Here is a 42,406-nt window from a genome sequence, read left to right as displayed (position 1 = left end):
AGGTCATTCTATGGCGCTTGAATTAAATTGTCACTCATAGTGCGGGTACTTATAAGGCGTAGCCCTATAGAGGGGGTACTCATAGAGTCATTTCTCTTTAAGAAGAGAGAAATATGGCCCTTGATCCCCGACTACGCTTCGGCCTGAAGCTGATAGAAATCAGAAAGACCAGAGGGTGGTCGCAAGAACGCCTGGCACTGGAAAGTGGCTTGGCACGCAGCTATCTGGGGGGTGTTGAGCGTGGGCAGCGCAACATCGCATTGCTCAACATTTTCAAGCTGGCCGAGGCGCTGGGGGTGGAGCCTTCAGTACTGCTGGAGGCACCGGCTACCGGACAGGAGCCTGCACCGTAACATCGTAGCGTTACGTTATCGTAGCGTTACGATGTCGTCTGAAAAGGGTGAGTGCTCCGGGCAGGGCCGTCGAAGGAATATTGAAAACAGCCGACGCCAAGTAGCCCTGCTATTTTTAATAACGAGTAGCCACGCAGCGACCGGAGGGAGCGAAGGATTGCCTCCTTTGCTTGCCCCAACGTTCAAGGTGAACATGCGGTAGACCAGCCATGTGTAGATGTCCATCGCCAGAGGCGACTTTATGAGCGCACGTAGTGCCTCCATCTTGAGTGGCACGGGGGCGCTGATCAGACGTTTAAAAAAGTCTGTGCTCAAGGTGATCGAGCTTTCCCATGCCCCTCGTCGCACCGTATCGCGAGAGCTCCAGAAGACGAACGCCTCCTCCGCGATGAGGATGTTTCTGACGTGCAGCGCATCGCCATCTGCACCACCGACGGTAATCATCGAATGCACCAGCCGCAAGCTCTGGTCACGCACTCGCGCGATGTACCGGCCATCATTGTGCAGATCAAGACTTTGCAAGAATGCCGCCTGGGAACGCCCAAGCGATAGATCGGGACTACCTGTGCGAACGGCTTCAGTACACATCCACGCCAGCAGCAGGCGCGGCAGCCCGCCATACGGTACGCCATAGTCAGGGTTGGCTACGATGGAAAGGCTCAGCTTGCCCGTGCCGCGTTTGAAATGGTTGGTCTTGGGGTCTGTATGAGGAAGCGTGGCCTGCGCCAGAAAGTGTGCGATGTAGCCTGTAGCGCCTGCGTTGCGGGCCTGCTCGATCTCCAGCTCCACAGCTTCGTCGATCAAGTGGCGTACCCGTGGAGTCAATGCATGGGCGGCGTCGTGCTGCTCTGCCTGCTTCGCCACCTCGGTGGCATTCTGCCTGATCCGCTCCAGCGGATCGCGCTTGAGCGTGACTTCTGCCACACCAGCGTCCAGCAAATTGCCCACGCTGCGCATCGCCAAGTCCTGACCTTGACCTGCGAGATCGCGGCGATCAGGGATGGACAGCGTTGTTGCTGGCAGTGCGGGCGGCAGCGGCCTTCTGTCCAAGCCATGTATCAATCTCGTGCTCCAGCCATCCGACAACCCGCTTGTTGATCTGGATGCATACCGGGAATGTCGGATCATCGCGTGTGATCCGCCAGAGCGTTACGTCGTTGATACCGCCAAGCTTTTCGCAGACGGCCTTGCGGCGTAGAATTTTCATCGTCCTCACCTCCTGCACATTGAAAGTCGATGCAGGAAGTTTCAGATGGCGACCCGGCAGCGGTCACGGATTCCCAGAAGGGAATTTTTGCAGCAAAAAATCCGACGGCTGCGATGCAGGACAGGCAAGCGATGCACGGGCCTCGCTCCGGGTAGCAGCGGCCAAAGTGTATATGGAAGTGACTACAAGATGAGTGATAACAGAGACAATGCCGCTACCACACACGCTTTTCGGCTAAACTTCCTGTTCAACGTCTGAACGGACCTGCTCCCGGTACCTGTCGGTTCATGCCAGGTGCCGGCGCGGCCGCCGCGCCGGCAGGGCTGGCACGACGGCAAGCATCAGGCGCGCAGGAACGGCAGCGGCACGTCCGCCGGTATCGGGCACTGGTAAGGCTTGCCCTGCCGGCGCTCCAGCAGTTCCGCCTTGGCCTGGGCAATCAGTTCGGGCCGGGCCACCAGCTCGATGGCGGTGGCCGCGAGCACGCGCGCCGCGCGCACCATGCCGGCATGCGCCAGGCCGGACTGGCCCTGTGACACCAGTTGCCACGAGTGCATGGGCGTGCCGAAGGCGAAGCAGGCCACCCAGGCCTGCGCCGTGGGGGTGATCCAGCTCACGTCGGCCACGTCGGTGGAGCCGTACAGCACGTCGTTCACGCTGGCGTCGTAAGGCGCCACGCCCTCGAACACGGCCGGCGCCTTGCCGCGCAGCACGCTGGCCAGCGGGCGGCTGACGGCGTCGATGTCGCTGGCGGTCAGCGTGGCCTGGAAGTCGACGGCCCTGGTTTGCTCGGCCGTGCTCACCTTCAGCGCGCCTTCGGCCTGCAACTTGGCGTACATCACCTGGTTCAGCGTGGCGTTTTGCAGCAGGTTGGAGCAGGCCTTGTCGAACACAATGTCGACTTGGCAGTCGGTCATCAACGCGGCGCCGCGCGCCACGTTCTGCACCCGCTCGTACAGCGCAGTGGCCTCGTCGTTGCGCACGGCACGGATGAGGTAGAGCACCTCGGCGCGCGCCTGCACCACGTTGGGCGAGGTGCCGCCGGCATCCGTCACCGCGTAGTGCACGCGGGCGTCGGGCGGCATGTGCTCGCGCAGGTAGTTCACGCCCACGTTCATGAGCTCCACCGCGTCCAGCGCGCTGCGTCCCAGATGCGGCGACTGCGCGGCGTGCGAGGCCTTGCCGTGGAAGATGAACCGGGCCTGGATGTTGGCCAGCGTGCTCTGGCTGAACACGCCGGAAAAGCTGGCCGGGTGCCAGGTCAGCGCCACGTCCACGTCGTCGAACACGCCGGCGCGTGCCATGAAGGTCTTGCCGGAGCCGCCTTCCTCGGCCGGGCAGCCGTAGTAGCGCACGCGCGCCTTCTGGCCGCTGGCCTGCAGGTGCGCCTGCAGCGCGATGGCCGCGAAATGGGCCGAGGTGCCCAGCAGGTGGTGGCCACAGCCGTGGCCGGCCAGGCCGGGGCTGTCGACCGAGGGCGTGCACACCAGGGCGCCGCTTTGCTGGTTCAGGCCCGACAGCGCGTCGTATTCGCCCAGGAAGGCGAGCACCGGCCCGGTGTCGCCCCATTCGGCCATGAAGGCCGTGGGGATGTCCGCCACGTTGCGGGTGATGCGAAAGCCCGAGCTGGCCAACGCGTCCATGTGCAGCTGGGCCGAGGCGGTCTCGGCGTAACGCAGCTCGGCCAGTTTCCAGATCCGGTCGGCCAGCGCGGTCATGCGCGGCGTCTCGCGCGTGAAGAAGTCTTGCAGTTCGGTCATGCTTGTGCCGCGCTCATTCCGGCTTGACGCCGGCCTTGTCCAACAGGGCCTTGTTGCGCTGGATCTCCGCCGTGATCTCGGCGGCAAACTGGCCCTGGTCCATCCTGGTGGGCGTGGCGCCCAGCTTGCGCAGGTGCTCCTTCACGTCGGGCAACTGCACCGCCTCCAGCGAAGCCTGCCGCAGGCGCTGGACGATGGGTGCCGGCGTGTCCTTGGGTACGACGATGCCGAACCAGCTGATGCCCAGCTGGTTCAACCCGTCGTAGCCAAGTTCCTTGAAGGTGGGCACGTTGGGCAGGTCGGGCGAACGGCCATTGGCGGCCTGCGCGATCGGGATCAGCTGGCCGTCCTTGATGTGCGGCATGGCCGAAGGCAACTGGTCGGGCATCAGCTGCACCATGCCGGCCAGCGCGTCGTTCAGCGCCGGGCCGCTGCCACGGTAGGGCACGATCAGGATGTCGGTCTTGAGCGTCTCGTTGAACGAGGCCAGCATGAGGTGGCCCAGCGTGCCCAGGCCCGGCACGGCGCCGCTGATCTTGCCTGGCTCGGCCTTGACCTTGGCCAGGAATTCCTCGAACGTCTTCACGCCCAGCTTGGGGTGCACCATGTACACGGAGGGCATGGTCACCAGCTGAGCCACCGGCGTCAGCTTGGCGCCCAGGCTCTCGGCGCGCTTGAACAGCAGCGGGTTGATGGTCATGGTGCTGACGGTGGCCATGCCCACGGTGTAGCCATCGGGCGCCGCCTGGGCCACGGCCTCGGTGCCCATGAGACCGCCGGCGCCGGCCCTGTTGTCCACCACCACGGGTTGCTTGAGCGTTTGGCGCAGCCCTTCGGCAAACACGCGCGCCACGACGTCGGTGGAGCCGCCGGCGGCAAAAGGCACGACCAGCTTGATGGGCTTGCTGGGCCAGGCGTCGGCGGCGTGCGCGGCGTGCGGCAGGGTCAGTGCGGCGGCGACGCCGAAGGCGGCGATGGCCGTGGCTTTGAGGACGTATCGGCGAGATGGTGTGGTGAACATGGCGGTCTCCTTGGAATGATGCGGCAACTGTAGAAGGCCGGGCCCGGCCGAGGGTGCGGTTTTGGCGGTGAGCTATAAGGCTGGCCGATGGCTGCATACTGGAGGCCTGAGCCATTCGATACGCTTGCCATGCCCTCCATGGACCATTCCGATGGGTTTCCCGAAGGCCGTGTGCTGTTTGCACGCCTGGCGCGGCACGCGCGGTTGCGCCAGCTGCAGTTGCTGCTGGCCTTGCATGAGTGCGGCTCGGTCGTGCGGGCCTCGGTGCAGCTGGACATGAGCCAGTCGGCGGCCACGCAGGCGCTGGCCGAGTTGGAGCGGGTGCTGGGCCTGCGCCTGTTCGAGCGCCACGCACGCGGCATTCGGCCCACGCCGGCGGGTCAGGCCCTGATCGATGCGGCGCGTGGCATGCTGAGCGAGCTGGAGGACGCCGCGCAGACCCTGGCCGCCATTCGCCTGGGAGCATCCGGGGCGCTGCGGCTGGGAGCCATTCCGGCGGCCGCGCACGCCATTGTGGCGCCGTTGCTGACCCGCTTCTGCACCCGGCATCCGCAGGTGCACGTTGACCTGAAGGAGGCGGAAGGCCCTCGCCTGCTGCCGCTGCTCATCAGCGATGGACTGGATGCCGTGTTCTGCCGCCAGCCATCGCAGCTGCCCGAGCCCTTCGTGTTCGAGTCCCTTCTGGCCGACGAGGCCGTGTTCGTCGTCGCCGCCCGCCACCCGCTGGCAACGAGCCGCCGGGTGCCACTGGCCGCGCTGGGCGACACGCGCTGGGTCTTGCCCATTTCCAACATCGCCGTGCGCGACATCTTCGAGCGCGTGGTGCTGGCTCAGTTGCCGCAGGCACAGTGGTTTCCGGTGGCCACCGTGTCGCTGCCGGTGCTGCGGGGGTTGCTGGGCCAGCCCCAGGCCTTGGGGCTGGTGCCGCGCAGCATCGCGCATGGGCTGGTCCAGGCTCAGGATGCGGGCGGCATCCAGATGCTGGATGTTCGGGTGGATCCGGCGCAGCGGTCCCTGGCGCCATTGGGCGCCGTATACCACCGCGAGAGAGCGCCGCTGCTGCTGCGCGAGATGCTGGCCTTGTGGCGCGCCGCGCCGGTCGCGGCCGTGAGCGCGGCGGCTTCTTAACGCACCACCAGGTTGTTGCGCACGGTGCGCACGCCCTTGACGGCGCGGGCGATTTCCTCGGCGCGGGCGCGCTCGGCCGCGCTCTTGGCAAATCCGCTCAGGGCCACTTCGCCGTGCAGGGTCTGCACGTTGATGGCGCCGGCGTCGACCTGCTTGTCGGCCACGAACTTGGCCTTGACTTCGGTGGTGATGGCCGAATCGTCGACGTAGGCGCCGGCCGATTCCTGGCCGCGCACGACGGAGCAGCCGGTGGTGGCAGTGGCCAGGGTCACGCCCATGGCGGCGGCGATGATCAGGGTGCGGACAGCGTGCATGGTGAGCTCCTTGGGTGCTGGATTTTTGGGACGAACGTCTTGACTGTACTTCAGCGTTTGCGGCGGCCCAGCAGCAGCGCCAGCGCGGCGCCCGCGGCGGCAGCGATGGCCATGGACTGGAGCGGCTTTTCGGCCACGTAGGCGCTGGTCTGGCTGGCCACGCCGGAGAGCTTGTCACGCGCCTGCGTGCGGGCGTCGGCGGCCGCCGCCCGGCCGCGGCCGGCCAGCTCGCGCGCCTGGGCCGACAGCGAGTCGACCGTGGGCTGCAGCTCGTCGAGCATCTGGCGCAGCCGGGTGTTGGCCTTGTCCAGCGCGTCGTGGATGCGCGGGCGGGACGCGTCGGCGTCGGATGGGGTGGATGGATCGGGGTTCATGCGGTGGCTCCTGAAAGACGGGCGCCCGCTGGGCGTCCTGACCTGCGGCAATGGGTGCCGTCCTGCATCAGCTGGCGGCGGCGCCGGGTTTTTCAACCGGCGGCGGGCGGCGGCTGGCAGACCGGGCAGTCGCTTTGGCGGCGCAGCCGCACGGTGGTGAACTCGGCCTGCCGGCTGTCGATCATCAGCAGGCGCCCCACCAGCGGCTGGCCGATGCCGCACAGCAGCTTGATGGCCTCGGCGGCCTGCAGGCTGCCCACCAGCCCCACCAGCGGCGCCAATACGCCCGAAGTGGCGCAGGCCACCTCGGGCACCGTCTGCGTGGGCGGAAACACGCAGGCGTAGCAGGGCGAGTCGGCGCGGCGCGGGTCGTACACCGACACCTGGCCGTCGAAGCCGATGGCCGCGCCCGACACCAGCGGCTTGCGGTGGCGCACGCAGGCGGCGTTGAGCGCGTGGCGCGTGGCGTAGTTGTCGCCGCAGTCCAGCACCACGTCGGCGGCGGGCACCAGCGCGTCCAGCAGCGCGGCGTCGGCGCGCCGGGCCACGGTGTGCACCTGCACGCCGGGGTTGATGGCCTCGATGGCCTGGCGCGCCGAGTCGACCTTGGGCTGGCCGACGCGGGCGGTGGTGTGCATGATCTGACGCTGCAGGTTGGTCAGATCGACCGTGTCGTCGTCGATCAGGGTCAGCTGGCCCACGCCGGCACTGGCCAGGTACAGCGCCACCGGCGAGCCCAGGCCGCCGGCGCCCAGGATCAGCGCGTGGGCGGCCAGCAGCTTCTGCTGGCCTTCGATGCCGATGTCGTCGAGCAGCACATGGCGCGAGTAGCGCAGCAGTTGCGAGTCGTCCATGGCGGCGCCGGCGGGCCGCGCGGCGGCCCCGGGGCTTATTCGGGTTTGGGCTGCTCGTCCTTGCGCTCGACCAGCGTGGTGCTGACCTTCACCGGCTCGCCCTTGAGCTTGGCCAGGGCCTGCACCAGCGGGAAGTCCTTGTCGCTGCCGTACTCGGGCGGGCGGCTTGCGGCGGCGGTCTTGCGCGACTCGGTCTCGAGCTTCTTGAGGGCCTGCTCGCGTTCCTTGGTCAGGGCCGGGTCCTTGACCTCGGGGCCGCTGCCGGACAGGTGGTGCTCCAGGTCGGCCTCGCGCATGCGCAGCACGGCAAAGGGGCTGCCCTCGGCGGTGTCGTCGACCATGATGTCGGGCACGATGCCCTTGGCCTGGATGGTGCGGCCGCTGGGCGTGTAGTAGCGCGCGGTGGTCAGCTTGAGCGCGGTGTCGGGGCCCAGCGGGCGCACGGTCTGCACCGAGCCCTTGCCGAAGGTCTGGCTGCCCATGATGACGGCGCGCTTGTTGTCCTGCAGCGCGCCGGCCACGATCTCGCTGGCCGAGGCCGAGCCGCCGTTGACCAGCACCACCAGCGGCACTTTCTTGACGGCCGCGGGCAGGCTGGCCAGCGGGTCGGCGCCGCGCCGGCGCATGTAGTCCTCGGGCACGGCCTTGTACGCGGCCTTGCTTTCCTCGATCTGGCCGTTGGTGGTGACCACCGTCGCGCCCTCGGGCAGGAAGGCGGCGGACACGGCCACGGCGGCGTCCAGCAGGCCGCCCGGGTCGTTGCGCAGGTCGAGCACCAGGCCCTTCAGGTTGGGGGCTTTCTTGTAGATGTCGTCGAGCTTGGCGACGAAGTCCTCCACCGTGCGGTCCTGGAACTGCGACACCCGGATCCAGGCGTAGCCCGGCTCCATCACCTTGCCCTTGACCGACTGGGTGCGGATTTCCTCGCGCGTGATGGTGACCGGGAAGGTGCGGTCCTCGTCGCGGCGCCAGACGGTGAAGCGCACCGGCGTGCCCGGTTCGCCGCGAATGCGCTTGACGGCGTCGTTCAGCGACAGGCCCTTGACGGCGGTGTCGTCCACCTTGGTGATCAGGTCGCCCGACTTCAGGCCGGCCTTGTCGGCGGGCGAGCCCTCGATGGGCGAGACCACCTTGACCAGGCCGTCTTCCTGCGTGATCTCGATGCCCACGCCGACGAAGCGGCCGGTGGTGCCTTCGCGAAATTCCTTGAACGACTTCTTGTCGAAATACTGCGAGTGCGGGTCCAGCCCCGACACCATGCCCGAGATGGCGTCGGTGATGAGCTTTTTCTCGTCCACCGGCTCGACGTAGTCGGTCTTGATCAGGCTGAACACCGCGGCCAGCTGCTGCAGCTGCTCCAGCGGCAGGGGCGCCAGCGTGCCGCGCGCCACCGTCTGCAGCGAAACGGTGGTCAACGCGCCGGCCAGCGCACCCACGGCGATCCAGCCGGCGATCTTGGATTTCTGACTCATGATGACGGGGCTTTCGTGGCGCAAGCGCTCAATATACAAGGTTCGGGAGGCCGCTCGATTTGGTGTGGCCGCCGGGCGCGGAAGTTCCGTGGCGCCGTGCTCAGCCGCGGCCCTGCTGCGCCACCGCGGCGGCGGCCTGCTCGGCGGCCTGGGCGTCGCCCAGGTAGTGGTGGCGCAGCGGTCGCAGGTCGGCGTCGAGCTCGTACACCAGCGGGATGCCGTTGGGGATGTTCAGCCCCACGATGTCGGCGTCGGAGATGCCGTCCAGGTACTTGACCAGCGCGCGGATCGAGTTGCCGTGCGCCACCACCACCAGGCGGCGGCCGGCGCGGATCTCGGGCGCCAGCACCGCGTTCCAGTACGGCAGCACGCGTGCCACGGTGTCCTTCAGGCATTCGGTCAGCGGCACGTCGCTGGGCTGCAGGTGGGCGTAGCGCGGGTCGCCGCGCTCGCAGCGCGGGTCCTCGGGCGTCAGCGCGGGCGGCGGCGTGTCGTAGCTGCGCCGCCAGGTCAGCACCTGCGCCTCGCCGAACTTCTTGGCCGTCTCGGCCTTGTTCAGGCCCTGCAGCGCGCCGTAGTGGCGCTCGTTCAGGCGCCAGTGCTTTTGCGAGGGCAGCCACAGGCGGTCCATCTCGTCCAGCGTCAGGTGCAGGGTGCGGATGGCGCGCTTGAGCACGCTGGTGCAGGCCAGGTCGAACGCGTAGCCCTCGGCCTTCAGCAGGCGGCCGGCCTGGCGCGCCTGCTCCACGCCGGTGGGCGTCAGGTCGACGTCGGTCCAGCCGGTGAAGCGGTTTTCCAGGTTCCAGGTGGATTCGCCGTGGCGGATCAGGACGAGCTTGTGCATGGGGCGGGGGGATGAAATCAGGGAATGGAAAAGGCCATCGCCGAGCCTGCGGACGATGGCCATGCGCCATTCTAAAATGCCGGATTGTCCCCGCGCCGCCAGCCGGCGCCCTTGTTCAAAGGATTTTCAACGTGGATTTCGTGATTGCCAACTGGGCCCTGATCTTGCTGGCCCTGGTTTCGGGCGGCATGCTCGCCTGGCCGATGCTGCAGGGCGGCGCCGGCGCGGGCCTGTCGCCGGCGGCGGCGGTGCAGCGCATCAACCGCGAGAAGGCGGTGGTGATCGACGTCTGCCAGCCCGACGAATTCGCGGCCGGCCACGTGGGCGGCGCGCGCAGCATCCCCATGGGCGAGCTGGAGGCCAAGCTGCCCGGCGCGGTCAAGAACAAGGCCACGCCGCTGGTCATGGTGTGCGCCTCGGGCGTGCGGGCGCGCCGCGCGGTGGCCATCGCGCGCAAGCTGGGCTACGAGCAGGCCGAGGTGCTGGCCGGCGGCATGAAGAGCTGGCGCGAGGCCAACCTTCCGGTGGAACGGTCCTGAAGCGAGCATCCCGCCATGCCCCACATCACCGTCTACACCACCGGCACCTGCCCCTACTGCATCCGCGCCAAGCAGCTGCTGGCCGCGCGCGGCGTGACCGACTACGAAGAAATCCGCGTCGACCTGCAGCCCGAGCAGCGCCTGGCCATGATGGAGCGCACCGGGCGGCGCACGGTGCCGCAGATCTTCATCGGCGCCACCCACGTGGGCGGCTGCGACGACCTGATGGCGCTGGACGCCGCGGGCGGCCTGCTGCCGCTGCTGAGCGCCTGAGATAATCCGGCGACCCACGGCGGCCGGGCCCGAGGCTGCCGCCATTCGCCTTCCTTTTTCCCCTTAACCGAGACTTTCCATGGCCGATCAGGACCCCGTGTTCAACATCCAGCGCGTCTATCTGAAGGAAGCGTCGCTGGAGCAGCCCAATTCGCCCGCCATCCTGCTCGACGCCGAACAGCCCGCGCTGGAAATCAACCTGGGCGTGAACGCCGAGAACGTGGCCGAGGGCATCTTCGAGATCTCCGTCACCGCCACCGTGCAGTCCAAGATCGGCGACAGGACGGTGTTCCTGGCCGAGTGCAAGCAGGCCGGCATCTTCGAGATCCGCAACGTGCCCGAGGAGCAGATGGCCGGCGTCGTCGGCGTGGCCTGCCCGCAGATCGTCTACCCCTACCTGCGCAGCAACGTGGCCGACCTGATCCAGCGCGGGGGCTTTCCGCCGGTGCACCTGGCCGAGATCAACTTCCAGGCCATGTACGAGCAGCAGCAGGCGGCGGCGTCCGCCACCACGCAGTAATTTCAAGCCCGATCGGCCTCTGGCCCCCACCGAACAAGCCCGAACAGCTATGAGAATCATAGTCATCGGTGCCGGCGCGTGGGGCACCGCCCTGGCCGTCAACGCGGCGCGCAACCCCGCCGCCCACCAGGTGGTGCTGTGGGCGCGCGACGGCGCGCAGGCCGAGGCCATGGCGCGCACGCGCGAGAACGCGCGCTACCTGCCCGGCATTCCCCTGCCGCGCGAGCTGGCCCTGCGCGGCGGCGACGTGCCCACGCTGCTGGACGCCGCCGCCCAGGCCGACCTGGTCATCGTCGCCACCCCGGTGGCCGGCCTGCGCGCCACGCTGGCGCTGCTGCAGGGCGTGCGCGTGCCGCTGGCCTGGCTGTGCAAGGGCTTCGAGCCGGCGCAGGACGCCGGCGCGCCGCACCCCTTCGGCCTGCTGCCGCACGAGATCGCACGCCAGGTGGCGCCCGAGCTGCCGGCCGGCGTGCTGTCGGGCCCCAGCTTCGCGCAGGAGGTGGCGCGCGGCCAGCCCGCCGCGCTGGTGGCCGCCAGCCGCTGGCCCGCGGTGCGCCAGGCCCTGGTGGCGGCCTTCCACGGCCCCACGCTGCGGGTGTATGGCAGCGACGACCTGGTGGGCGTCGAGGTGGGCGGCGCGGTCAAGAACGTGATGGCGATTGCCACCGGCCTGGCCGACGGACTGAACCTGGGGCTGAACGCGCGCGCCGCGCTCATCACCCGCGGGCTGGCCGAGATGGCCCGCCTGGGCGTGGCGCTGGGCGCCGCGGCCGAGACCTTCATGGGCCTGTCGGGCCTGGGCGACCTGGTGCTGACGGCCACCGGCGACTTGAGCCGCAACCGCCGCGTCGGCCTGCTGCTGGCCGCCGGCAAGAGCACGCAGGACGCCGTGCAGTCGCTGGGCCACGTGGCCGAGGGCGTGTACAGCGCCCACACCGTGCTGCAGCGCGCGCGCCACCTGGGGGTGGACATGCCCATCACCGAGTGCGTGGTGGCGCTGCTGGACGGGCAGCTCAAGCCGGTGGAGGCGGTGGCGGCGCTGATGGGGCGCGACCCCAAGGGTGAGCTTTTGTAGCTCAATCGGCCGCTGGCCCGCGTGGAGCAAGCGTGAGAAGCTATCGAAAGATGAGCATCAGGCGGCCGGCGTGAAGGCCAGCCGCACGTAGATGGGGGCGTAGGCCTCGGCCTGCGTCACCTCGACCAGGCTTTCCTTGGCCAGCTCCAGCAGGGCGATCAGCGTGACCACCAGCACCGGCACGCCGCGCGCGGGGTCGAACAAGTCCTCGAACGGGGCGAAGCGTCGGCCCTGCAGCTTTTTCAGCACGATCGACATGTGCTCGCGCACGCTCAGCTCCTCGCGCGAGATCTTGTGGTGCTGCACCAGCCGGGCGCGCCCCAGGATGTCGGCCCAGGCGCTTTGCAGGTCGGCCAGCGCGACGTCGGGAAAGCGCGGCGTGAGCGCCTGCTCCACGTACACCTGCGCCTTCAGGAAGTCGCGGCCGAACTGCGGCAGCTCGGCCAGGCGCGCGGCGGCCAGCTTGATGCGTTCGTATTCCAGCAGGCGGCGCACCAGCTCGGCGCGCGGGTCCTCCGGCTCCTGGCCCTCGGCGCTCTTGCGCGGCGGCAGCAGCATGCGCGACTTGATCTCGATCAGCATGGCCGCCATCAGCAGGTATTCGGCCGCCAGCTCCAGGTTGCGGCTGCGGATCTCGTCGACGTAGCTGAGGTACTGGCGCGTGACCGCCGCCATCGGGATGTCGAGGATGTTGAAGTTCTGCTTGCGGATCAGGTACAGCAGCAGGTCCAGCGGGCCCTCGAAGGCCTCCAGGAACACCTCCAGCGCGTCCGGCGGAATGTACAAATCCTGCGGCAGCGCGAACAGCGGCTCGCCGTACAGGCGCGCCACCGCCACGTGGTCCACCGTTTCGGGCAGCAGCGCGGCGCTGCCGGCGTCGGCCGGCAGCTCGGCGGTGTCGGGGGTGTTCATTGGCTAAGCTTCGTGCTTCGCACTGCGGTGCAAGCCCCCTTCGGAGCGGCCGGGCGGGGGCTCATGCCCGGGTGGGGCTCAGGCGCTTATTCCGCATCGGGCGCGCTTGGGCGCGCGCCGGGCTTGGGCGAATACGCGTAGTAGACGTAGGCGGTCTGCGGCACGCGCCCGGCGCGCAGGTCGGCCTGCTGCTGCAGGTCGATGCGCTTGTCCCACAGCAGCGCGCGACCTTGGCGCTGGCTTTGCTCCAGCTCGGGGCGCTGCTGCTTGAGCGACTGGATGAAGTCGGTGGCCGCGGAGGTGTAGTGCGGGCGGGCAAACAATTTGGCGAGCGACATGGATTTTTGCAGTTGAATCGGGGGCCGGCGTGCGCGCGGCATGGGCGCCGTGCGTTACAAACGCGTTCTGTCGATTTTACCGGGACCGACCCACCATGAATCCTTCCACCCGCCGCCCCCGCCGCTGGGGCCTGGCCGCCGTGCTGGGCGCCGTGCTGACCCTGGGCGCCTGCGACCCGCAGGCCATCAAGGAGCTGGAGGAGGGCGTGTCCACCGAGGCCGACGTGGTGCAGCGCTTCGGCCAGCCCGAGCGCGTGTGGCCCGAGGCCGGCGGCGCCAAGACCTACGAATACAACCGCCAGCCCGAGGGCCTGCGCAACTACATGATCACCATCGGCGCCGACGGCAAGATGAGCGCGCTGCGCCAGGTGCTGACGCCCGAGAACTTCGCCCGCGTGCAGCCCGGCCAGGGCGTGGAGGACGTGCGCCGCATGCTGGGCAAGCCCGCGCGGCAGCTGCCCCTGCCGCTCAAGAGCCAGACCGTCTGGACCTGGAAGTTCCTGGAGCCACCCAGCACCACCAAGGCCTTCAACGTGTTCTTCGGCCCCGACATGCGCGTGCAGCGCACCGAGATCGGCCCCGACCCGGACGGGCCGGAGATGCGCGGCGGCGGTTGAGCAAAGTCCCGGCGCCGGGCCCGGATTCGGGCCGGCCGGCTGCAGCCCTGGCGCCACGGTCGGATACTGTGGCGCATGGTTTTTCGCAGGTTCACGACTTCATACCGTCGAAGCCGCTGTCGGGCCGTCGGCGGCGCGCTGGCGCTGGTTGCCGCGCTGGGTTGGGCACTGCCCGCGGCTCGGGCGGAGGCGGCCCAGGGGCTGGACCTGGCGCTGGCGGCCGGCACGGGCTCGCACCGGGTGGACAAGCTGGCGCTGGTGCTGGGCTGGACGCGGCCCGAGCCGCTGTGGCAGGGCACGACGTGGCGCCTGCGGCTGCGCCACGAGGCGGAGCTGGCCACCTGGCGCGTGCCGGGCGCGCCCGATGTGCAGGAGCTGGGCTATTCGCCCGTGCTGCGGCTGGAGCGCCCGCTGGCTGATTCAAGCACGCGGTTCTTCGTCGAAGGCTCGATCGGCGTGCGCCTGCTGTCCGGCACGCATGTGGGCGAGCACAGCCTGAGCACGGCTTTCCAGTTCTCCGACCAACTGGGCCTGGGCTGGCAGTGGGGCGCGCAGAGGCGCCACACGCTGGGGCTGCGCCTGCAGCACATCTCCAACGCCGACATCAAGCGGCCCAACCCGGGCATGAACTTCTGGCAGCTGGTGTACCGCCACAGCTTCTGATCAACTGACCGCGCTGCTCTCGATGCGATAGCGCGCCGGGGCTGCGTCGCCTTGCGCCACCAGTTGCCAGCGCCGCTGATGGAACTGCGCGACGCTGGCGCGGTGGGCGATGGACAGCAGGGCGCCGCCGGCGTGCTCGGTCAGCTCGCGCAGGCGCGTGTAGAGCGTGCGCTCGGCCTCGGGGTCGAGCGCGCTGGTGGCCTCGTCGGCCAGCACCCAGGCGGGTTTCTTCAGCAGCACGCGGGCGATGGCCAGGCGCTGCTGCTCGCCGCCGCTGAGCTTTTGCGTCCAGTTGTCGCGCTCGTCCAGGCGCTCGGCCAGGCGCGGCAGCAGGGCGTCGGTGAGCGCCTGCCGCAGCGCGTCGTCGCTGTAGCCGCTGGCCGGGTCGGGGTAGGCCAGCGCGTCGCGCAGGCTGCCGTCGGGAAAGTACGGCCGCTGCGGAATGAACATGCTGCCCGCCGGCAGCGCCACGCGCCCCCGGGCCCAGGGCCAGATGCCCGCCAGCGCGCGAAACAGCGTGCTCTTGCCGCTGCCCGAGGGGCCTTGCAGCACGGTGTGCTGGCCCGGCGCCATGGCCAGCGTGGCGCCCTGCACCAGCACGGCGCCGGTGGGCAGGGCCACGCTCAGGTCGTCGGCCGCGAGGGTGTTGGCGCCGGCGCCGCGCACGGTCTCGAGCGGGCTCGGCGAGCCCTGCTGGCGCGACAGCGCGGCCTCGAAGCTGGTCAGGCGCTCGGTGGTGGCGCGCCAGGCGGCCAGGCCGTCGTAGTTGTCGACGAACCAGGACAGCGCGCCCTGCACGCGATCGAACGCGCTGCTGATCTGCATCAGCTCGCCCAGCTGGATGGCGCCCGAGAAAAAGCGCGGCGCCGCGACGATGAAGGGAAACACCACCGCCGCCTGCCCGAACAGGTTGGTGAAGCCCACCAGCTGCTTCTGCTTGTTGATCAGGCGCAGGTAGTTGGCCAGCACGGCCGAGAAGCGCGTGTCCAGGTTGCGGTTTTCCACCGCCTCGCCCTGGTCCAGCGCGATCGACTCGCTGTACTCGCGCACCCGCACCAGGTGGTGGCGGTAGTTGGCCTCGCGCCGCTGCTGCTCGAAGTTCAGGCCGATCAGCGGGCGGCCGATGTAGTGCGTGAGCACGCTGCCCACGGTGCAGTACGCCACCGCCATCCACACCATGTAGCCGGGGATGTCGAACGCGTGGCCGCCCAGCTCGAACGCGAAGTTGCCCGACAGCCCCCACAGGATGCCGACGAAGCTGGCCAGGGTGACCACGGCGTTGAGAAAGCCCATCGACAGGCCCACCGTCTGCGCGGTGAACAGGTTCACGTCCTCCTGCAGGCGCTGGTCGGGGTTGTCGGGCACGCGCTGGCCGGGCTCGGGCAGGCGGGTGGCGTCGGCCGGCTCGCTGGGCGCGGCCACGGCGTAGCGGCCCAGCTCCATGCGATAAAAAGCGTGGTCGGTCAGCCAGCGGCGCATCAGGTCGCGCGTCATCCAGGCGCGCCAGCGCAGCTGCAGCAGCTGGGTGAGATAAAAGCGGTAGACCGCGATCACGATGAAGATCAGCGCCAGGTAGGTGAAGCGCCCCAGCTGGGTCCAGAACACGGCGGCGTTCTTGTTCTGCAGCGCGTCGTAGAAGGTGCGGTTCCACTCGTTGAGCAGCACCAGCATGTACACGGCAGCCAGGTTGAGCGCGACGATGGCCACCAGCAGGCCGCGCGCGCGCCATTTCTCTTCGGAGCCGAAGTACGGCGCCGACAGGTGCAGCACCTGGCGCAGGAACAGCCGCAGGCGAGCCAGCTTGTCGAACCGGGACATGGGAAAACTTTCACGAGTGGAAGGCAGCGCGCATGGTAGCGGCCCGCCGCCGCGCGCCGGGTGCGACCTATACTGAAAACAGACCCCAGCCCCAAGACCCTTGCACCGACGCCCTGGATGAACGCCTCGATCCTCACCCTGCCGCAGGCCGACTGGCCCTACTCGCAAAGCCTGATGCGGCTGGCGCTGGGGTTGGCGCTGGGCCTGCTGATCGGGCTGGAGCGCGAGCGGCGCGGCAAGGAGGCGGGGGTGCGCACCTTCGGCTTCATCGGCATGCTGGGCGCCATCGGCGGCGCGCTGGGCATGGCCTACGGGCTGGCGGCGCTGGCGCTGACGGGGCTGCTGGCGGTGCTGCTGAACCTGTCGTCGCTGCGTGCCAACCAGGGCACCGAGCTGACGACCTCGGCCGCCATGATGGTGACCTGCATGTCGGGCATCCTGTGCGGACAGGGGCACACGCTGCCGCCGGCGGCGGTGATGGTGATCGCCGCCGCGCTGCTGGCCTGGAAGGAGCGCCTGGCCGACTTCTCGATGGGGCTGTCGGAGGGCGAGATTCGCTCGGCGCTGCTGCTGGCCATCCTGGCCATCGTCATCTACCCGGCGCTGCCCACCGGCACCGTGGGGCCGGGCAACCTGATCGAGCCGCGCTACGCCTGGGTGACGGTGATCCTGATCGCGGGCATCGGCTTTTTCAACTACGTGCTGTGGAAGATGTACGGCACGCGCGGCACCGAGCTGTCGGGCTTCTTCGGCGGGCTGATCAACAGCAACTTCACCGTCATCGAGCTGTCCGAGCGCGTGCGCGAGGTGGGCGCGGCCTTCGTGCCCACGGCCTACCGCGGCATCCTGCTGGCCACCACCGCCATGGTGGCGCGCAACGCCACGCTGCTGCTCATCCTGGCGCCGCAGGCGCTGGTGGGAGCGCTGTCGGCCTTTGGCCTGATGGCGCTGGTCAACGTGGCGCTGGTGCTCAGCAGCATGCGCCAGCGCCGCGGCGCGCCGGCCGAGGCCGCGCCCGAGATCAACCTGGAGCTGCCGTTCTCGCTGTCGCAGGCGCTCAAGTACGGCGCCATCTTCCTGGTGCTGCACGTGGTGGGCGCGCTGACGCAGCGGCACTTTGGCGACGCGGGCTTCTACGTCGTCAGCGTGGTGGGCGGCCTGCTGTCCAGCGCCAGCGCGGTGGCGGCCGCCGCCACGCTGGCCGAGCAGGGCAACATCGAGCCCATCACGGCCGGCGTGGGCGCGGTGCTGGCCTCGTTCACCAGCCTGGTGTTCAGCCTCAGCTTCGTGCTGCGCACGCGCAGCCGGCCGCTGATCCGCACGCTGGCGGTGTCGATGGTGGCGGTGGGCGCGGCCGGCCTGGTGGGCCTGCTGGCCAGCCACTGGGCCGAGCCCTGGGTGGAACGCGTGATCGAGCTGGTGCGCCGGGGAGGGTAGTTAAGGCAACGCTGAACAAGTCCCATGCGCGTCGCGCATCCCTGATTGGGGCGGTCTGCGGCGTTGCAAATCCTCGCGATAGCCTCAGCTATCGCTGCGGTTTGCGCCTTGCATCCCATCCCCAATCAGGGCGCGCGCCATCGCAGGGACCTATTCAGCGTCGCCTTAAGCCAGCTGCAGCAGGCCGTCCAGCCGCGCGTCCCAGCGCGTGTCGGGCAGCACGTCGGCCATCTGCGCATCGGTCAGGCCGAAGGTGGGGCGCAGCAGCTGCGCCAGCACGGCGCGGAAGTCGTGGTGCACCGGCACGTCGCGCTGCTCGTGCAGGTTGGCCGCGGCCAGGCCGCTCCACTCGCCCCACCAGCGGCCGCCGGCCACGCCCGGGCCGATCAGCCACATGGCGTTGCCGTGGCCGTGGTCGGTGCCGCGGGTGCCGTTCTCCTGCGCGGTGCGGCCGAATTCGCTGGCCACCACGACCACGTCGCCGGGCTGGTCGAAGTCGCGCGACAGCTGCGCCAGCGCCGCGCCCAGGTTGCCCAGCCTGCCGGCCAGCTGGCCGGTGGCGGCGCCCTGGTTGGCGTGGGTGTCCCAGCCGCCGGCCGACAGAAAGCCGATGCGCAGGCGGCGCTCCTGCCGCATCAGGGTGCCCAGGTTGCGCGCGTCCTGCACCAGCAGGGCGGGCGGGGCGGCGCCGTTGTCGGCGGCCTGCATCTCGCGCGTGAGGTCCTGCGCGGTGCGCAGGCGGCTGTCGGCGCCCTGGCGAAAGGCCTTGGAGAGGCTGTCCTGCCCGCCGTACAGGGCCATCAGCGCCTCGCGCGCCTGGGTGTTCTGCAAGGCGCCGGGGCGCCGGGCGGCCTTGCCGTGGGCCACCAGCTTGACGGGTGCGCGGCCGTCCAGGATGCGCGGGTTGGACTCGCCCACGCCCAGCGCCTGCACCACGCCGGCGCTGCCGCCCAGGCTGGCCAGGCGGTTGAGCCAGCCGGGCGCGTCGCCGCTGCGGCCCAGGCGCGCGGTTTCCCAGTAGTACTGGGCGTCGAAGTGCGAGCGCGTCGGGTCGGGCGAGCCGGCGGCGGGGATGACGGCCAGCCGGCCCTGCCGCCACAGCGGCAGCAGCTCGGCCAGCGCGGGGTGCAGCGCGAACGTGTCGTCCAGCCTGAGCGCGGCCTGCGCGCTGCCGTCGGGCGCGGGCAGGGCGATGCCGGGGCGCAGGCGGGGGTAGTCGGGGTCGGACCAGGGCACGAACAGCGACAGGCCGTCGACCGCGCCGCGCAGGAACACGACGACGAGGCGGCCTTCGCCGCGCGCGGCGGGCGCGGCCTGGGCGAAGGCGCGCGGGCTGAGCGCCAGCGTGGCAGCGCTGGCCAGCCACCGGCGGCGGGAGAAGGCGGTGCTCATGGATTGCTCCTGAATGAATAGCTTGCTGCGCATAATTGGCGCTGGCGACAGGCTATTTCGACATGAATTCGCGGCTGGCCAGCAGCAGGCCGGCGCGCAAGGCGGGCGGCTGGGCGTCGATCTGGCGCAGCGTGGCCGGCTGCATGAAGGCGTCCAGAAAATCCAGCGCCGGCTGGCGCCGCGCCAGCGCCAGCGCGTAGTCGGTGCGCAGGGTCAGCGCCTCGGGCGCCAGCCAGGTGGCGCGGTCGGTCTTGTAGCCGTCGGGCGTGGGCCAGCGCAGCACGCCCTGGCCGGCGTTCTGCAGCAGGCCCAGGGCCTGGTTGATCTCGCGCTCGTCCTGCGGGCCGCCGGTGGCGGCCAGGGCCGAGCTGGCGTAGTCGTAAGGGGTTTTGAACAGGGTGTGGGCCGGGTCCCAGAAGGCGTCGTGCCGCACCAGGGTGCGCAGCACGGCGCGGGTGTCGCCGCCGCTGGCGGCGAAGCTGCGCGCCAGCGCGTCGACCAGCGCGGGCGGCGGCTCGTCGGCCACGAACCACTGCGCCAGGCGCAGCGCGATGCGGCGCGCGGTGGCGGGGTGGGTGGCCAGCATGCGCAGGGCGGCCACGCCCTCGGCCTCGCCGGCGCGGGCGTCCGGGCTGCCGCCGAAGCGGCGGCCCAGCACGGTCTTGACGCCCGTGTCGTGCCCGCGCGCGGCAAAGCGAAAGCCATCGGGCTGGCGCGGGCCCACCGTCCAGCCGGTGAGCACGCGGGCCAGCTCGCGCACGTCGCCCTGGGTGTAGCCGCCGTTCACGCCCAGGGTGTGCAGCTCCATCAGCTCGCGGGCGTAGTTCTCGTTCAGGCCGCGGCGCTGCTGGCCCTGCACGGTGCCCTCGGCCACGCTTTGCACCTGGTCCAGGTAGTACAGCATGGCGGGGTGGCGCGCGCTGGCCAGCAGCAGGTGCTCGAAGCGGCCCAGCGCGTGGCCGCGGATGGCCTGCGCCTGGTAGTGGCCGGCAAAGGTGCGCACCGTGCCCTTGTCGACGGAGACGTTGAGGTGGTTGAACCAGAACTCGCTCATGCGCGCCAGCAGGGGGTGCTCCAGGTCGGGGCGGCTGGCGGCCAGCAGCTTCCAGGCGGCGGACTGGCGCGCCACGGCGGCGATGTAGCGGGCGGGCTCGCTGGCCCGCAGGGCGGAGGGCGCGGGCGGTGCGGCGGGGGCGGCCATCGTGGGCGCGGGCGTGCCCGGCTGCGCCATGGCGCTGTCCCTGGCCTCGCGCTGTTCGCGCCGGGCCTTGCGCCCCTCGGCCGTGCGCTCGAAGATTTCGGGCAGCGGGGCGTCGAAGTCGCCCGGCAGGCCGCCGAGCTGGATGGGCGCCTGGCTGGCGGCCAGGGCGGCGTCGATGGCGGCCAGCGCCCAGGCCTGCGCGCCGCCGGCCTGCCGCACCTGCGCGATCAGCGCGGGCGTGGGGCCGTAGCCCAGGCGCGAGAGCGCGCGCCAGGTATTGGCGGTGGTGTCGGCGGGCGGGTTGCTGGCGCGCGCCCAGGGCGCCGCCACGGCGGCGGCGCCCCAGGCGGCCAGGCGCAGCGCGTGGCGGCGTGACAGCAGACGGGGGGTGTTTGGCATGGCCTTGACTTCGCTGGGCGCGCCGGACGATGGCGCTCCAGTGTGATCTTGCCAACGGGTGCGGCCGCTGCCGCGCCGACCGGCTTTACAAACTTTACGGGCGCGACATGGTGCCGGCCGCGGTGGCCTCGCGCTGGCGGCGGGCCTGGCGCTCGGCGCGCTGGCGGGCGGCCTCGGCGCGGATCTCGTCCTGCGTCAGGTAGCCGTCGTGGTTGGTGTCGGTGCGCTCGAACAGCTCGGCCAGCGAGGGCTTGATGCGGATGGCCACCTGGGCCTCGGCGCGCGAGATGCGGCCATCGCCGTCGGCGTCGAGCATGTTGAACAGCTGCAGCGCCTGCGCCTCGCCCCTGCTGGGCGTCCTGGCGGCCGTGGCCGGCGGCGCGGCGGGTGCGCTGGGCGCGTTGGGTGCGGATTGGGCCAGCGCGGCGGCGCCCGCGAGCGCGCCGGTGAGCAGCGCCGCGGCGGCGCGAAGGCGAAACATCCAGGTCATGCGCGATTGGAACGCAGGCGCGGCCGGCGGGTTGCCTTGGGCGCGGGCGCATTTGTAACGCCCGCCGCCACGTGGCCGGCGGGCACGAAGCTGGCGGCCTGCTGGATGTGGCCGCTCTGGTCGTCGAAGAAGAAGTCGGGCTCGAACTCACGCAGGAACTCGCCCTTGGGCAGGCCGCCCAGGAACATCGCCTCGTCCACGCGGATGTTCCAGCGCATCAGCGTCTGGATGGCGCGGCGGTGCGCCGGCGCGCCGCGCGCGGTGACCAACGCGGTGCGGATGCGCAGGCCCGGCGGGCCGTCCTGCTGCAGGCGGTGCAGGGCTTCGAGGAAGGGCTTGAAGGGGCCGGCGGGCAAGGGCTCGTCGGCCTTGCGCTTTTCGTGTTGCTGGAAGGCGGCCAGGCCCTTCTTTTGAAACACCTGCTCGGCTTCGTCGGAGAACAGCACGGCGTCGCCGTCGAAGGCGATGCGCAGCTCGTCGGGGTAGCTGTTGCCGGCCGGGCGCGCGTCCACCATCACGTGCGCGGCCGGAAAGCCGGCGGCCAGGGCCTCGTGCACGTCGTGCGCGTTGGCCGACAGAAAGATGTCGGCGTGCAGCGGGCGCAGGTAGCCGAAGGGCGCTCGGCCCTGGGTGAACACGCCGCGCTCGAGCCGCAGCGCCTGCGCCGCGCCCGAATTGAAGATGCGCATGCCCGAGACCGGGTCGTTGCGCGAGAGGATGACGACCTCCACGCGCTCGACGCCGTCCTCGTTGAAGCGCAGCAGCTTGCGCACCATGGAGTGCGCGACGCCGGGGCGCGCCGGCACGTCCAGGCGCTCCAGCTGCAGGCGCATGTAGGCCTGCGCGTCGCCGCTGTCGAAGACCTGGTTTTCTTCCTCCAGGTCGAACAGGGCGCGCGAGGAGATCGCGACCACGAGCTTGTCGTCGAGGGTGGCGGGCATGTCAAAAACAATCGCTGTCGGGGTAGGTCACGCCGGCGCTTCCCATGGATTGAGCACCTGGACGCCGCAGGCGCCGAAGTCGCGCGTGTTGCGGCTGACCACGGTCAGGCCGTGGACCAGGGCGGTGGCGGCAATCCAGGCGTCGCGCTCGGGCGCCGGATTGGGAACGTGCATTGCGGCGCAGCGGTGCGCCACGGCGGTGTCGATGTCGAGAATGCGCCCGTCGAACGTGGGCAGCACCTGGGCCTGCAGCCATTGGCGCAGCAAGCGGCCTTGCTCGTGGTCGCGTCGCTCTTTCTGGCGGATGCCCAACTCCAGCTCGAACACGGTGATGCATGAGATGAACTGCTGGTGAGGCGGCGTAGCGCGCGACCATTGCAGCAAGCCGGCAGGCGCCCGGTCGGGCCGGCGCAAGTCCGAGACGGCGTTGGTGTCGAGCAGAAACATGGGCTCAATCGAACTCGGCGGGACGCGCGAAATCGCCCATGCGCGGCGGCTCGAACTCGATGTCTTCCACCCCCGGCATCGCCAGCGCCTCCGCGATCGAGCGCGGCTTGCGTGTCAGGCGCTCGTACTCGGCGTTGCTGATCAGCACGTAGGCGCGCCGGCCGCGGTCGGTGATGAACACCGGCCCGTCGTTGGCCGCGCGCTTGGCGCGGGCCGTGTCCTGGTTGAATTCGCGCGAGGTGAGAGTTTGCATGGCAGGCTCCTTGATCAAACCGAATGTAGCAATGTTACTACATTCAAGCCCGCAAGGCTACTTGACCCACTGGTTGAGCTGGATGATGGGCAGCATCACCGCCAGCACGATCAGCATCACGACCACGCCCATGACGACGATCAGCAGCGGCTCCAGGATGGTGGCCAGCTGCATGGCACGGCGCTGCACCTCGGCGGACAGCTGCACGGCGGCGCGCTGCAGCATCAGCGGCAGCTGGCCGGTCTGCTCGCCCAGGCGCGCGAACATGGACAAGAGGCCCGGAAAGCGCTTTTTCTGCGCCAGCGCCGCGGCCAGCGGCGCGCCTTCGCGCACCATCACCAGCGCGTCTTCCGCGTCGGCGCGCATTGCGGTGTTGTTCAGCGTCTGGCTGGCGGCCTGCAGCGCGCGCAGGATGGGCACGCCGGCGCCCGCCAGCATGGCCAGGGTGCTGCCGAAGCGCGCCGCGTTGTAGCCGCGCGCCAGGCGCCCGACCAGCGGCAGGCGCAGCCAGGCGGCGTCGAATTTCTGGCGAAAAGAGTCGATCGTCAGCGCCCATCTTGCGCCGGCAGCTATCAAAACGATGGCACCCAGCAGCCACCAGCCCCAGTGGCGCACGAAGGCGCTGATGGCCAGCATGGCCACCGTCAGCGTCGGCAGCGCGTGCTGGGTGCCGGCAAACACGGTGGCCACCTGCGGCACCACGTAGCTGACCAGGAACACCACGATGACGATGGCCACCAGCGTGACGATGGCCGGGTACAGCGCGGCGCCGATCAGCTTGGCCTTGAGCGCCTGGCGCTCTTCCAGGTCGTCGGCCAGGCGCTCCAGCACGGCGCCCAGGTGGCCGCCCTGCTCGCCGGCGGCGATGACGGCCGTGTAGACCGGCGAGAACTCGCGCGGCTGCTGCGCCATGGCGCGCGCCAGCGGGGCGCCGGCGTTGACTTCGGCGCGCAGGCCGGCGATCAGGTTGCGCTGCTTGTCGTCCTCGGCCTCGTCGGCCAGCGCCGACAGCGCGCGCTCCAGCGGCAGGCCCGAGCCGACCAGGCCCGCGAGCTGGCGCGTGAAGATGGCCAGCTGCGTGCCGCCGAAGGCCCGCCCGCCGGCGATCGGCCGGCTCAGCAGGCTGTCGGCGCGGCCCGTCACCGGCTCCACCGCCAGCGGCACCAGCGCCTGCCCGCGCAGCAGCGCGCGCGCCAGCCGCGCCGTGTCGGCCTCGATCACGCCCTTGCGGGTCTGGCCGTCGGCTTGCAGGGCTTCGAAGGAGTAGGCGGGCACGTGCGTGGGGTGGGCAGCGTGGGTGGCGCCCCCGGCAGGAATCGAACCTGCATCTGGCGCTTAGGAGGCGCCCGTTCTATCCATTGAACTACGGCGGCGGGGTGGGGGTGATTGTATCGGCGGCGGTGCGCGGGGGCCGGGGCCGGTTACTTCTGTTTTTGTAGCTGCTTGGGCATTGTTGGTGCCGGCTGGAGTGTGATTGGGTTTGAAAGATGAAAAACCGGGTCAATCGAAGGACAGCCGGTAGATCAAATCCAGCGCGGCGTTTTCGCCGGCCTGCGCGCGCAGGCTCCAGCGGCGCGACAGCTCGTAGAAGATCAGCAGCGCGCCGCTGGTGCCGGCCAGGCTGTGCTGGTAGGCGGCGTACAGGCGGTCGGACAGGCGCTTGCCCAGCGTCACGCTGGCGCCGCCGACGGCGCCGTTGTCACCGCTGTCGCTGCCGCGCGAAAAGCTCAGCTCGTCCAGGCCGAAGCTGGCGGCCAGCCCGCGCCCCTCGCGTCCGCCCAGCAGCGCCAGCGCGGCCGACTGCAGCATGGCCGACTCGGCGCCGGTGGCGGGCGCGGCGTGGCCCAGCAGCAGCCAGGCCAGCGCCTGGTTGTCGGGCAGGGCCGGGTCGGAGTACAGGCGCACGCGCGGCAGCAGCGCGCTGCCGGCCACCTGCACGCCCACGCGCTGGTCGGCGGTGAAGATGGGGCGCAGGGCGACGATGTCCAGGCCGGGGTTGTCCACCGCGCCGGTGAAGGTGATGGCGCCGCGCGCGATGTCCAGGTTCTGGCTGTAGGCGTGAAAGCGCCCGCCCTCGGTGCGGAGGGTGCCGGCCAGCTGCGGCGGCGTGCCGATGGGGCCTTGCGCGCTGAGCTGCAGCGTGCCGGCCAGGCGCGTGTCCAGGCCCCGGCCGCGCACGCGCAGGTCCTCGCCCAGGTCGAGCTGCACCTTGGCGTCGACGACCAACGGCGAGCTGGGCGGCGCGGGCGTGGCCGGGGTGCTGGCCGCCGGCCTGGCGCGGTGCACCACCACGTCGCTGCCCAGGCTGGGGGCGCTGTCGTCGGGCAGCTCGATGCGGCCGCGGTCCACGCGCAGGCCGCCGCCCACCGTGACCTGGCGGCCCGCCAGCGCGGCCTGCACCTGGCCCGACACGGTGATGTCGCGGTCGGCCCGCACGCTGGCGTGCAGGCGCGTCAGCGTCGCGTCCAGCCGGGCCTGGGCGCGCCCGTCCTGCCAGCCGGCTTGGCCGGTGGCGCGCAGCGTGCCGCCGGCGTCGTCCTTGTCGCCGGTGCCGGGGCCGTGCAGCAGCAGCTCGTCGATCACCAGCTGCGTGCCGTCCAGCCGCGCGCGCAGGCGCCCGCGCCCCAGGGCGAAGCCGTCGACCACCGAGCGCAGCGCCAGGTCGTCGGCGCTGAGCGTGCCGGCGACCTGCGGCTGCCCGCGCGTGCCGGCCACGCGCACGTCGGCCGCCAGCGCGCCGCGCAGGCGCCAGCCAGGCAGGGCCAGCGCCGACCAGGCGGCGATGCGCGGCAGCCGCGCCTGCAGCTGGCCGCTGAGCGGCGCGCCGGCAGGCCAGCTCCAGCGCGTGCCGCCCTGGCCGTCGGGCGTGGCCGACAGCTGGGTGCGCAGCTCGCCCTGCGCCTGGCCGGCCTCGGCGCTGTCCCAGTCCAGGCGTGCCGTGACGGCCGGGCCGTCGCTGGTCAGTTGCAGGCGCGCCTGGCGCAGGCTGGCGGGCACGCGGGCGGCCAGGCCCGTGTCGCTGTCGCGCGCCACCAGGGTCAGGTCGCCGCTGGCGCGGGCCAGCTCGGCGCGCAGGCGCAACCGGTCGTTCCAGCTCAGGTCCCACTGGCCGTCGAACAGCAGGTCGCCCTCGATGCCGCTGTCGGCCAGGTTCACGCCGGCCAGGCGCTCGGCCCACTGCAGCGGCAGGCCGGTCAGGCGCCCGGTGCTGGCGAGCGCGCCGCCCTGCCAGCGCAGCGGGCCCCAGTCCAGCCGGGCCTGCCGGGCGGGGGCGGGCGACGTCAGCGTGAGCGCGCCGGCCGACAGCTGCAGCGGCCCGCGCGCCGCCGCCACGCCCTGCAGCGTGAAGGCCTGGGGCTGGCCAGCCGCCACGCGCCGGCGCCCAGCGCCGGGTCGCGCACCTGGGCCTGCAGCTGCCGCACCTGCACGCGCCAGCCGGACGCGGCCAGCGTGGCCTTGGGCGTGGTGCGGGCCAGCTCGGCCGCGGCCTGCAGCTCGAGCTGGCGCGGGCCCTGGTGCAGCGCGCCGCGCAGGGCCGCCTGGGCCTGGGCCAGCCGGCCGTCGAGCGTGAGTTCGGCGCCCTGCAGCTGCCAGGGCGCCGCGTCCTGCGCGCGCTGGGCCTGCAGGCTGGGGGCGCTCAGGCGGGCGTGCAGCTCGGGGTCTTGCCAGCCGCCGCGCCAGCGCGCCTGCAGCGTGGCGCTGCCCTGGGCCTGCAGGCCGGCCAGCGGCGGGGCGGCGCCGGGCAGGGTTTGTGCCCAGGCCAGGGTGCGCGCGGCGTCGCTGACGTCCAGCCGTGCCTGGCCCTGGCCGCGCGTGGCGTCCAGCTCGCCCTGCACGCGGGCCTGCAGGCCGGGGGCGTCCAGGGTGAGGTCGGCGCTGCCGCCGGGGGCGTGAGGATCGGCCAGATGCAGGCGCGCCTGGCCGGCCAGTTGCGCGCTGCCTGCGCGCACGTCCAGCTGCTGCAGCGTGAGCCAGCCTTCGGCCCAGCGGCCGCGCGCGTGGGCAGCGCGCAGGTCCAGGGCGCGCAGGCCGCTGCCGGACGTGGTGGCGGCGGCGGGGGCCGGGCGGGCCTGCAGGGCCAGCGTGAAGTCCAGCGCCGCGCCCTGGCCCTGCACCTGCGCCGTGCCGCCGAGGGGCGCGGCCGCCAGCTGGCCGTGCAGGCGGGCGGGGTCGATGTCGGCGGCGCGCGCGTCGATCTGCCAGCGTGCATCGGCGGCGCTGGCCCAGTGCCCGCTGGCCTGCAGCGTGCCGCCGGCCAGGCGGGCCTGCAGGCGATCCAGGGTGGCGGCGCCGTCCTGCCACTGGCCTTGGGCTTGCAGGGATTCGACGGGTAGGCGCTGGCGGTCCCAGGGGCCGGCGTCGGCGTTGCGCAGCTCGGCGTCGATGCGCCAGCCGGGCGCGCCCGCCACCGGCGCCAGCTCGGCCTGGCCGCTCAGCTGCGTGCGCGGCGCGCCGGGCCAGAAGGCGCGCGCGTCGATGGCCTGCAGGCGCGCGCGGGCCTCGGGCAGGGGCTGGGCGGCCCAGGGGTGATGCGGGCGCTCAGCTGCGCCTGCGCGCCGTCGGCGTCGGCGGGCAGGGCCAGCGCGGTGCCGGGGTGGGCAGGGCGGGCAGCGCCGGCGCGGCGGCGTCGGCCGCGGCCAGCGCCACGGCCTGGGCTTGCAGGTCGGCCAGCGGGCCGTGCAGGCGCGCCTGCAGGCTGAGCGCCGCAGGCGCGCCGCCGCCCGGAACCTCGGTGCCGAGCGCGCCGGCCAGCGCCAGCTCGAGCGCCATGGGGGCCTGGGCGGCCAGCGTGGCGCGCGCCCGGTAGCGGCCGTCCTGAAAGCGCGCGCGGCTCAGCTCGAGCGTGTGCCGCGCGCCGTCGAAGGCGTAGGCGCCCGCCAGGTCGCGCACCGTCAGTGCGGGCGGGCCGGCCCAGGCCAGTTCATCGACCCGCAGGGCGTCGATGCGCAGCCGCAGCGGCAGGCCGAGCGTGGCCGGCGGCGCGCCGGCCGATGGGCTGGGCGGGCGCTGGTCGTCGACCTGCACGCGCGTGGCGGCCAGCTGCTGGATGTGCAGCGTGCGCCGCAGCAGCGCGGCCGGCGTCCAGCGCAGCGTGGCGCCGTCGATCTGCACGCGCAGGCCGTCCTGCTGCCACACCAGCTGCCCCGCGTGGCCGCCGTGCAGCAGCGAGCCGCTGACCTGCTGGCTGGCCAGCGGCCAGCGCGCGCCCACCCAGCGCAGCGTGCTGGCCAGCGAGCCTTCGCTGCCGGCCCAGTGCCACAGCCAGCCGGCGGCGCCGGCCAGCAGGGCCAGCACCAGCACGGTGCCCAGCGCCGCCGCGCGCGCGGCGCGGCGCCAGGGGCGGTGGCGGACGGGGGTGGCGGTTTTGGGGTCGAATGGGCCGTTGGCCGGCGTTGAATGGGCGCGGCCAGCTATCGAATCAGGAGTATCCGTCGGGGTGGATGGAGGTGGGGCGGCAGCCATCAGAAGTTGAACCCCACGCGCATGTGCAGGCGAAACGCGTGCGACTGCAGGCCATAGGCCACATCCAGCTCCATCGGGCCGACGGGCGTGATCAGGCGCAGGCCGGTGCCCACGCCCCAGTGGGCGCGCAGGTCGCTGGCGTGGTTGGCCACGCTGCCCACGTCGACGAACAGCACGTGCTCCAGCAGGCCGGGCCAGCGCTGCTGGGCGATGGGGCGCTGCCATTCCACGCTGCCCAGCGCCATGACGCGGCCGGGGCCGACCCAGTTGCCGCCCAGCGGAATGCCGATGCTGCGGTACGCGTAGCCGCGCACGGTGGCGTCGCCGCCGGTGCGAAACAGCTGCGTGGCGGGCAGGCGCGCCTGGCGCGCGCCGATGACGGCGCCGCCCTCGGCGCGCAGGGCCAGCCGGCTGCCGCCCGCGCCCACCGGCACGATGTCCAGCCAGCGCCCGGTCAGGCGCGTGAAGGGCTTGCGCACGCCCATGGTGGTGACGCCGACGCCGATCTCGCCGCTGAGGCCATGGCCGCGCGTGGGCAGGGTCGGCGAGTCGAAGAAGCGCCCCGTCCAGGCCGCGTTGAGGCTGAGCGCGGCGCCGTCGCCCACCAGCGCGTCGGGCGCGACCACGCTGGCCGCGCCGGTGACGTTGGCCTGCTCGTACTGCAGGTAGACGTTGCGGTCGAAGCGCGGCCCGCTCTGCAGGCGGCCGGCGCGCAGGGTCTGCGAGGTGGTGACCAGCGCGCCGTCGTCCTGGCGCATGTGGCGTGCGAACAGGGCGGTGCGCCAGTGGTCGGCGTCGGGCAGCGAATGCAGCTCCAGCTGCAGCAGCGGCGCCTTGCGGTCGAGCTGCAGCGTGGTGTCGCTGCGCCAGCTGGTGCCGAAAGTGGTGTTGTCGCGGTGCTCCAGCGACAGGCGCGGGCCGCTGTCGGTGCTGTAGCCCACGCCCAGCTGCAGCTTGTGGCGCTTGGCCTCGGTCACGGTGTAGGTGACGGGCGCGGCGGCTGCGTCGCCCTCGGGGTCGATGGTGATCGAGGCGCCGTCGTAGTAGCCGCTTTCCACCAGGCGCTGCTGGGCGTCGACCAGCGCCTTCTGGTCGTAGGCGTCGCCGGCCCGCAGCCAGGACAGGCGCTCGGCCAGCTCGGGCGGATAGCGGCTGGCGCCCAGCACCCGGGCCGTGCCCAGGCGAAACAGCGGGCCGGAGTCGAGCTGCACGCGCAGCCGCGCCTGCGCCGCGGGCGCGTCGACGTCGGCCTGGCTGGCGGCGATGCGCCCGCGCGGGTAGCGCTGGGCCAGGAGTTGGCGCAGGGCGCCGGTCTTGGCGTCGGACCAGCGCTGCTGCGTGAAGCGCCGGCCGGCGGGCAGGCTCCAGCCGGCGGTGATGGCGGCGCGCTGCGCCTGCGCGCCGGCGTCCGCATCGTGGGCGATGTCGCCGGCGAAGTCCACGTCCACCTGCCGCACGGTGGTGGCCGGGCCGGGCTCGATGGCGACCACCACCGTGGGCCGGCCGCCGGCGGCGCCCTCGCGGCGCACCTGCACGCCGGGCGCGAAGTAGCCCTCGGTGCCCAGCAGCTCGCGCGCGTTGCGCCCGGCCAGCGCCATCAGGCGCTCCAGCTCGAACGCGTCCAGGTCGCTCACCCCGCGGTAGCGCTGCAGGTCGCTGAAGCGCTCGACCAGCTGGCGCAGCGCCGGGTCGGCGCATTCGACGCGGATGTCGAAGGCGGGCGCGCCGGGTGCGGCCGGCCCGGTGTCGGCAGGGCCGGCCGGCGTGGCCGAGGCCTCGGTGGCGGCGGCATCGCCGTTCGGCAGCAGGGCGCAGCCGGGCAGCAGCAGGGCCAGCGCCAGCCACAGGGCGGCGCGCGGGCCAATGGAGGAGATACAACAAGGCACAGGCACGGCTTGAGTTTATTAGGGGCGCGGACGTATCGTTTTGTGAGGCGTGTGCCAAGCTGCCGGGCTTGCCCAGGGCGTTCCTACAATCCTGGCGATGAATGCCGGATCGACCCGCACCCGTGTGGCGCCCGCGCCGTGCCGCGCCTGGCTGCGTGCGCTGAGTGGCGCGCTGGCGCTGGCGCTGCTGTCGGCCTGCTCGTCGGTGCGCCCCTGGATCAACGCGCCCATGCGGCCCGAGCAGCTGCAGGCGGCGCACGTCAACGAGCAGCGCGACCCCAGCCTGGTGATGGCCGTCACCCTCTCGGGCGGCGGCGCGCGCGCGGCGGCGTTCGGCTACGGCGTGCTGCGCGCGCTGGACGCGGTGCACTTCGACTGGAACGGCAAGCCGCTGACGCTGCTGGACGCGACCGACCTGATCAGCGGCGTGTCGGGCGGCTCCATCGTGGCGGCCTACTACGCGGCCTTCGGGCGCGAGGGGCTGCCGCGCTTCGAGTCGGAGTTCCTGCGCCGTGACTTCCAGCAGGGCCTGATCTCGCTGCTGCTGCGCCCGGGCAGCCTGCACGAGCTGAGCTCGCCCTGGTTCGGCCGCTCCAACCTGCTGCAGCGCCAGCTGGACGAGCTGTACCGCGGCATGAGCTTTGCCGACCTGGAGGCACGCTCGCGCCACCCGCAGCTGATCGTGACCGCCACCGACCTCACGCGCGGCCACGGCTTCGAGTTCACCTGGGACCAGTTCGCGCTGATCTGCTCGGACCTGGGCGCCGTGCCGCTTTCCTTTGCGGTGGCGGCCTCGTCGGCGGTGCCGATCGCGCTCAGCCCGCTGACGGTGAAGAACCACGCCGGCCAGTGCCCGGCCCCCGTGGCGGGCGCGCTGGCCCACGCGGCCGGCATCGGCGCCCAGGGCCCGGCCGACTACCGCCAGCGCCTGTATCGCGCGCAGATCAACGAGTACCTGGACGCCAGCGCGCGCCCCTATATCCACCTGGTGGACGGCGGCCTGGCCGACAACCTGGGCGTGCAGCGCCTGCTGGACCGCGCGCTGATGAGCGGGGGCCTGCGCCAGACCTTCCGCGAGGTGGCCATCCCGCCGGGCAGCGTGCGCAAGGTGGTGCTGGTGGTGGTCAACGCCGAGCGCGACCCCACGCGCAACCTCGACCTAAGCGACGAAGTGCCCGGCATCTTCGACGTCGCCGACGCCCTGCTGTTCGGCACCGGCGCGCGCGCCACCAACGAGACGCAGGAGTTCCTGCACGACGTGGCGCGCGCCTGGCACCGGGAGGTGCAGGGGCAGGGCCCGGCGGCCGCGAGCGACGTGTTTGCGCGCGATGCCCAGATCCACGTCGTCACCGTCAACCTGCGCGACGCGCCCGTGCAGCAGCGCCGTCAGCTGCTGCAGGTGCAGACGGCGTTCTCGATTGCCGACCAGGAGGTGAGCGAGCTGATCGCCGCCGGCGGCCAGGTGCTGCGGGCCTCGCCCGACTTCCAGGCGCTGCTGCGCTCGCTGGGGGCGCGGGTGGAGGCGGAGGATGCCGCGGCGGCGCCGGCCGACGGCCCGCGCGTGGACTGACGGCCCTACTTGGACAGCGTCCGCATCGCATCCTCCAGCCCCTTGAGCGTGAGCGGGAACATGCGCTGGCCCATCAGCTGCTGCACGATGGCGATGCTCTGGCGGTACTGCCACACGCCGGGCGGCTCGGGGTTGATCCAGACGAACTTGGGAAAGGCGTGCGTCAGGCGCTGCAGCCACTCGGCGCCCGGCTCCTCGTTGTTGTATTCCACGCTGCCGCCGGGCTGCAGGATCTCGTAGGGGCTCATGGTGGCGTCGCCCACGAAGATCAGCTTGTAGTCCTTGTTGTACTTGCGGATGATGTCCCAGGTCGGGAACTTCTCGGCGAAGCGGCGGCGGTTGTTCTTCCACATGAAGTCGTACACGCAGTTGTGGAAGTAGTAGAACTCCAGGTGCTTGAGCTCGGCCTTGGTGGCCGAGAACAGCTCCTCCACGCGCTGGATGTGCTCGTCCATGGTGCCGCCCACGTCCATCAGCAGCAGCACCTTCACGTTGTTGTGGCGCTCGGGCACCATGCGGATGTCCAGCCAGCCGGCGTTGGCTGCCGTGCTACGGATGGTGTCCGGCAAATCCAGCTCCAGCTCGTTGCCCTCGCGCGCGAACTTGCGCAGCCGGCGCAGCGCCACCTTGATGTTGCGCGTGCCCAGCTCCTGGCTGTCGTCGTAGTCGCGGTAGGCGCGCTTTTCCCACACCTTGACGGCGCTTTTGTTCTTGCCCTGCCCGCCGATGCGCACGCCCTGCGGGTTGTAGCCGCCGTGGCCGAAGGGGCTGGTGCCGCCGGTGCCGATCCACTTGCTGCCGCCCTCGTGGCGCTCCTTCTGCTCCTCCAGGCGCTTCTTGAGCGTCTCCATCAGCTCGTCCCAGCCCATCTTCTCGATGGCGGCCTTCTGCTCGGGCGTCAGCTCTTTCTCGAGCACCTGGCGCAGCCAGTCGGCCGGGATTTCCTTGGTGAAGTCGGTCAGCATCTCCACGCCCTTGAAGTAGGCGGCGAAGGCGCGGTCGAACTTGTCGAAGTGCTTCTCGTCCTTGACCAGCGTGGTGCGGGCCAGGTAATAAAAGTCGTCGATCGTGCAGGCCTCGGGCTGGCGGGGGCCGACCACGTCGGCCTGCAGGGCTTCGAGCAGGGTCAGGAATTCCTTGACCGACACGGGCAGCTTGGCCGCGCGCAGGGTGTAGAAGAAGTCGATCAGCATGGATGGGGCCTCCAGCGCTTATGCAGCCGGCGTGCGTCGATCCAACAAATAGAGCAGCTGCGCCCGCGCCTCGGGCCACTCGCCGGCCGTCATGCTGTACATCACGGTGTCGCGCACGGTGCCGTCGCGGCGCAGCGCGTGGTGGCGGATCACGCCGTCCTTGCGGGCGCCCAGGCGCTCGATGGCGCGCTGGCTGGCGAAGTTGTAGTTGTCGGTGCGCCAGCCCACCGCCTGGCAGCCCAGGGTGTCGAAGGCGTGGCCCATCATCAGCAGCTTGGCGGTGGTGTTGACGTGCGTGCGCTGCACGCTCTGGGCGTACCACGTGTAGCCGATCTCGACGCGCCGCACGGCTGGCAGGATGTCGTGGAAGCTGGTGGAGCCCAGCACGCGGGCGCTGGCCTCGTCGACGACGGCGAAGGCGAAGCGGTCGCCCTGCTCGCGCATCTGCAGGGCGGTCTCGATGTAGGCGCGCGTCTGCTCGGGCTCGGGCACGCTGGTGACGCGAATGCGCCACAGCTGGCCGTCGGCGGCGGCGGCGCGCAGGCCGGCCTCGTGCGCCAGCGCCAGCGGCTCCAGGCGGATGCCGCGCTCGCGCAGCGTGACGGGTTCGACAAAGGCCATCGGCGGCTCCTCGGTTTGTTTCAACCCGCGTCGCGCGCCTGGCGCCAGCGCCGGGCGGCGCCCAGTCCGACGCCGCCGCACAGGCCGATGGCCGCGATGGCGATGACGCTGGCGTTGGTGTGCAGATCGCGCAGCACGTCGATGCCGGCCACGCGCGCCAGCCAGTAGCCGGCCAGCGCGCCGCCGACGAAGCCGACGGCGTCCGACAGGACCTTGACCAGCAGGGCGGGCATGGCTTCAGCGGTTGCGCTGGTTCATGAACACCAGCTTCTCGAACAGCGTGGTGTCCTGCTCGTTCTTCAGCAGCGCGCCCACCAGCGGCGGCACGGCCACCTTGTCGTCCTTGCTGTGCAGGGCCTCGGCGGGGATGTCCTCGGCCACCAGCAGTTTCAGCCAGTCCAGCAGCTCGCTGGTGGAGGGCTTTTTCTTCAGGCCCGGCAGGCCGCGCACGTCGAAGAACACCTTCATGGCGGCGGCCAGCAGGTCTTTCTTGAGGTCGGGGAAGTGCACGTCGACGATCTGCTTCATCGTCTCCGGGTCGGGAAACCTGATGTAGTGGAAGAAGCAGCGGCGCAGGAAGGCGTCGGGCAGCTCCTTCTCGTTGTTGGAGGTGATGAACACCACCGGGCGGTGCCGGGCGCGGACGGTCTCGCGCGTCTCGTAGCAGTGGAACTCCATGCGGTCCAGCTCGCGCAGCAGGTCGTTGGGAAACTCGATGTCGGCCTTGTCGATCTCGTCGATCAGCAGCGCCACTGGCTCGTCGGCCGTGAAGGCCTGCCACAGCACGCCCTTGACGATGTAGTTGTGGATGTCCTTGACCCGGTCGTCGCCCAGCTGGCTGTCGCGCAGGCGGCTGACGGCGTCGTACTCGTACAGGCCCTGCTGCGCCTTGGTGGTCGACTTGATGTGCCATTGCAGCAGTGGCAGCTTCAGGGCGCTGGCCACTTCCTCGGCCAGCATGGTCTTGCCGGTGCCCGGCTCGCCCTTGACCAGCAGCGGGCGCTTGAGGGTGATGGAGGCGTTCACGGCAAGCATCAGGTCTTGCGTGGCGACGTAGGAATCGGTGCCCTGGAATTTCATGCTGGATGATGGCCTGTGGCGGTCAAGAGGGAATGGCGCTCAGCGGGCGGATAAGCTTGATTACAATCGGCCGCTGATCTGGATCAAACAACATGGATTGTGCGCGCAAAATGAAACCGAACCTGTCCCCGATGTTCGCTGCACTCATCGCCGCCGCCGGCCTGGCGACGACTGCCCAGGCCCAGGTCAAGGGCAATATCGAGGCGGGCGAGGGCAAGGTGGCCATGTGCATCGGCTGCCACGGCATCATGGACTACAAGACCAACTTCCCCGAGGTCTACCACGTCCCCAAGATCGCCGGCCAGAACACCAAGTACATCGAGACCGTGCTGGGCGAATACAAGAAGGGCACGCGCAAGCACCCCAGCATGCGCGGCATCGCCGGCTCGCTGACCGAGCAGGACATCGCCGACGTGGCCGCCTACTACACGGCGCTGGGCGAGGTCAAGGGCGCGCCCGAGGTGCCGGCCACGCCGCCGGCGGCCCGCGCCGACGTGGCGGCCCTGCTGCAAAAGGGTGCTTGCGTGTCTTGCCACGGCGAGAACTTCAACAAGCCGATCGACCCGGCCTACCCCAAGATCGCCGGCCAGTACCCCGACTACCTGTACGCCGCGCTCACGGCCTACAAGGACGACACCCACAGCACCTGGGGCCGCGGCAACCCCATCATGGCCGGCATGGCCAAGCAGTTCTCCAACGCCGAGCTGAAGGCCATCGCCTACTACATCGGCTCGCTGCCGGGCGACGTGCGCACGGTGCCGCAGGGGCGTTTCCGCTGATTGCGGCGTCCCCAGGCCAACAAAAAACCCGCCGCCGGCGGGTTTTTTTGTTGGTGTGCTCGAAAAATGAATCAAATAGGGCTGTAGCCGGCGTCGAACATGCCCCACAAGCTATCAATAAAATAGCTGACTCAAGGTCCCGTGGCGCGCCGGCGCACGCAGTCCAGGTAGGCCGCGCCATCGGGGGCGCCGCGCCGCGCCTGCGCGTCGGCCAGCATCTGGCCCAGGCAGTCCATCACCTCGTGGTGGGCGGTGTGCAGGTCGCCCCGGCGGGCGGCCAGCAGCTCCACCGCCTGGCGGATGCCGGCCGGCTGGTCGATGCTGCACTGCTCGCTGATCGACAGGTGCATCGACAGGTGCAAAAAAGGGTTGCCGCCCACCGCGCCCTCGCCGTAGTCGCGCGCCACCGCGGCGTCCGCGTCGGCCAGCTCGGCGTGCCACTCGGGGTGCTCGGCCACCCAGCCGGCGGCCAGCTGCTCGATGGCCTGCAGCGGCTGGCCGGCCTGCGACTTGGCCCAGGCCTCGCAGAAAAATCGGCGCACTTGCTCTTGCGTGGGGGCGAACATGGTGCGCGAGGGTAGCACGCGGGCGCCTTCGCATAACATCGGCGTCGTTTGAAAAACCCACGCATCGACCCGGAGCCCTCCATGACCCAAGCTTTCATCTGCGACGCCATCCGCACCCCCTTCGGCCGCTACGGCGGCGCGCTCAGCAGCGTGCGCACCGACGACCTGGGCGCCGTGCCCATCAAGGCCCTGATGCAGCGCAACCCGAACGTCGACTGGGCCGCCCTCACCGACCTGCTCTACGGCTGCGCCAACCAGGCCGGCGAAGACAACCGCAACGTCGCGCGCATGTCGGCTCTGCTGGCCGGCCTGCCCATCGACGTGCCCGGCGCCACCATCAACCGCCTGTGCGGCTCGGGCCTGGACGCCGTGGGCAGCGCCGCGCGCGCCATCAAGGCTGGCGAGGCGCGCCTGATGATCGCCGGCGGTGTCGAATCCATGAGCCGCGCGCCTTTCGTCATGCCCAAGGCCGAGAGCGCCTTCAGCCGCAGCAACGCGGTGTACGACACCACCATCGGCTGGCGCTTCGTCAACAAGCTGATGAAGGCCCAGTACGGCATCGACTCCATGCCTGAGACCGCCGAGAACGTGGCGGTGGACTTCAGGATCGAACGCGAGGCCCAGGACCGCATGGCCCTGGCCAGCCAGGACAAGGCCGCCGCCGCCATCGCCGCCGGTCACCTGGCCCAGGAAATCTGCGCCGTCACCATCGCGCAGAAAAAGGGCGACCCCATCGTCGTCGGCACCGACGAGCACCCGCGCAAGACCACGCTGGAGGCGCTGGCCAAGCTGAAAGGCGTGGTGCGCCCCGACGGCTCCGTCACCGCCGGCAACGCCAGCGGCATCAACGACGGCGCCTGCGCGCTGCTGCTGGCCAACGAAGAAGCGGCCAGGCAGTACGGCCTCACCCCCAAGGCCCGCGTGCTCGGCATGGCCACGGCCGGCGTGGCCCCGCGCATCATGGGCTTCGGCCCCGCGCCGGCGGTGCGCAAGGTGCTGCAGCTGACCGGCCTGACGCTCGAGCAGATGGACGTGATCGAGCTCAACGAAGCCTTTGCCGCCCAGGGCCTGGCGGTGCTGCGCGACCTGGGTGTCCGGGACGACGACCCGCGCGTCAACCGTTGGGGCGGTGCCATTGCCCTGGGCCACCCGCTGGGCGCATCCGGCGCGCGCCTGGCCACCACGGCCGTGAGCCAGCTGCACACGCTGGGTGGCCGATACGCGCTGTGCACCATGTGCATCGGCGTGGGGCAGGGCATTGCGGTGGTGCTGGAGCGGGTTTGAGCGGCCTTCCCCCGGCACTGCAACGTCGATAGCGGCCTGCGCCGGCCAGCCAAGGGCCGCGGGCTGATTGGGTGCTCAGGCGCGCTCGGCTCCATCGCTTGGCGCGGCCGGCGGCAGTGCGTTTGCCGCGGCGGCGTGGGCGGCCTGCTCGCGCTCCTGGGCCAGCTGCTCCTCGAACTGCAGGCGCCCGCGCATCATCACCGAGATCAGCTTGGCGCGGTCCTTGTGGTAGGGGTGCATCTGCTCGAACAGCGCCAGGTTGTGGTGGCGAAAGCGGTCGGCGCTGAAGCGCGCCGCCTCGGCGCTGGCGCCCAGCAGCTCCAGCACGCCGCGGCCGCTGACCAGGCTGGACTCGAACAGCTCGCGCTGCACGCGCATCACGCCGCGGTCCCGCAGCTGGTGCCAGTGCGTGACGTCGCGCGCGCGGGCCACCAGCTCGAGCTGGGGAAAGTGCTGGCGCGCCAGGTCGACGATGGCCAGCGACTGCTCGACGTCGTCCACCGCCACCACCAGGATCCTCGCCTCGGCCGCGCCGGCGGTGCGCAGCAGGTCCAGCCGCGTGGCGTCGCCGTAGAACACGCGCGAGCCGAGCACGCGCGCCGCTTCGATCATCTCGGCGTCGTGGTCGAGCACGGTGACGGCCACGCCCTCGGCGCCGAGCAGGCGGCTGACGATCTGGCCGTAGCGGCCGAAGCCGGCGATGATGACCGGCGCGCTTTGCGGCTCCGACAGCTCGGGCGGCGCGGGCGGGCGCCCGCAGTTGGCGTAGCGCGGCAGCAGCCAGCGGTCGACCGCGACCAAGGCCAGCGGCGTCAGCAGCATCGACAGCGCCACGGCGCCGACCAGGAGCGACGCCACGTCGGCCGGCAGCGCGTTCACGTCGGCGGCGGCGCGAAACACGACGAAGGCGAACTCGCCGCCCTGCGCCAGCAGCAGCGTGAACACCGGGCGCTCCTGCGGCGGCAGGCCAAGCAGCCGCGCCAGCGCGGCGATCGTTAGCATCTTCAACGCCAGAAAGCCCAGCAGCGCCGCCAGCATCAACCCCGGCGAGGCCAGCAGCACGCCGAAGTCGATGCTCATGCCGACGGCGACGAAGAACAGGCCCATCAGGAGGCCCTTGAAGGGCTCGATGTCGGTCTCCAGCTCGCGCCGGTACTCGCTCTCGGCCAGCAGCACGCCGGCCAGGAAGGCGCCCAGCGCCATCGACAGGCCCACCCACTGCATCAGACCGGCAATGCCCACCAGCAGCAGCAGGGCCGCGGCGGTGAACAGCTCGGTCGAGCCGCTGCGGGCGATCCAGCGCAGCGCCGGGCGCAGCAACAGGCGCCCGCCGAACACGATGGCGGCGATGGCGGCCACGGTGTTCAGCGCCTCCAGCCAGCGCGGGCCGGCGGCGGCGGCCTCGTGCAGGCCGCTGCGGGCCGCCAGCAGCGGCAGCAGCGCCAGGATGGGAATGGCGGCCACGTCCTGGAACAGCAGGATGGAAAAGCCTGCCTGGCCGGACGAGGTGCGCATCAGGTTGCGCTCGCCCAGCACCTGCAGCGCAATCGCCGTGCTGGACAGCGCCAGGCCCAGCCCGGCCACCACGGCGGTGCGCCAGGCCACGCCCAGGGCCAGCGCGGCGGCGCCGATCGCCAGCGCGCAGGCCAGCACCTGCGCGCTGCCCCAGCCGAAGATGGGGCGGCGCAGGCTCCACAGGCGGCGCGGCTGCAGCTCCAGCCCGACCAGGAACATCATCAGCACCACGCCGAACTCGGCAAAGTGCAGGATGTCCTGCACGTTGGCGATCAGCCCCAGGCCCCAGGGCCCGATCACGATGCCCGCCACCAGGTAGCCGATGATGGCGCCCAGGCCGATGGCGCGCGACAGCGTGACCGCCAGCACCGAGGCGGCCAGGTAGACGAAGCTGTTGACGAGCCAGGGCGGGGCGTGTTCCATGCGATCGGCGGGGTGAAGGCGAGGGCGCTCAGTCGCGCGGGACGTCGGTCGAGGCGGGCGGCGTAAGGTGGCGCGGGTCCATGGCGGCGCTGGGCAAGGGCTTGCAGGCCTGCGCATCTTATCGAGCGGGCGGCGCCGGCGCCCGGCGCGCCGGCAAGCGGCTAACATCGCGTCACAACCCTGTTCGGTCGAGGAGGTGCGGGTCATGCCGGTGGTCGTCATTGCCAATCCCAAGGGCGGCGTGGGCAAGTCCACGCTGGCCACCAACGTCGCGGGCTACTGGGCCAGCCGCGGCCACGCCGTGATGCTGGGCGACGTGGATCGCCAGCAGTCGGCGCGCCTGTGGCTGGGCCTGCGCCCCGAGGCGGCCCGTCCCATCGGCACCTGGGACGTGCAGCGCGACTTCATCGTGCGCCCGCCCAGGGGCACCACCCACGTGGTGCTGGACACGCCCGCCGGCCTGCGCGGCCTGCAGCTCAAGGACGCCCTGCGCCTGGCCGACCGCGTGCTGGTGCCGCTGCAGCCCAGCATCTTCGACATCTACGCCACGCGCGAATTCATCGACGAGCTGCAAGCCCTGCGCGGGCACGGCGGGCCGGCGCTGGGCCTGGTCGGCATGCGCGTGGACGAGCGCACGCTGGCGGCCGAGCAGTTGCGCCAGTTCACCCACGACCTGGGCCTGCCGGTGCTGGCGCAGCTGCGGCCGACGCAAAACTACGTGCACCTGGCGGCGCGCGGCCTGACGCTGTTCGACGTCGCGCCCGGCCGCGTGCAGCGCGACCTGGAGCAGTGGCAGGACCTGTGCCGCTGGCTCGACCAGTCTCATCCATGACTCATCTTGCCCCCCGCTTTCGGTAAATTGCCCGCATGAAAACCTTCGACACCCTTGCCCAGCTGGTCGCCTGCGTCGGCCAGGAAGTGGCCGTGAGCGACTGGCACACGGTGACCCAACAGCACATCAACCAGTTCGCCGACGCCACGGGCGACCACCAGTGGATCCACGTCGATGTCGAGCGCGCCGCCGCCGGGCCGTTCGGCGCGCCCATCGCGCACGGCTTTCTGACGCTGTCGCTGGTGGCCGGCTTCTCGCAGCGCACCCTGAAGGTGGGCGACGTGCGCATGGGCGTCAACTACGGGCTGAACAAGGTGCGCTTCACCGCGCCCGTGCCGGTGGGCAGCCGCCTGCGCTCGCGCATGCAGCTGCTGCAGGCCACGCCCATCGAGGGCGGCCAGCAACTGGTCTGGCAAAACACCCTCGAGCGCGAGGGCAGCGACAAGCCCGTGTGCGTGGCCGAGACGGTGGCGCGCTACTACACCTGAATGCCTTCACGCCTGGGCGGCGCCGGCAAAGCCGTTCTGGCGCCAGGCCTCGAACACGCTGACGGCCACGGCGTTGGACAGGTTCAGGCTGCGCTGATCGGGCCGCATGGGCAGGCGCAGCTGCTGCCGGGGCGCCAGGCGCGCGCGCAGGGCCGGCGGCAAGCCCCGCGTCTCGGAGCCGAACACCAGCCAGTCGCCGGGGGCGAACGCCACCTCGTGCAGCCGGCGCGTGCCCTGGGTGGTGAGCGCGAACAGCCGCGCCGCGTCGGGCCGCTCGGCGGCGACGAAGGCGTCCCAGCCGGCGTGGCGGCGCACGGCGGTGTACTCGTGGTAGTCCAGCCCCGCGCGGCGCAGCAGCTTGTCGTCCATCGAAAAGCCCAGCGGCTCGATCAGGTGCAGGTCGCACCCGGTGTTGGCCGCCAGGCGGATGACGTTGCCGGTGTTGGGCGGGATCTCGGGTTCGACCAGGACGATGTGGAACATGGCCGGCGATTGTCTCAGTCCGGCATTTCGGTGCGTGCCAGCGCCAGCGCGGTGACGTGCGCCGGCGCGGCGGCTTGGCGCAGGGTGCGGGCCGCCTCGTTCAGGCTGGCGCCGGTGGTCATCACGTCGTCGACCAGCACCACGCACCGCCCCTGCAGCGCGCCCGCGTGGCGCGGCGCCAGCGCGAAGGCGCCGCGCACGTTGCGCAGGCGCTCGGCGCGGCTCAGGCCGCGCTGCGGCGGGGTGTCGCGCACGCGCAGCAGCCAGGCGCTTCGGCAACGCTCGGGCGCCAGGGCGCGTGCCAGCAGCAGCGCCGGGTTGTGGCCGCGCTCGGCCAGGCGCTCGCGCGCCAGCGGCATGGGCAGCACCCAGTCGGCCTGCGCCAGCGCCTCGGCCACGCCCGGTGCCTGCCGCAGCAGGGCGGCCAGCGGCCCGGCCAGGCCCACGTCCTGCTGGAACTTCAGCCGCGCGATCAGCCCCGACCATGGCCACTGGTAGGCGGCGGCGACCAGGCAGCGCTCCAGCGGCGGGGGCGCCGCCAGGCAGGCGCCGCAGCGCGTCACGCCCGGCGCCACCGGCAGCGCGCAGGTTGGGCAGCGCGCCTGCGCCGGGGCAAAACGCCCAGCGCAGCTCGGGCAGATGGTCTGCGCGGGCCAGCGGTGGCAGACGGCGCAGCGGCTGGGCCAGGCGCCGGGGGAGAGCAGGCGGGCGAGCATCGGGGGCGGCGTGCGCGGCGACGGGGTGGGTGGGGTGGGTCGGGGTGCGGGTCAATATACTGCGGCGGCAAGCCCATGCCTTCCGATCGCCCCCCCACCATCGACCCCGTCGCCGCCCGGCGCTGGGCCGCGTTGCCCCACCCCGATTCGCCCTGGCTGCACCAGGAGGTGGCCCGCCGCATGGCCGAGCGCCTGCCCTGGATTCGCCTGCCCGTCACCCAGTGGGTGCACTGGGAGCCCGTGGGCGGCGGCCAGCAGGCGCGCGCGCGGGTGGCGGCGCACTACCCGGATGCGGAGTGTTTCGAGGTCGTAGCCCAGGCACAGAGCGCGCCAGATGCTTCCGAATCAGGAGCAAAGCACTGGTGGCAACGCCTGCTGCCCGGGCGCCGGGGGGCACCCGGCGTGCAGGTGGTGCGCGCCGCGCCGGAGGGTGCCGCGCAGTTGCTTTGGGCCAACATGCTGGCCCACCACCACGCCGACCCGCAGGCGCTGATGGCCGAATGGCGGCGCGCGCTGGCGCCCGACGGCTTTCTGATGTTCTCGTGCTTCGGGCCCGACACCCTGCGCGAGCTGCGTGCGCTGTACGCCGAGCAGGGCTGGCCGCCGCCGGTGCAGGACTTCACCGACATGCACGACTGGGGCGACCAGCTGGCCATGGCCGGCTTTGCCGATCCGGTGATGGACATGGAGCACATCACGCTGTCCTTCGACACGCCGGCGCGCCTGCTGGCCGAGCTGCGCGGGCTGGGGCGCAACCTGCATCCGCAGCGCTTCGGCGGCCTGCGCGCCCCCGCGTGGCGGCGGCGCCTGGAGGCGGGGCTGGACCAACGGCTGCGGGGGGACGCCGGTGCGCCGCTCGAATTGA

The 42,406-nt window shown here is 71.3% G+C and carries 45 protein-coding genes, 1 tRNA gene and 1 pseudogene (1 of these 47 cut by a window edge); 15 read left to right on the top strand and 32 right to left on the bottom strand.

What is annotated here, in order from left to right; genetic code table 11:
• Positions 1–113 precede the first annotated feature (113 nt).
• Positions 114–353, top strand: coding sequence for a helix-turn-helix transcriptional regulator (locus H6927_17715; protein MCP5219921.1), 240 nt, complete (start codon positions 114–116; stop codon positions 351–353).
• A 159-nt stretch (positions 354–512) separates the two neighbouring features.
• Here H6927_17715 and H6927_17710 read toward each other — a convergent pair.
• From H6927_17710 to H6927_17695, 4 genes and pseudogenes are all read right to left on the bottom strand, one after another.
• Positions 513–1,310, bottom strand: a pseudogene (locus tag H6927_17710) (RepA).
• A 37-nt stretch (positions 1,311–1,347) separates the two neighbouring features.
• Positions 1,348–1,560 (bottom strand): AlpA family phage regulatory protein, encoded by a 213-nt coding sequence (locus H6927_17705; GenBank protein ID MCP5219920.1) that lies wholly within the window; start codon positions 1,558–1,560, stop codon positions 1,348–1,350.
• Positions 1,561–1,901: 341 nt separating this feature from the next.
• Positions 1,902–3,320, bottom strand: coding sequence for an amidohydrolase (locus tag H6927_17700; GenBank protein MCP5219919.1), 1,419 nt, complete (start codon positions 3,318–3,320; stop codon positions 1,902–1,904).
• Positions 3,321–3,333: 13 nt separating this feature from the next.
• Positions 3,334–4,341: a tripartite tricarboxylate transporter substrate binding protein BugE gene (locus H6927_17695; protein ID MCP5219918.1), complete on the bottom strand. Its 1,008-nt coding sequence runs from the start codon at positions 4,339–4,341 to the stop codon at positions 3,334–3,336.
• Positions 4,342–4,479: 138 nt separating this feature from the next.
• On the opposite strand from H6927_17695, the gene H6927_17690 reads away from it, so the two are divergent.
• Positions 4,480–5,469 (top strand): LysR family transcriptional regulator, encoded by a 990-nt coding sequence (locus H6927_17690; GenBank protein ID MCP5219917.1) that lies wholly within the window; start codon positions 4,480–4,482, stop codon positions 5,467–5,469.
• Here the strand turns inward: H6927_17690 and H6927_17685 are convergent.
• The 5 genes from H6927_17685 to gpmA form a co-directional block, all read right to left on the bottom strand.
• Positions 5,466–5,783 carry a BON domain-containing protein gene (locus H6927_17685; protein ID MCP5219916.1) on the bottom strand — a complete coding sequence of 106 codons (318 nt, stop codon included), beginning with the start codon at positions 5,781–5,783 and terminating at the stop codon, positions 5,466–5,468. The two genes, H6927_17690 and H6927_17685, sit on opposite strands and share 4 nt — an antisense overlap.
• Before the next feature lie 50 nt (positions 5,784–5,833).
• On the bottom strand, positions 5,834–6,157 hold the full coding sequence (locus H6927_17680; protein ID MCP5219915.1) for a DUF883 family protein: 324 nt from the start codon (positions 6,155–6,157) through the stop codon (positions 5,834–5,836).
• Between the two features lie 92 nt (positions 6,158–6,249).
• Positions 6,250–7,011 carry a molybdopterin-synthase adenylyltransferase MoeB gene (gene moeB, locus H6927_17675; protein ID MCP5219914.1) on the bottom strand — a complete coding sequence of 254 codons (762 nt, stop codon included), beginning with the start codon at positions 7,009–7,011 and terminating at the stop codon, positions 6,250–6,252.
• A 35-nt stretch (positions 7,012–7,046) separates the two neighbouring features.
• Positions 7,047–8,483 (bottom strand): S41 family peptidase, encoded by a 1,437-nt coding sequence (locus tag H6927_17670; protein MCP5219913.1) that lies wholly within the window; start codon positions 8,481–8,483, stop codon positions 7,047–7,049.
• A 100-nt stretch (positions 8,484–8,583) separates the two neighbouring features.
• Positions 8,584–9,327, bottom strand: coding sequence for a 2,3-diphosphoglycerate-dependent phosphoglycerate mutase (gene gpmA, locus H6927_17665; protein ID MCP5219912.1), 744 nt, complete (start codon positions 9,325–9,327; stop codon positions 8,584–8,586).
• 131 nt (positions 9,328–9,458) lie between these two features.
• Here gpmA and H6927_17660 point away from each other — a divergent pair, with 131 nt between their 5' ends.
• The 4 genes from H6927_17660 to H6927_17645 all read left to right on the top strand — a co-directional run bounded on the left by H6927_17660 (position 9,459) and on the right by H6927_17645 (position 11,734).
• On the top strand, positions 9,459–9,866 hold the full coding sequence (locus tag H6927_17660; GenBank protein ID MCP5219911.1) for a rhodanese-like domain-containing protein: 408 nt from the start codon (positions 9,459–9,461) through the stop codon (positions 9,864–9,866).
• 15 nt (positions 9,867–9,881) lie between these two features.
• On the top strand, positions 9,882–10,139 hold the full coding sequence (gene grxC, locus H6927_17655) for a glutaredoxin 3 (protein MCP5219910.1): 258 nt from the start codon (positions 9,882–9,884) through the stop codon (positions 10,137–10,139).
• A 79-nt stretch (positions 10,140–10,218) separates the two neighbouring features.
• Positions 10,219–10,659 carry a protein-export chaperone SecB gene (gene secB, locus H6927_17650; protein MCP5219909.1) on the top strand — a complete coding sequence of 147 codons (441 nt, stop codon included), beginning with the start codon at positions 10,219–10,221 and terminating at the stop codon, positions 10,657–10,659.
• A 49-nt stretch (positions 10,660–10,708) separates the two neighbouring features.
• A complete protein-coding gene (locus H6927_17645; GenBank protein ID MCP5219908.1) occupies positions 10,709–11,734 on the top strand; it encodes an NAD(P)-dependent glycerol-3-phosphate dehydrogenase in 1,026 nt (341 codons plus the stop codon).
• 57 nt (positions 11,735–11,791) lie between these two features.
• Here H6927_17645 and H6927_17640 read toward each other — a convergent pair whose 3' ends face one another.
• Together H6927_17640 and H6927_17635 are read right to left on the bottom strand one after the other, a co-directional pair.
• A complete protein-coding gene (locus tag H6927_17640; GenBank protein ID MCP5219907.1) occupies positions 11,792–12,646 on the bottom strand; it encodes a segregation/condensation protein A in 855 nt (284 codons plus the stop codon).
• Between the two features lie 86 nt (positions 12,647–12,732).
• The gene (locus H6927_17635) at positions 12,733–12,984 is read right to left on the bottom strand and encodes a DUF3460 family protein (protein MCP5219906.1); all 252 of its coding nucleotides are present in this window, start codon (positions 12,982–12,984) and stop codon (positions 12,733–12,735) included.
• Between the two features lie 95 nt (positions 12,985–13,079).
• On the opposite strand from H6927_17635, the gene H6927_17630 reads away from it, so the two are divergent.
• Both H6927_17630 and H6927_17625 read left to right on the top strand, forming a co-directional pair.
• Positions 13,080–13,601: an outer membrane protein assembly factor BamE gene (locus tag H6927_17630; protein MCP5219905.1), complete on the top strand. Its 522-nt coding sequence runs from the start codon at positions 13,080–13,082 to the stop codon at positions 13,599–13,601.
• Positions 13,602–13,676: 75 nt separating this feature from the next.
• On the top strand, positions 13,677–14,264 hold the full coding sequence (locus H6927_17625; GenBank protein ID MCP5219904.1) for an acyloxyacyl hydrolase: 588 nt from the start codon (positions 13,677–13,679) through the stop codon (positions 14,262–14,264).
• Here H6927_17625 and H6927_17620 read toward each other — a convergent pair whose 3' ends face one another.
• Positions 14,265–16,082 (bottom strand): ABC transporter ATP-binding protein/permease, encoded by a 1,818-nt coding sequence (locus H6927_17620; protein MCP5219903.1) that lies wholly within the window; start codon positions 16,080–16,082, stop codon positions 14,265–14,267. It abuts the gene before it with no gap.
• Positions 16,083–16,199: 117 nt separating this feature from the next.
• Here H6927_17620 and H6927_17615 point away from each other — a divergent pair, with 117 nt between their 5' ends.
• A complete protein-coding gene (locus H6927_17615; GenBank protein ID MCP5219902.1) occupies positions 16,200–17,519 on the top strand; it encodes an MgtC/SapB family protein in 1,320 nt (439 codons plus the stop codon).
• A 165-nt stretch (positions 17,520–17,684) separates the two neighbouring features.
• Here the strand turns inward: H6927_17615 and H6927_17610 are convergent, their stop codons facing one another.
• From H6927_17610 to H6927_17555, 12 genes are all read right to left on the bottom strand, one after another.
• Complete coding sequence (locus H6927_17610; GenBank protein ID MCP5219901.1) at positions 17,685–18,911, bottom strand: DUF1501 domain-containing protein; 1,227 nt, start codon at positions 18,909–18,911, stop codon at positions 17,685–17,687.
• Positions 18,912–18,963: 52 nt separating this feature from the next.
• Complete coding sequence (locus H6927_17605) at positions 18,964–20,511, bottom strand: DUF1800 domain-containing protein (protein MCP5219900.1); 1,548 nt, start codon at positions 20,509–20,511, stop codon at positions 18,964–18,966.
• 94 nt (positions 20,512–20,605) lie between these two features.
• Positions 20,606–20,992: an EF-hand domain-containing protein gene (locus H6927_17600; GenBank protein ID MCP5219899.1), complete on the bottom strand. Its 387-nt coding sequence runs from the start codon at positions 20,990–20,992 to the stop codon at positions 20,606–20,608.
• A 5-nt stretch (positions 20,993–20,997) separates the two neighbouring features.
• On the bottom strand, positions 20,998–21,942 hold the full coding sequence (locus H6927_17595) for a 5'-nucleotidase (protein MCP5219898.1): 945 nt from the start codon (positions 21,940–21,942) through the stop codon (positions 20,998–21,000).
• A gap of 27 nt (positions 21,943–21,969) precedes the next feature.
• On the bottom strand, positions 21,970–22,389 hold the full coding sequence (locus H6927_17590; protein ID MCP5219897.1) for a type II toxin-antitoxin system VapC family toxin: 420 nt from the start codon (positions 22,387–22,389) through the stop codon (positions 21,970–21,972).
• A gap of 4 nt (positions 22,390–22,393) precedes the next feature.
• Positions 22,394–22,642 (bottom strand): type II toxin-antitoxin system Phd/YefM family antitoxin, encoded by a 249-nt coding sequence (locus H6927_17585; GenBank protein ID MCP5219896.1) that lies wholly within the window; start codon positions 22,640–22,642, stop codon positions 22,394–22,396.
• A 57-nt stretch (positions 22,643–22,699) separates the two neighbouring features.
• A complete protein-coding gene (gene gspF, locus H6927_17580; protein ID MCP5219895.1) occupies positions 22,700–23,917 on the bottom strand; it encodes a type II secretion system inner membrane protein GspF in 1,218 nt (405 codons plus the stop codon).
• A 23-nt stretch (positions 23,918–23,940) separates the two neighbouring features.
• Positions 23,941–24,015, bottom strand: a tRNA-Arg gene (locus tag H6927_17575).
• 127 nt (positions 24,016–24,142) lie between these two features.
• Positions 24,143–26,014, bottom strand: coding sequence for a translocation/assembly module TamB domain-containing protein (locus H6927_17570; GenBank protein ID MCP5219894.1), 1,872 nt, complete (start codon positions 26,012–26,014; stop codon positions 24,143–24,145).
• A complete protein-coding gene (locus H6927_17565) occupies positions 25,924–27,051 on the bottom strand; it encodes a hypothetical protein (GenBank protein ID MCP5219893.1) in 1,128 nt (375 codons plus the stop codon). The genes H6927_17570 and H6927_17565 overlap by 91 nt, the downstream gene beginning before the upstream one ends.
• Before the next feature lie 130 nt (positions 27,052–27,181).
• Positions 27,182–28,105, bottom strand: coding sequence for a hypothetical protein (locus H6927_17560; GenBank protein ID MCP5219892.1), 924 nt, complete (start codon positions 28,103–28,105; stop codon positions 27,182–27,184).
• Positions 28,105–29,997, bottom strand: coding sequence for a BamA/TamA family outer membrane protein (locus H6927_17555; GenBank protein ID MCP5219891.1), 1,893 nt, complete (start codon positions 29,995–29,997; stop codon positions 28,105–28,107). Before H6927_17555 ends, H6927_17560 begins: the two co-directional genes overlap by 1 nt.
• A gap of 91 nt (positions 29,998–30,088) precedes the next feature.
• Here H6927_17555 and H6927_17550 point away from each other — a divergent pair, with 91 nt between their 5' ends.
• Positions 30,089–31,561, top strand: coding sequence for a patatin-like phospholipase family protein (locus tag H6927_17550; GenBank protein MCP5219890.1), 1,473 nt, complete (start codon positions 30,089–30,091; stop codon positions 31,559–31,561).
• Positions 31,562–31,566: 5 nt separating this feature from the next.
• Here H6927_17550 and H6927_17545 read toward each other — a convergent pair whose 3' ends face one another.
• From H6927_17545 to H6927_17530, 4 genes are read right to left on the bottom strand one after another with little or no spacing between them, the layout of a single operon-like run.
• The gene (locus H6927_17545; protein ID MCP5219889.1) at positions 31,567–32,754 is read right to left on the bottom strand and encodes a VWA domain-containing protein; all 1,188 of its coding nucleotides are present in this window, start codon (positions 32,752–32,754) and stop codon (positions 31,567–31,569) included.
• An 18-nt stretch (positions 32,755–32,772) separates the two neighbouring features.
• Positions 32,773–33,375 (bottom strand): GNAT family N-acetyltransferase, encoded by a 603-nt coding sequence (locus H6927_17540; GenBank protein ID MCP5219888.1) that lies wholly within the window; start codon positions 33,373–33,375, stop codon positions 32,773–32,775.
• 20 nt (positions 33,376–33,395) lie between these two features.
• Positions 33,396–33,608: a hypothetical protein gene (locus tag H6927_17535; GenBank protein MCP5219887.1), complete on the bottom strand. Its 213-nt coding sequence runs from the start codon at positions 33,606–33,608 to the stop codon at positions 33,396–33,398.
• A gap of 4 nt (positions 33,609–33,612) precedes the next feature.
• Positions 33,613–34,455: a MoxR family ATPase gene (locus tag H6927_17530; GenBank protein ID MCP5219886.1), complete on the bottom strand. Its 843-nt coding sequence runs from the start codon at positions 34,453–34,455 to the stop codon at positions 33,613–33,615.
• Positions 34,456–34,565: 110 nt separating this feature from the next.
• Between H6927_17530 and H6927_17525 the strand changes: the two genes are divergently transcribed.
• Positions 34,566–35,234, top strand: coding sequence for a cytochrome c4 (locus H6927_17525; protein ID MCP5219885.1), 669 nt, complete (start codon positions 34,566–34,568; stop codon positions 35,232–35,234).
• Positions 35,235–35,365: 131 nt separating this feature from the next.
• Here H6927_17525 and H6927_17520 read toward each other — a convergent pair whose 3' ends face one another.
• Positions 35,366–35,800, bottom strand: a complete 435-nt coding sequence (locus H6927_17520; protein MCP5219884.1) for a DUF1841 family protein — start codon at positions 35,798–35,800, stop codon at positions 35,366–35,368.
• An 81-nt stretch (positions 35,801–35,881) separates the two neighbouring features.
• Here H6927_17520 and pcaF point away from each other — a divergent pair, with 81 nt between their 5' ends.
• Positions 35,882–37,084 (top strand): 3-oxoadipyl-CoA thiolase, encoded by a 1,203-nt coding sequence (gene pcaF, locus H6927_17515; GenBank protein MCP5219883.1) that lies wholly within the window; start codon positions 35,882–35,884, stop codon positions 37,082–37,084.
• A gap of 75 nt (positions 37,085–37,159) precedes the next feature.
• Here pcaF and kefC read toward each other — a convergent pair whose 3' ends face one another.
• Positions 37,160–39,022, bottom strand: a complete 1,863-nt coding sequence (gene kefC, locus H6927_17510; protein ID MCP5219882.1) for a glutathione-regulated potassium-efflux system protein KefC — start codon at positions 39,020–39,022, stop codon at positions 37,160–37,162.
• Positions 39,023–39,227: 205 nt separating this feature from the next.
• On the opposite strand from kefC, the gene H6927_17505 reads away from it, so the two are divergent.
• A complete protein-coding gene (locus tag H6927_17505) occupies positions 39,228–39,854 on the top strand; it encodes a ParA family protein (GenBank protein MCP5219881.1) in 627 nt (208 codons plus the stop codon).
• A 35-nt stretch (positions 39,855–39,889) separates the two neighbouring features.
• The gene (locus tag H6927_17500) at positions 39,890–40,342 is read left to right on the top strand and encodes a MaoC family dehydratase (GenBank protein ID MCP5219880.1); all 453 of its coding nucleotides are present in this window, start codon (positions 39,890–39,892) and stop codon (positions 40,340–40,342) included.
• A gap of 6 nt (positions 40,343–40,348) precedes the next feature.
• On the opposite strand, the gene trmL is transcribed toward H6927_17500, so the two are convergent.
• Together trmL and H6927_17490 are read right to left on the bottom strand one after the other, a co-directional pair.
• Positions 40,349–40,825 (bottom strand): tRNA (uridine(34)/cytosine(34)/5-carboxymethylaminomethyluridine(34)-2'-O)-methyltransferase TrmL, encoded by a 477-nt coding sequence (gene trmL / locus H6927_17495; GenBank protein MCP5219879.1) that lies wholly within the window; start codon positions 40,823–40,825, stop codon positions 40,349–40,351.
• A gap of 14 nt (positions 40,826–40,839) precedes the next feature.
• Entirely contained in the window at positions 40,840–41,541 is a 702-nt protein-coding gene (locus H6927_17490; GenBank protein ID MCP5219878.1) for a ComF family protein, read from the bottom strand.
• A gap of 75 nt (positions 41,542–41,616) precedes the next feature.
• On the opposite strand from H6927_17490, the gene H6927_17485 reads away from it, so the two are divergent.
• On the top strand, positions 41,617–42,406 hold the 5' portion of the coding sequence (locus H6927_17485) for a biotin synthase (GenBank protein MCP5219877.1). The gene runs 128 nt beyond the window's last position; the window shows 790 of its 918 coding nt (coding positions 1–790); the start codon lies at positions 41,617–41,619; the stop codon falls past the right edge of the window.

The organism is Burkholderiaceae bacterium (assembly GCA_024235995.1).
Taxonomy (GTDB): Bacteria; Pseudomonadota; Gammaproteobacteria; order Burkholderiales; family Burkholderiaceae_C; genus Ottowia.
Note: the sequence above shows the minus strand (reverse complement) of the source record. Positions and strands in the feature narration are given on the sequence as shown.

What these genes read in the sequence shown, in the direction of transcription:
- H6927_17715 (MCP5219921.1), top strand. Translation starts at nt 114, where the DNA reads ATGGCCCTTGATCCCCGACTACGCTTCGGCCTGAAGCTGATAGAAATC.
- H6927_17705 (MCP5219920.1), bottom strand. Translation starts at nt 1,560, where the DNA reads ATGAAAATTCTACGCCGCAAGGCCGTCTGCGAAAAGCTTGGCGGTATC.
- H6927_17700 (MCP5219919.1), bottom strand. Translation starts at nt 3,320, where the DNA reads ATGACCGAACTGCAAGACTTCTTCACGCGCGAGACGCCGCGCATGACC.
- H6927_17695 (MCP5219918.1), bottom strand. Translation starts at nt 4,341, where the DNA reads ATGTTCACCACACCATCTCGCCGATACGTCCTCAAAGCCACGGCCATC.
- H6927_17690 (MCP5219917.1), top strand. Translation starts at nt 4,480, where the DNA reads ATGGACCATTCCGATGGGTTTCCCGAAGGCCGTGTGCTGTTTGCACGC.
- H6927_17685 (MCP5219916.1), bottom strand. Translation starts at nt 5,783, where the DNA reads ATGCACGCTGTCCGCACCCTGATCATCGCCGCCGCCATGGGCGTGACC.
- H6927_17680 (MCP5219915.1), bottom strand. Translation starts at nt 6,157, where the DNA reads ATGAACCCCGATCCATCCACCCCATCCGACGCCGACGCGTCCCGCCCG.
- moeB (MCP5219914.1), bottom strand. Translation starts at nt 7,011, where the DNA reads ATGGACGACTCGCAACTGCTGCGCTACTCGCGCCATGTGCTGCTCGAC.
- H6927_17670 (MCP5219913.1), bottom strand. Translation starts at nt 8,483, where the DNA reads ATGAGTCAGAAATCCAAGATCGCCGGCTGGATCGCCGTGGGTGCGCTG.
- gpmA (MCP5219912.1), bottom strand. Translation starts at nt 9,327, where the DNA reads ATGCACAAGCTCGTCCTGATCCGCCACGGCGAATCCACCTGGAACCTG.
- grxC (MCP5219910.1), top strand. Translation starts at nt 9,882, where the DNA reads ATGCCCCACATCACCGTCTACACCACCGGCACCTGCCCCTACTGCATC.
- secB (MCP5219909.1), top strand. Translation starts at nt 10,219, where the DNA reads ATGGCCGATCAGGACCCCGTGTTCAACATCCAGCGCGTCTATCTGAAG.
- H6927_17645 (MCP5219908.1), top strand. Translation starts at nt 10,709, where the DNA reads ATGAGAATCATAGTCATCGGTGCCGGCGCGTGGGGCACCGCCCTGGCC.
- H6927_17640 (MCP5219907.1), bottom strand. Translation starts at nt 12,646, where the DNA reads ATGAACACCCCCGACACCGCCGAGCTGCCGGCCGACGCCGGCAGCGCC.
- H6927_17635 (MCP5219906.1), bottom strand. Translation starts at nt 12,984, where the DNA reads ATGTCGCTCGCCAAATTGTTTGCCCGCCCGCACTACACCTCCGCGGCC.
- H6927_17630 (MCP5219905.1), top strand. Translation starts at nt 13,080, where the DNA reads ATGAATCCTTCCACCCGCCGCCCCCGCCGCTGGGGCCTGGCCGCCGTG.
- H6927_17625 (MCP5219904.1), top strand. Translation starts at nt 13,677, where the DNA reads ATGGTTTTTCGCAGGTTCACGACTTCATACCGTCGAAGCCGCTGTCGG.
- H6927_17620 (MCP5219903.1), bottom strand. Translation starts at nt 16,082, where the DNA reads ATGTCCCGGTTCGACAAGCTGGCTCGCCTGCGGCTGTTCCTGCGCCAG.
- H6927_17615 (MCP5219902.1), top strand. Translation starts at nt 16,200, where the DNA reads ATGAACGCCTCGATCCTCACCCTGCCGCAGGCCGACTGGCCCTACTCG.
- H6927_17610 (MCP5219901.1), bottom strand. Translation starts at nt 18,911, where the DNA reads ATGAGCACCGCCTTCTCCCGCCGCCGGTGGCTGGCCAGCGCTGCCACG.
- H6927_17605 (MCP5219900.1), bottom strand. Translation starts at nt 20,511, where the DNA reads ATGCCAAACACCCCCCGTCTGCTGTCACGCCGCCACGCGCTGCGCCTG.
- H6927_17600 (MCP5219899.1), bottom strand. Translation starts at nt 20,992, where the DNA reads ATGTTTCGCCTTCGCGCCGCCGCGGCGCTGCTCACCGGCGCGCTCGCG.
- H6927_17595 (MCP5219898.1), bottom strand. Translation starts at nt 21,942, where the DNA reads ATGCCCGCCACCCTCGACGACAAGCTCGTGGTCGCGATCTCCTCGCGC.
- H6927_17590 (MCP5219897.1), bottom strand. Translation starts at nt 22,389, where the DNA reads ATGTTTCTGCTCGACACCAACGCCGTCTCGGACTTGCGCCGGCCCGAC.
- H6927_17585 (MCP5219896.1), bottom strand. Translation starts at nt 22,642, where the DNA reads ATGCAAACTCTCACCTCGCGCGAATTCAACCAGGACACGGCCCGCGCC.
- H6927_17560 (MCP5219892.1), bottom strand. Translation starts at nt 28,105, where the DNA reads ATGGCTGCCGCCCCACCTCCATCCACCCCGACGGATACTCCTGATTCG.
- H6927_17550 (MCP5219890.1), top strand. Translation starts at nt 30,089, where the DNA reads ATGAATGCCGGATCGACCCGCACCCGTGTGGCGCCCGCGCCGTGCCGC.
- H6927_17545 (MCP5219889.1), bottom strand. Translation starts at nt 32,754, where the DNA reads ATGCTGATCGACTTCTTCTACACCCTGCGCGCGGCCAAGCTGCCCGTG.
- H6927_17540 (MCP5219888.1), bottom strand. Translation starts at nt 33,375, where the DNA reads ATGGCCTTTGTCGAACCCGTCACGCTGCGCGAGCGCGGCATCCGCCTG.
- H6927_17535 (MCP5219887.1), bottom strand. Translation starts at nt 33,608, where the DNA reads ATGCCCGCCCTGCTGGTCAAGGTCCTGTCGGACGCCGTCGGCTTCGTC.
- H6927_17530 (MCP5219886.1), bottom strand. Translation starts at nt 34,455, where the DNA reads ATGAAATTCCAGGGCACCGATTCCTACGTCGCCACGCAAGACCTGATG.
- H6927_17525 (MCP5219885.1), top strand. Translation starts at nt 34,566, where the DNA reads ATGAAACCGAACCTGTCCCCGATGTTCGCTGCACTCATCGCCGCCGCC.
- H6927_17520 (MCP5219884.1), bottom strand. Translation starts at nt 35,800, where the DNA reads ATGTTCGCCCCCACGCAAGAGCAAGTGCGCCGATTTTTCTGCGAGGCC.
- pcaF (MCP5219883.1), top strand. Translation starts at nt 35,882, where the DNA reads ATGACCCAAGCTTTCATCTGCGACGCCATCCGCACCCCCTTCGGCCGC.
- kefC (MCP5219882.1), bottom strand. Translation starts at nt 39,022, where the DNA reads ATGGAACACGCCCCGCCCTGGCTCGTCAACAGCTTCGTCTACCTGGCC.
- H6927_17505 (MCP5219881.1), top strand. Translation starts at nt 39,228, where the DNA reads ATGCCGGTGGTCGTCATTGCCAATCCCAAGGGCGGCGTGGGCAAGTCC.
- H6927_17500 (MCP5219880.1), top strand. Translation starts at nt 39,890, where the DNA reads ATGAAAACCTTCGACACCCTTGCCCAGCTGGTCGCCTGCGTCGGCCAG.
- trmL (MCP5219879.1), bottom strand. Translation starts at nt 40,825, where the DNA reads ATGTTCCACATCGTCCTGGTCGAACCCGAGATCCCGCCCAACACCGGC.
- H6927_17490 (MCP5219878.1), bottom strand. Translation starts at nt 41,541, where the DNA reads ATGCTCGCCCGCCTGCTCTCCCCCGGCGCCTGGCCCAGCCGCTGCGCC.